Origin of the sequence: Atlantibacter hermannii, from assembly GCF_009907385.1 — a bacterium.
GTDB classification, from domain to species: Bacteria; Pseudomonadota; Gammaproteobacteria; order Enterobacterales; family Enterobacteriaceae; genus Atlantibacter; species Atlantibacter hermannii_A.
This window is the reverse complement of sequence record NZ_JAAATR010000007.1, coordinates 1-56111: the sequence shown is the minus strand read 5'-3', so window position 1 is coordinate 56111 and position 56111 is coordinate 1. Positions and strand designations below refer to the sequence as shown.

The following is a 56111-nucleotide window of genomic DNA, read 5'->3' as shown; positions in this document are numbered from 1 at the left end:
CGCACTGATAAACAGGCGCAATCGACATAACTGCCTTTCCAATACGTGCCAGTACAGCAACTTCGTCAGCTCTGAGACTCATTGCTTCGCTTGGGTTACTACCCTCGGCAAATTCCAAAATTTGTTCAATACGTTCTGGTGTGAAAGTGGTCATAGGCTTTGAAAACATATTTTTCCAGTTGTGCTTACCATATCATCAGGCATTAGGAGCGTTAGCGAATAATTAACAGGTCAGGACCAAAACTAAATCCTTCCCCCATACGGTCTTCATGACGGGAGACATATGCCTTACCGTATTTCTCCAGATCCTGTAAGCGATCTTTTGCCAGATTCCACGAGTATTCCTGGCCCCACACGGGTCCGTCACGCCCGTCAAAGCGGTCAGGTTTACAATTTGCTTTCAGAAGAGCGTAGACATGCTCCACCGTGGGTAGCTGCAAAGCACTATTAGCCTGAGAAACGGCAGTATGCGTCATTTCTGTTCACTCTTTATTGATTTAGTCAGTTAAGCCGGTCAGGTAACTTTAACCGGCTACTCGTATTAAGATTTCTTTCCGGTTGCTTGTCAGTTAGCGGCGAAGATCAATTTCAAGGCGGGCTGTTTTGACCTTTGTTCCGGACTCCCTAAATGTATCATCCGGAAGAGGCGAAATTTGTCCGCCAAGTTGTTTGACTCGCTCCCTGAGCGCTTTTGTCAGTGTGTCTTCCCGGAACAATACCCCAGCTGACAGAATGGCCTGTAAGCGACCTCGCTTAGCGAGCATTGCGATGGCATGCATGACTTGTTTAACGTCAGAGCGTTTAAGGAATGGTGGATTCATAACGATAACATCAAAAGTTTCATCGGGCTGGTACCCAAGAAAGTCGGTATGCACCAGCTCGACTCCTGTGCTAAGGACACTATCGTTCTTCACTGCAAGGAATCGCTCATCGTTCAATTCGATCCCGGTAATCAATGCATCCGGAGCCGCCAGTTTTAAGGCTTTCAGAATGCGGCCATCACCAAACTCTGGCTCCAGTACACGCTCCCCGGCAGCTGGTTCAGCGCGTAGAACCATATCTGTGACTAAATTCTCAGGTGTAGGGAAGAAATTGAACAGATCTCGTGGGATGTCAACCGAACCTGTCAGAATGATTTGCTCGATACGCTCAGCTGCATCCGCCGTAAAAATATGTGCCTGCTCTTTTCGGTTCCATTTGCCACCGGCGGCTTCGAGCACTTTGTTTGTCTTAACATAAATGCTGCGGTCGAGCTGGTCGGCCAGGAAAAGAAAGTTCCCTTCAGCACGGCAGCGAGATAAGACGTTCAGAACTTCAGTTGAGATTTGCATTAAAACTCCATTAAGAGGATTTACCCGCCTGGCGGCAGCGGGTTGGTTACTTAAACGGGACAATTCAGATTTGGCCTTGGTTAGTCGGCAGACAACAGCAGGGATGGGCTGTTATAAGAGAAGCGGTCAACGGGAGCCTTATCAAATCGCTGACCGCTTGCATCAGGGGTCAGAACGAGTCCGTTATGGGCGCAATGAATGTGGAGCAACATATCCCCGCCGGTGTTGATGTGTAAGGCAGGCACACCCTGATCGATTTCGAACATGACACCAAAACAGGGGTTACCTTCCTTGTTAACAACTTCACAGTGGATGTTATGTTGGCCGGTAACGCTGACCTGATAGGCCTGACTGTCCTCTTCTGGCAGTGTTTCCTCCTCCAGGCGCCAGTCCTGAAGTGTGAGGCTAATTTCAGGGGTGTCATGCTCTTTCTGAAGAGCCTGGATACCTTTACGGAACAGCTGCATCATTTCAGGAGTAAGGCAGTCTTCCTCAGCTCCAAAATGTTCTTTCCAGCCTTCAGGATCTGCATACATCCAGACGTTTTTAGCGAGCGAAGGTAAGGAAGCATCAGGCTCTACAAGGAGGTGAGGGATGTTCTCTTTGATTCCGAGATAACGTACCGGCTGGCCATTAAGCGGTAACCCATCCGACACTGTAACTTCTGTTCCTGGCAAGACGACGCTGTTTACCAGACCTCCACAATGTTCGGCCACCACGCGGCCTAAATCTGCCATAAACATCCGATGCTTTTCTGGTGAGTCCAGCTCACCAAGGAGTTCAGGTTTAAGCAGTAAACCGGTAATAATCTCAGTCAGTTCACGAGGAGATACTAATTTATACATTTTGTTTTCCTTTTCTGTGTTGGCTTTATATTACCAATCCAGATGCACGAGCTAATAACCTCCAGACAACTTTTTCAAAAATTATTTACTTAAAGCAGGGTGCTAATATGCGCAAGAAATGAATTTAGGAAGGACGGCTTCAAATTTAACTTTTTGGTTTTTTATTTTAGACGGACTTTAAAATAGCATCGTTGATAAAATAATAAACATGGTTTGTTTTTTTGTTTGTATTGACAATCAAATGGGTATAAATTAATTTACTTACATGGCGTATATTTAACGCCACCGCCCCGGCGGCACCGGGCATAAAAGGAAAACCATTTTGAAACCGATGCTCAAAAAAGATTTTTTTTCAGCTATTGAAAACCTTCTCAAAGCTGGCTTTCAACCTCGCTTTTACACTGTTAACAGTGGCCGAATCGGTCTCATTACATTCACTGATAAAAATGGAACAAAACAGGTCGAACAGGTTTATTCCTGCACTTCTTTAGCCGCCAATACTTTTGGAAAGCGCTTCACCACTTGGTTAGAAGAAATTTTTCAAAAGCATAATGAAGAAAAAGTAGCTGATTCCGGGTTCGAGGTTGGTAGCCGTGTCTGGGATAAATTGATGTATACGTTGCGCACCATTTCAGAAATTCGTGCCGGGGGGGTGCTGGTGCTGGATAACGGTGCACAGCGTACACTGGATGAAGTGCAAAAAACGGCACCTGAAACAAACCAGGTGGAGCCAAAGGAAATCTCTTCACTTCAGGAGCTGCTGAACGCTTCCAAAAATCTGGAGCCGACTTCGCCTGAGCTAATTGCGGCTCTTAATGAGGCTCTGTCAACCGCCATAAAACGGTGAATGCAACGGCAGTCTGGCACATCAGGCCTTGTCAGAGATTAGGCCTGAAAAGCACTTACGTACCGATATAACACCTAATTCCCCTCTAAGGAGATTGCCCTAAATGGCGATGAATAAAAAAGAACAAGCCGCGTATGATGAGCTGGTGGCACAGGCCAGAATAAACCGCGCTTTACGCTGGTCTGACTATGGCGTTGAACGCGATATGCCCGTACCAGAGGTCTCGGGGGAATACCAAAACGGCTGGAGCTTCAACACCGCCACTGGCACTGTTTATCCGACATGGAGCGGAACTACGGTTCACGGCACACGGGAAGAGGGAGAGGTTGTCGATGCAACCTCCCGCCGCATGCGAGGCATGAATGGTAGCCAGAACGGCATACCACAATACAGCACCAAAGAACGCGCCCTGAAGGCATTACGCTGTTCGCTTGAAATCAAGTTTGCCATGCAGCTGGATGCCATAGATAAAGCTATCGCAAAAGAAATAGAGCTGTCCACCGCTCGCCGGGAGAGCGATACATCAGATGCCTAGCGGTAAACCATCAATTCAGGCCCGTGATCAGAGGGGCCTTAACGCCCTGAAAGAGGCGGTTCCAGCGACGGCACAACTACAGATGCGGGTTACCCCTGAACGTAAACTGCGTTACGTCAATCAGGCAAAGGCCGAAGGTCTGGGTCTAACAGACTGGGTCCAAAAGCATATGGATAACGTGTGTGATCTGGCAGGCCAGCCTGAAATAACCATGTACAAAGATGATGGAGAAACAAGTGGCCAAAAATAACAACAGTCTCAAACAGCATGTCTTCAATATGCTGTCGGCTGGCAGCGAACTTAAAGAAGTGAAGCGTTTTCTCACCAGCAAGCGAGTTAAAGCCCGCCTGGCAGTGTCAATGATCCACGAGCAGGCGATTGCTGTGCAGAACACTGAATACCAGAATTATCCGGCTTATAGCTAACTGGTAACAACAATTACAGAGAGATACTTAAAATGAGCGTAAACCCAGAATACACCAGGGTTCAGCATGTCCAGATTATTCGCGAGCGAGATGGGCAGAAGGAAGTTGTTCGAGTCTATGATGAAGATGGCGACGTGGTTCTGTGTTTACCTGCCTACATTCAGGATGAGGAAATAAATCTTATTCTGCGCCGGTTGAATGACGTATATTCAGTCGGATATCGTGTAGGTGATGCAGCCCGCCGCCGCGCCATCAAAAAAGCGCTGGGGGATGATGAGGAGTAAGGCCATTTTTACTGGCAAGATATCTGTATACCGGAGTCTTTAGAGTACGTTCTAATGGCTCCGGATTATTAATACTGTTTTACTCATGCAATAAAAAGCAAACCAAAATTCTTTCGCTAATTCATTTTTAAATGCTCAAATCATTAAATGTAAGGAGCGTTATTTATCAATAGGTATGGCGTTCTTAATGGCTATTAAGCTAGTTCTGCTTTCGCTTGCTTCTGGAAATTAGGGAAACCTAATTTTACCCTATCAAAAAGTAACTTTTCTGGTTTTGTTGCATTCACGTAAACAAAAAAAGTCCCGCCGGGCAGAAAAGAAAAACATCAAAAATAGCTATTTTCCCGAAAAGATCACGAACACTGAAAAAGTATCATGGGGAACCTGATCAGGAGACAACCCATGAAAATCAAACTAGCCCTGCTTATTGCATTTGCAGGTTTCAGCGCAGGAGCTTCCGCTGAAATCGCAGAATTCAGCTTTAAAGATACCCTGAACGTTAAAAAGACCGTATCGCCTGCATCCGTATGGATTAATCCGGTAACGAGCTTTGACGTTGCCGTTATTTCCGGTCTGGACCGTTATATTACGCTCAGTCTGCTGAAAAGTGACGGGAGCCTCATCTGGAGCACGAAAAGCAGCCTGGTTACCGTTGATGACCGTACCACATCTTCGACAGGCTTTGATTATTACGGCAAGACTCTGACCGTACCAGCGATGGGAGAAGATAGCTTCACCCTCAGAGAGGTGATTACCGACTTGCAAGGGAAGGAGGTCTCCCGGCAGGATTACCCGCTTGCAATTGACCGAACGCCTCCGGCAACGGGTACCATAAGTTATACGAGAAATGGGTGGAACTTTGGCAGCGAAGCGATCTTCACTTCAGTACCAGCCGGTATGCAGTACGCCAGCGTCCAGGCACTGGTCTTTAATGGACTGAGTGATAAAGGTTCCGGGCTTGCTAATGCTGAATATTTCATAACCGATGCCGCTGGAGTGGAGCGTAAAAAGCCAGCGGAAATTAATACAGTGGAAGGTAGCGTAACCGTTCAAGTCGCCGACGCAAGCAGCAATGCCCTGGCACCGGAAAACCGCTCTGAATATAAAGTGGGGATCTACCTTTATGACAAAGCGGGAAACAGGAGCGAACTAAGCCGCCGAAGCGTAATTGATCGGGTTAAGCCTGACGATATCATCCAGGTGCAGGACGCCACTACCGGATCATGGGTCTCCTATCAGTCTGGCATGACCGTCTTCCAGAACCCTATTTCCGTACGGGTATTAAGGAAGAAAAGTGACTTTACTGCTGTTAACGGTTCCAAATATGGCTGGGCGGACTCGAATTTCCAGACGTCCGATAGCACTTATAATATCTATACTTTCAAATACATATATCCAAATGTGGGGGATACTTATCATGAATTTCAGACTCTGGCGGGAGGAGTAAGACGAATTCATCATAACTCCCTCAACTTCACTCCAGCCCCGGCGATGGAAATAGCCCCGAAGATAGTGGCTAAAGAGATGTACCGGAGTGATACCAGTGAGTGGTTAACTCAGGCCTCAATCAGCGTTAAAACCGCCACCATTAGCCGCATAAAGGTAACCGCAGAACCCCGACCATACGTGCAAAAGTTCAGAACGGTAAAAAATGCAGCCTGGTTCTGCACTATTCCTGTCGGACAAAGTTCATGCGAGATGACGGTTAACTTCAACTACACCAGTGACAAAGGATTTGAGTATCTGCATCTTTACTCGGGAAAAGATGGTGACAGCATATTCGATGCGCTTGCTGGTAATTTTACGGTTATCTGGGATAACAACCCACCGGTGGTTAATGTCGCTCAGGTAAACAAGGCCTCCAAGACAATCACTATGACGGCCACCGATAATGATCGCGTCAACGCCTGGAACATCAGCTACTGGGATACCAAAGTTTTCGAAGCCACCCTTAAAAATGCCCGGGGGGAAACTTTCACCCTGAAGCCTGTGACTGTCAGTGAAAGCGATTATAAAACCAAAAACGCCACTTTCTCATACGCTGGTCTACCGGACGGGGATTATACGGTTGTTAGCGTGTCTGCCACGGATCTTGTTGGAAACACAGGAACCAAAACGCTTAATGCACCGCTGAAAATTGACTCAACGCTTCCGGTTATTGCGTTCAGCTTTAATGGCGCAGACGCAGAAGGAAAACTGGTTAAAGGGCTTGAGAACCTACGCATAAGCGTTACTGATGCCTCTGGGGATGCTTCCCTGATATCGCTTCAGCTCGCTGGTGGACCTAACTCTGAAAAGGTCACCCTTGCATTCACGCCGCTATCCAAGGATGTCTTTATTCCTGAATACCCCAGAATCTTCCCCAATACTGACGAATCGGGACAGATGTATCATCTGGAGGCTCTGGCTATTGACGAATCAGGTAACCGGACCACTAAAACGCTTAATTTTACCTACCAGCCAGCTAACCTGATTATGCTGGATAATCTCAAGACGCTGGCCACAGCCGTAGCACTGAAAGCAACGGACAACACGCCGCTGGCCATCATCCGAACCAGTGTGTTGCGTCGTCAGGACGGTTCTATCATTACCGGACAGTTAAACGGAACCCTGACTGTTCAGAAAAACGCCCAGTTCGGCGTTACGGTTGCCGGAGTTACGGTCCAGCCTGGTGAAACTAAATCGCTGTCACTGGATCTTGGTAATGGTGAAGAGCGCACATATCCCGTTACTCCCGCTGTAAGTGGTCAATCTGGCACGGCCACATTTGCTATAGAATTCCCTCAAACATAAACCCTACACAAGGGTACGGTAGTATGCCGTACCCTGTTACGCCATCCTCAATGTAAAATGTAGAGTTGAGCATGACTTAATTATTACTTTCTCATTAAGTGTCTCTTAAACTGCAAACGGGAAAGTAATATTCCCGAGACGGGAAGGACTCCTTCCTTTTGGTTATAATCTATGATGCTAAACTGTGTAATTACACCGGAACAATGTCCTCGTTTAAATCGCTGGCACCAGTACATGATTTATCCATGAATGCTTTTTGATGCAATTTTACTTCAGAATGCTCTTAATTTTTTAAACAAATTATATTTGAATCCTTCGTGTATAAATTTGCAGACCCTCTCTCAATGTTTTTTTAAAATATTTACTCTCAGGTTATTAGCCAGTAGATTCATTCTGTCATGATTACTCCAGAACTAACCGGAGGAATCACATTATGACCAAATATTATGATCGCAGTGGAATTGAAATCTCCAGCGCAAAAATCCGCTGTGTTGATTCTGTAAAAGGTACTGCGGAATATACTTTTCGTATTGTTTGCGATAAATGCAATGGGCGGGGAGAGCGTAAGCATTTTTATAGAAGTCGCTGTATGGCTTGTAAAGCCACGGGTTACAGCCTCGAAACGACCCGTACTGCTTACACGCTGAATGCGCTGTACCGCATTAATGCGCAAGCTGCCCGCAAAGTGTCAGCATCCCTGCAAGACGAGCGTTTAAGGACTGAAAGCGCCCACAGTTCTGCGTTCACAGCATGGTGCAGGTCTCATCAAAAAATGGTTGATGCAATCACCCAACAATCCAGTAGTAATAATTTTCTGGAAAGCCTTAAGTCTTCTTTAACCCACCAGCGTCAGTTAAGTGATAAGCAGCTGGCAGTTGCCGCCCGCATTTTAGGTATTCATTAATTCAAAGCCCTTTTAATTTAATTTTAAGGTCAATTATTACGGAGGAACTATGATCCATTCATTTAAAGACAGACGGCTTGAAAAGTTCTTCCGTAATGGAAAAACAACGGCAGGTATTCCTTCTGAAATTATTAACGCAATTCTGTGTCGACTTGAAACGCTGGATAATGTCCAGAGTGAGCGGGAGTTATTATCCAACAGCTTGCGTTATGAACGCTTAAGAATGACGTCAAACCGTTATTCCTCCATTCGAGTAAACTCTAAGTATCGATTATTCTTTGAATGGAATGATGGCGCACATAATGTTCATTTGTCTGCACATGACTATAAATCGCTCATCCATTAAGGTTAAAAATGAAGCTATTTTCAATTTCATCCCGGGATACAAGCATGGACGCGATGTTTTATATCCAGGCCAGTACTAAACAACAGGCAAGTTACATATTTAGTACCCTTTCCCCGAAGCCTACTGCGAACTGCCAGCTTACAGATTTGCAGAATGAGACGGTCGTCCCTTCCATAAGCCCTATTTCGCTTTCACTTAACCCCTGGTCGATCAATTCCCAGTCCCGAACCCGGGAACTGCGTATGGCCACGCATGGTCTTAACCTGATCTGTGCAGTCACGGATGAGCATACCCGTCAGATAGTTGACTTTTGCGATAACCTTGGACAGCAGCTTAAGGATCCGGACGACAAAAGCGCCTGGGTTAAGCTCATTAATTCTGAATGCGCTTTGCTTAATTCTCCGCGTCTCTATCCCGTTCTGCTTGAGCCGGATACACCGGCACAATTTGAAATCTTTGTGCCAGCTCCGGAAGATGGAGAACACGACACGGTCATAGCCAGCGTTGTTAAAGAATGTTTCGGAGATGAATGCCGGTACAGAGTAACGGACAAAGCTTTTGCAATGTCGGAAAAGCCAGTCATCAGGCTGGAAGCTCATTTCAATGACAAACGCGAAAAGGTTTTAGAACTGACCTTTTCCTGTTTCAATCTTTCACTCTCAGCGTCCGTGCATGAAAACCAGCTACGTCAGATTTTGTTACTTTGCGAAGACTTTGGCGTAAGGCTTCAGGGTAGAGCAGGGGCATCCTGCCACGTTAATATGCGCAGTGCTTACCGTCGTCTTGCTCATGTTGGCACCGGCTCTCGCCCAGGTGATGACAGTGATGTGCGGGTCTATACCTCGTTAAAAGAAGAAAAAGATGTTAAGAGGCTGCTTGATAAGTCAACCAGGGGAAGTGAGCTTGTACCGGCGAGGCACGGGCAGCAGTTTAACGGGGTCTTAGTGAATGCCACACCCGCATCGGCCACTACTGGTTTCATTTACCTTTCGCATGATTTTCCGGAAGGCCAGTTTATGATGACAGCCGAGGTGTTGCATGTTGGAATTACACCAGGCGGTATTTACTACATTGAAACACTGGACGGTTACCGGTTTATCGTGACAGCGTTTGAGAAGGGATTAATGAACGGTTTGAGGGAGTTTATAGCTGCAAATGAGGAATATTTTAAGTATTACCGCTGGTCTTAGTATCTGAGCTGAAACCGGTAGGCCAGGGAAGGCAACCGGGAAAATGCAATTTAACCTGATCCTATACCTACGACTATCTTTATCCACTTATAATAGCCTCACCAAATTATAATGCCCGATCACCGCATTTGCTTAAACCTCACATATTCTTCTTATGCTTCCCCTGATAATCTACGACCGAAAGACAAAGGAAAGTGAATACGAAATAAGATTTATGAGCACATAAAAGTTACTTTTCCTTGGTGGCACATCACAAACATTGTGGGTTTCATAATCCTTTTTGTTATTTAAAAAGGATGTGTTCAATTCTAATTAAAGGTGGTATTTTTTTTGAAAGTTTGCTGGGAGGTTATTAGCTGGGGGGATGGGTAACAGTATAATAAGTACAGATGAAAAGGAGGTTTTATGAAAGCGTTAGACGTGGTTTCAACTCAACTCAACTTTATTAATCTGTTGGATCAGGCAGGATATGCTCTTTCAGAAATTGTTGTAAAACGCTTCAGTGCTGCACCAGCCTTTAACGAAGGGCACTGGTTGTTCATTGCAGAGCAGGATAACCGCTACATTGAAGTGGTCTGTATTCTCTCTTTAGCTTCAGAAAGCGGAGAGCAGCATATTGATGTTTTTATTAATATGTTCGAAGACCCGATTGATGATGTTATTTCACGAAACATTGAAACCAAAACCTTTGCGACGCTTTATAAATACATTGAACGTATACCTTTTACTCCGGGTGTAAAGAAAGAATTCTTGAGCAGTATTGAGAACATCAATTTTAGTTAATCAAAAACCACAACTTTTTGCCACCAAGTTATTAGGTAATGCTATCAACCTGATATAATTACCTTAACATGAATATGAGCGGAGCCGGGTTATGTCTAATAATACTGAAGTCATTAGCTGTGATTTATTTTCAACTCTATCTTCACTTAATTTTAGCACCGAGGATATTACAGGTTTGACTCCGGCCAACTTTCGAAAGGGAGCTTTCTTACATGCAAAAATTTCTGCTAGCCAGGCCACGCGAGCGACTGATATTTCCATTCAATTACTCACGGATCGTGTTTCAGGTGAAATGAACTACGTAATAGTAATTGGCAGGCACGAAGGACTCCTGCAAAGCGAAGCAATTGACCCAAACGCTGATAAGCAATACCGGGAAAACCGTTATTCTCGCCATTTTATCTCAGTAACCGATGCCAATACCAAAGCCCTGAAAAAAACCTGCAAGGTAATGAAAACATATATCAAAGAGCAGGCATTTAAGCCTAACACCTGGGGGCACAGTTTCATTAAGGGTTGATTTATTCTTGCCCCGGTGAGCCGGGGCAACGCTAAATTAACCTCAAACTGTGCTGGAGGCACAAATGTCTGAAAAACACTTTATCGTTAAAATCCAGAACCGAAACGGCGACCATGAGAATAGCTATGTTCGGTTACTCGTCAGCGATTGTGAGAAAAATGCTTGCCAGACGGCACTCATTTCAGAGTGCCATGGCGAGCTTGAACAGCTGAGTTTTGAAGACGGTGGGGTTTACGACTACAACGGCGAAAATCACTACAGTGTCAGGAGCTGCGTGGAGGTTGCTCCAGAAGACGTTGCAACTTTGCAACGCTTCCTTTAACACCTGCGACATTTGATTAAATATCGGGCGTCCGCTACAGGATGCCCGTGATTTAAACGATTCCTCAAAGATCGCTGTCACTCCTGATAACTGTATTAAGAGCAGGTTTGTGATAGGTTCAGCGTAACAACATTACTGGAATTTTGGTTGCCTTGATGAAGAGCTGCTTTTCTGATTTACCCGTTAAAGACGGCACGTCCGGAACCTGGAAACTGGACACATTCGAAATTACCGCAGATAAGGCGATGAGCCTCGCCCTTCGTGCCGAGTATACAGGTAATACAGACGAGTTTATCCCGCCCGGTAGATATCGGCGTTTGTCCAACGGCTGGGATGTGGTGATGTCCAATACCCCGATGGAGATCAGAACCTGCCAGGATTTTTTAGAGCGAGCCACCGGGCGCGTGCTCATTAATGGTCTTGGTCTGGGGATGGTGCTTCACGCCATTCTTCAAAAAGAAGATGTAACCCATGTAACAGTAATTGAAAAAGAACAGGACGTTATTAACCTCGTTGCGGCCTCGTTTGCAAACGATCCTCGCGTTGAAATTATCCATGCTGATGCAATGATGTATTGCCCACCAGCAGGCGTCACGTACAACGCATGCTGGCACGACATATGGCCAGACTTCGCAACAGCTAACCTCTCACAGATGGATAAGCTGGAAATTAAGTACCGGGACATCTGTGAATGGCAGGGCTCGTGGGGCAGGGAGGAGTGTGAGCAAAAGCACATTGAGTTTCAAAATCTTGGGGCTGATTGAGTACAACTTTTGAAGGTGTCTCCGCTAAAGAAGACTGGGTCTCTTTGCGCATGCCCAGCTGTGCTGCATGACCTGACAAAGCCTATAAATAAACAGATCGGTTTGATTTAGTAATCCCCCTTCCAACCATCAGGCCGATATTTAAACTGCATCTCCATTAAGGATGGCTGATGAGCACGATTTCTACGGATTTAATTGCACGGATCTACGCAGCCTCCGAATTGCCGTTGAGCAACGACGAGCTTTATCGCGAAGTGCAGCGTGAAACTGGCATGTCGGATGCCGAATTGCACGAACTGAAAGAATTTGGGTCAGATAAAACCAGAACCAGCGGCGTCAAACACAAAGTACGCTGGTTTCAGCAGACTCTTCGGCAGGCCGGAGTCATCGAACGCGTTCCAGAAAAACGGGGCGTCTGGAGATACTCCTCTAAGACGAAAACAAACCTACACGAGTCATGGGAAAAGCTCTGTGTTGTCGGTTTCTCAACTTCTCTTGGGGCATCGGTTTTTGGAAACGCCTATGCCTTCTTCAGCAATATCACAGAGCAAATTCATCTTTGCCTGACCTCGCCGCCTTACCTCCTTCGAAATTCAAGAGACTACGGGCATGGCGGGGGGCGTGGCGAGCAGGTTTATATTGACTGGCTTCTGCGTATCCTCGAACCGATCGTGAAACAGCTTGTACCCGGCGCAAGTGTGGCATTGAATATCACTCAAGATAGCTTTAATAGGGGCAGGCCTTCACGTTCTCTGTATCTGGAGCGTCTGACACTGGCATTATGTGACAAGCTGGGGCTTGAGCTCATGGACAGGCTTCAGTGGGTGAATCGCAGTAAGCCCCCATCGCCAACGCACTGGGCATGTAAGCAACGAGTGCAGCTCTGCTCATCGTATGAGCCTGTGCTGTGGTTTACCAATGATGCGAGTAAGGTTCGTTCAAACAACTTACGTGTACTGCAACCGCATTCAGAGCAGCATCTTAAATTGCAGGCAGCAGGCGGTGAAAATCGCACGACCTTTTATGGTGATGGGGCGTACCAGCTTAAAAGCGGATCCTTTGGAAATAAAACAGAAGGAACGATCCCCAAAAATACTTTGTTTTACGGCAATAGCTGCGCTGATACGAGATTTTGCCATTCCATTGCCCGCGAGCTAGGTTTTCCGCTGCATGGTGCAACGTCTCCTACCAGGCTTGCAGCGTTTCTGATTGAGTTTTTGACAGAGCCGGGAGATCTTGTTGTAGATCCCTTCGCTGGCCTGCATAAAGTTCCCATCGCAGCCGAGCGACTTGGCAGACGTTGGCTGGCGACGGACAAAATCATGGAATGGCTGGCGATTTCCCGAAACCTTTTTACGGCCGCACCGGGATATAAGAGTAACCCCATGCTGGACGAGCTCGCCGAACTGTATCGGGCTTAATGCAAGTTAACGGTTTTGATAAAGTGGTTTGAAGCGACAAGCGGTTTATTCATTTTGCATTGTTTCTACCATAAAATGACAATATTAACGGCTTAGCATACGCCGCAGAGATAATTAGGGTGCCATTCATTTCCGGTTGTCTGTATTAACGAGTGTATTCAATATTCACTTGTTTCTCCGATATAGACCCAACAAAAAAAACTGATGGTTGTGATACAGAACTTGTTGAATTAACATCCGGTACATTAACTATATTGGTAATTTAGACGGTTTCTAAATTAAAGGTGGACAGATATGAAGTCAGATACAGAAATGGTTTCTCCTATCGAGTTGCACATTGGCGATCATGTCCAGCGGCATGGTGCTTTATTTGAGGTTATGCATATTGTTGAATCCGAATGCGATATTCCCGGCGGCATCCGGGTAGCAGCATGCATTTCACGGGTTATCGGTGACGTTACGGGCAATATTCCTCGTGGTTGGCTGGAAACACCGAAGCGTATGGCTGAGCGAGGAGTTAAGTGGGCGACGAGTCTGCCTGAGGGGCTTTACTTTAACATCCAGGGGAACGCACATGCGAAAGTAAGCCGGGTTATTCGTAATGTGACTAATTGAAACTTTTTTCTGAATTGCGGTGTAAAAGTTACTTTTCACCGCATCGTTTTCCCTAACTACTAAATCAGAGCTTCTCTGAAATAAGCGGATTTAACCGCTAGCGATTTATTCAGGCCATTTTATTCTAATCATTATCCTACACTTCAAAAATATTCATTATTTTTTCTTCTGACCTATTAGCCAGAATTCTCGATTCGGTATCATTTACTTACGGTAAATCTTTTGAAAACGAGGTAAATGGCATGCATTCTCAGGATCCTATCACGAAATTAACCCAGACGTTGCAACGCGACGATGGTTCTCAGGTTCGTATTGTAGCGCAGCGGGGATATGGAAGTGGGCTTACAGCCTCGCTTGATGTGTACGTTCTCCGTCGTGATTCCTCTGAAAGCAACTGGTCACTGTGCGGAAAAGATCCTCACCCAGAGTGGAGAAAGATGTCAGTAGATGAGTATCAGAAATTTGGACGCTCTGAAATGCTGCGTTATGCCACACCAGGTGAAATTCTCAGGGTGGCATCCGCTATTGGCCAGCCAATGAGCTTCCTCGATGGCAACCCTGCGTTTTAGCCCGAACCCTGGCGACGCCTTTTAAACCGGCGTCATTCTTTTTACGAGCAACAGACGGAGAAAAAATGAATCTGAACGAACGAAGCACGAGCGCAGCAACGCCAGATTTGAGCCGACTTTATCTCATTTCCGGGCGCATTATGTTTGATGATGATGATCAGGCCTACCTGGTCGAAGCCGACTCCCCTGGTGATGCAGAGGAGGCTTTCCGGCATCATATTGCTGACAGTGCCGACGACTTAGAAAAGGTGATTATAGTTTCCTCTACAAGTTTCGCTTCAGCTCACAGCAGTCGCGTAATTTGTCGGCCTGCCGTGAAGTAATTTCAACTTCCAATGATATTTCCCTCTTTATAAAAGCCGCCGTCTGGCGGTTTTTATTTGCAAAAATGAATATTAATCCTGAATGATATTAATTTAAGATGAGGTAGTGTTCATATTCTTCTTCTTAATATTTTTTCTAAAAAAACGCCTTCAGGTTATTAGTTGGTATTAGTGTATTTGTTATGATCTTCTCATCAAATACATTAATTAAATAATCAAGGAGTCAACTGTGGCAGATAATTATACTCAGGCGTCGTTTATTATTCCCTGCACTCAGGAGCAGGCAAAAATGGCACAAGAAGCAATCACATTCGTTACCGAAGCAGAAATTGCAGAAGGTGAGCGTTTGCTTGATAAGCCACTGACAGATTGTTCTCTGACTGAGAAGCTGATCCTCAGTATTATCGAGAACCACCCTGAGTATGACCCTTCTGAGCCGAGCTTTGGGCAACCATCCTGCCCAGACTGCAATTATGAACTGTTGTTCGCAACAGAAGTTACCAGCAGTGGGCTGGCAGTTTTTCATGGAGAGACCATTGATCTTGACCATGCAATTTGCCTCACAACTGCCGTGCTGTCGGTATTCGACCTCTCGGAAATGGTAACAATTACTGCTGCATTTACATGCAGTAAAAGCCGGACAGATGAATTTGGGGGTATGACTATTCTGGTCACAAAGGATACCCACTATTACCAGGATGGCTGTCAGTTTTCTCGTCTCATGAATGAGGCTCACAAAGCCGGTATCCAGTATGCTCTGTGTAAAGTGACGCATTACCACGGTGAGAGCAGCTATGTGGCAAGCTATGTCCTGAGCTGCGACGTAGCGGATTCAGCCCAGGAGGTCGTTAACAAACGACTGAAGGCATGTGCCGGAAAAGAGCCAGAAGACGGAATCTATATTCTGTGTGAAGAAGACAACACTAGTCTTTCGGTCGAACTCGTTACAGAACTGTCTCCGCTCGATTACGACAAGCTGAGCAAGCTTCTCCCTTCCCTTGACACCCTTTGCGGCGCTTAAGCCTGCCAATTACCGTAGCCACCGGTTTCCCCGGTGGCCTGGAGCCTGCCATGACCAATAAATTCATAGTTTCTACCGTTGATTGTATCAATGAATTTGCAAGTGACGTTCCGCAGAGTGTTTCCTTACGGATAGATACAATGCTTGAACAGCGTATCCGCAAATTGGCGGCATACGTGAAAGAAAACGATCTTCATTTAACTGAGTTTTACTTCTATGACGCTAACTGGTCATTTTGTGGTGAAGATGAAATTCAAGAAATAAAAGACATGGATGAATATAAGCATAGCGACAGCATAAAGCAGGAAGCGATGCTGCGGGAAGTAATGCCATCAGCACGTACGGAATGCCCGGTTATTAGGGTGATGAAAGATTCATTTCAGCTTTCAGCTCTACCACGCCATTGTGGTGATGACATGACTCTTAACACTCCTTTTATTCCGCTGTCTGAGTTGAAAACAAATAATACGGCATTTATTACGCCGCCAACCTATAACTAATAGCTGTGCCGGGTGATTAAATTACAATGGATTATTTTTATATATATTGACATTAAATCCGCGTGATTTTGATTTAATATAATTTCGCTAAATGGTTGCGCTGTAGTTATTTTAAAGTTCTAATAATATCAGTGATGCAGCATATACCGTGGTTCAGGAAAATATATGTTTATTGAAAAAAGCGACTCATTCCTTGAATTATCCTCAGAAGTTATTTTTCCTGAGGCGGCTAATGCTGCCATTTTGAAACATGATAAATGGGCGGATGTTTGGGAGACCCTGACAACCGATGCCGATCTGAACTATACCGATGAAAAGGAGACTGTGAGTCTTTCTTCTCTGGTCATGTCAGCCACATCTGCTATTTATCAGGCTATTACGGACGGCTGGACAATGTGCGTGGGATACAGTGGCGGCAAAGACTCCCATTCTCTTCTGCACCTGTTTCTGATGGCATTGATCAGGGCAGTACGTAACGGCACAAATATCAGCGAACATCATTTCATTCAGATGTCCGATACGCTGATCGAAAACCCTGAGATGCACTATCAGGCTTCACAGGTTCTCAACCAGCTCAGAATGTTCATTGCTGAACACCAGCTACCGGTCACAGTCCTTGTCGCCCGACCGTCTCTTACGCAGAGCTGGGTCGGCCGCATTCTGACTGGGCGCGGACTTCCGACCTGGACTAATTCTTCTACCCGACAGTGCTCAACCGACTACAAAATCGCGCCCCTGCGCCAGGCCAAAGCTCGTTACCTGAAAAACGCCCCGGCATCCGTTCGAAGCAGGGTATGCCTGATGCTGGGCTCCAGGGATGATGAAAGTGCCCGAAGGGCCGGAAATATCCTCAAAATGGGAGGGCAGGCGAGGAAAGTAACCCTGACTGAGCACGGTGGTGAACTCTATCCGGTAAAGGAGTGGCGCACTCAGGACATCTGGTCTTTTCTGATGGCCTGTGGTTCCGAATCACGCTTCCCTTTACCAAGCTTTATGCCGGATAACTTCAGCCTGGCAACGCTTTATAAAGACGCCACCGGGGAGTGTATCTGGTCGCCGGAGAAACCCACTCGAACATCAGCTTGTGGGGCTCGATATGGGTGCTCGCTTTGCACAGCAGTAGGGGTTGACCATTCAATGGAAACGCTCCTTCGAACTGACCCGGAGAAATACGGTTATCAGGCTGGCCTGAGTCGTCTTCAGCGATTTCTTTCTAAGATCCAGTACGACTGGAGCCTGCGGGATTATATCGGTCGTAAAGTGTTCGAAGGCGGATATGTGCGTCTTCAACCCAATATCTTTTCTTCGTCCCTGACTGAACGTCTTTTTCATGCCTGTTGCAGCCTTGATTATGTTGAAGCAAGACGTGCGGCAGAGCATCGCAGAAAGCTACTTTCCGGCGAGGTTGACGATACGGCTTATAACCGTCGTATGGCTGAGCCACAATTTCGGCTTGTACAGGAAGCAAACGTGATCCACGTTGATTTCCTCTGGTCGTTGCACTGTTTCAACCCTCGCCCGTTTCGGGCAATTGAGATCTATCGCAGGGTCTGGGAAGAGGCCGATCTGGACCTTCTTGAGGATGAGCCTGACATGCAGCCTGTGCCCCGTACACCAATGCCAGCTCCACTCTGGATGAAACTGCCCGGAGGCCGGTTCGGTACAGCTTATGATGGACTGACTGATACGTTGCCGCTGATGACCTATTTTGACGGGCAGGCTGACCCCAGGGCTTCACGTAGCCTAAAGACCGGAGAGAGCAGTTCTGTCGTCGTGGCATTCGAGGAAGAGGATGAGCTGACTGTTGAAGAAGATACGGCGTCCTGGATTATCTGGCATGAATACGACGGGTTACGCCAGCGCATCGCTGACGGTGAGTTTACTCCAACGACTGCTGCTCAGTATCTTCTTCGTTATGGCGCGGTCCGAATTTCAAAAGGCAAGGGCGCTGTCTATCATCGTCTCGCACAACGGGGACAAACCTTTTCCCGCCTGGGGATAGGCGACAGAGTGTCGCTTCCAGAGCTGGTTGCCAGTCGGCGTTTTAAAATACTCAGTGATTCTGCATACCGTCAGGTTGTAGCCCGGAAATTGCGTGGACAGATAAAAAAGTTCAGATTCTGGGCATGCGTAGCTGCCTGTGTTCAGTTGCACGTACACAACAAGACGGCACTCGGAGAAAGAATTTTAACGTTACTCGAAGGTGAGAGGGAACAGCAACAAGGTGCGATCCAGGCGAAGCTGAAGGCGGGAATGATGGATGCAGTTCTAACTCTGTGTAACCAGCGACTCCGGGTGAAAGAAAATACTAACCAGCCAGAGGAGTTCCGCTATTACCGTGCCGTAAGAGCTCGTTTCATGCGCCATTTATCTGAATGCCTTAAGCCAGAAAATGGCGGCGTTATCCGTGACGTTATCTGGGAACTGAGGGTGCTGAGCAGTGCTCACGGTACGACCAAAACAGGTTTTTACTATGTCGATAGCAATCGCCCGACAGCGAAAGGACTGTTAAACCGCCTTCTGATGAGGATGGTCAAGCAGGTCGTATAAGCGTCTGAAACGCGAAACACACGAAAATGGAGGGGTTATACAAAAAAAACTTAGCTTTGATCGTGATGTAATGTGGACATCATGTCCAAGCGTTGCTGCATCCAGAAAAGTAACTTTAATCCTGTTGATACAGCCCTTGCATTACCTGTTTACGCATAGCGTGGAAACGTTCTAATTAAACCAGACGAATATAAATTTAAATTAATTCACTCACCCCCGGAATCGGGGAACTAAACAAAAGGATCATCAATGCAAAATCAAAATACACCCGCTCAGGAAAAACACACCGTATACCTTTTTAATGCCGAACATGCTGACAAGACAGCCGCCAAGCAAGCCGGGAAACTCTTCACGCTGGACATTGAACACCCAATGACCCTCAACGATCTCTCGCTGCTGTGTGAGTCGGTCGCGGACGCTGTGGGAGCACCTGGCGGAATTAAATATGAAATCACAACAGAGCCTAATGGGGTTCAGGAGGAATACTGAATCAGTGTGGTGTGAGTCCATTTTAATTTGACGTTTCATGAGTTCTATCGAGAGGCTGAAGTATGACTTTGAAAATGGAAAGTTCCCGGACTTCCAAGCCTGAGGGGCCATTTGTATTAATCACTTTTGAGGGGGACGAATTTCTTTTTGATGACAGACATAATGTCGTCAAGATAAATGGCAGGCCTAAAAAAATGGATGTAAAGCGAAATTATTTTGAGTCCGATCTGGGAGAAGGGAAAGCGAAATACTGGACTTTAAATATCGAAGAGGCTCATCGGTTCAATTCGATTGATGAAGCGACAGAACAACTTTGTAAACTGAGTCGCCCTCATCTGATCAAAATTCGCAAAGTTGAGGGGGTATCTGAATGACCAAAGAGATGTTTTTACGCATTTTAAATGAGGCACAGGCTCGTGTGGATAACGATTCGCTTCCGCTTGATGTTCGTATCCGGTCACGCACCACGGTAAATGATTGCGTCATCCGGGCAGATAAAGAGGGGTGGCCTATTGAGTATAAACAGAAGGTCTGGGTAGATGCAGTCAGTGGCTGTTATCTTTAGCGGTTACTTAAGCCAGTTCCTGTGCCCGTGAGCTTAGTAAAGGCGGAAAATGATATGGTCAAGGTGATAAATATCAACGGGAATTTAGTTGAATTACCTGAGCCCTCAGCAAAGTTATCCAAAGCTGAATCACCTGATGGTAGGTTCTCAAAACCTAAAAATAAGATCTCTAAAATACAGCGAGCTGAGCTGCGAATGAAATTTGGGGGGCGTTGTGCCTATTGTGGTTGCAAGCTTCCTGAAAAAGGGTGGCATGCCGATCATGTTGAGCCTGTTCGACGCGACTTTGAACTGGTGAGAGCCCCTGTCGGCAGCGGCGTAACTCATGTTGCCCGAAGTACGGGTAAGGTTATGCACCCTGAACTGCATGCTATAGAAAACTTATTTCCATCATGCGCCCCCTGCAACCTTTTTAAAGGAGCTTTTAGTGTTGAAGGAATGAGAAAAGAAATTACCAAACAGGTTGAACGGGCTCGCGCATATAGCGTGAATTTCCGTACCGCAGAACGTTTTGGGTTGCTTCATATTGTAGAAAAACCGGTCGTCTTCTGGTTTGAGCAGTATAACGAACAGAAACAAAACGAATAATTTCTGTGAAACATAAAAGAAGTTAATCAGCAGTGGTTTACTAATTAAAGAGTGATTTAAATATTTTGATGCTGCTGAGGAGCTGCCTGGTATATCCTTCAAAGGAGAAAATGATGTATCTGCATCTTGTGCCCCGTATTCTTCACCATATGAAAAACAAGTGTACTCTCGTGTCAGTTTCTGTACCTGAATTGTCACTTGAGCTTAAAGCTGATTCGCTGGTGGCAATGAAACCTTATCCCAACAAGTCCTACCACGTTGTCATGTTGAAGGGGCGACGTGCATTAAATGGCTTTCTGGTAAAAAGCCCACGGACTTTAACTGAGTTCACAATGATAACAATCTGGGAAATTGAAGGCTTTGGAAAAATTAGTCATACCGTAAAAACGCTCGTTCAGGACAAAGACTATGACTTGGTCTCCCATGATGTCCTTTTGGCACATGCATACCATCAGAGGGAGGAAGAATTGGGGTACCGTGTACATCCATCCTATGACAGTCTAGCTCCCGTCGATTTTGAACCAACAATGCAGTCAAGGTACATAAAGGAATCCGATCTTTCCCACGACGTATGGGAAACCTATTCATGGGGGGAATTGCTGCGTTCGCGTGAAGAGACATTTCTGGCGATGACCATGTCATCTGCTCGTTTAAGCCATCCAGCATTCATCAGAGGAAACCGACTTCCTCAAACTGACCAGGCCATCATTATCAGTTCGTAACGACCTTTTATTCTTTTTGATGCCAGGCGAGTCTCCTTTTGCCTGGCCACTTTGATTTATTGCCTGGGAGTAACCTATGGATGAGCAAGATATTCTCCGCGTTATAAACGGCCGTGAGATTGATGCTTCTGACCTCCTGGAAGAAGCTATGCCGAACGCAGCCCGACGCTTTTATCGTTTAACTAACAGCATGAACAAATTGCTTTAGGAGGTCAGGGAGCACTTTCCTGACGCGATGTATTACTCTGCCAGCGGAACGGTAAGCCTGCTGTTGGGGAGCAGCCACGACAACAATGACCATCCGGTTAGAGAAATGGTCGCTGTAAGGTCACCAGATCTAAACATTGAAGGCGGTGATTGGTAGGTCAAGCAGGGGATCTATGTGCACTTCATGTCCTAACTTCATCCAGTGCTGAATTCAGTGCACAGACAGTAGGGGACTTCTCCTTTAATCAGAATGGCAAAGGGTTACGTGAGGATCAGATTCTATTTTTTTGCCTCGAAAACGGATAAACCCAGGTTTTGGCGCTTTAACCGAAAAATCAGCAGAACGGTAAATGATAGGCTGTCATGGATAACCATTTTGAGGCAAAAATGAACGTTTCAACTGACAGCAGCAACATATCGATAGCAGAACTCAAAGAAGAATTTATACCCGGTCTTCTGCTTAATGCTGGGGCAATAAGCCATTACGGCGACTCGGCTTTATCTTCGAAGGCTATGGATAAGTATTCAAATCTTCTGGAGAAAGACGCAGTTACCGCTTTATCAGGAGCCTTGAACCGTATCGTAAGTGCCTTAGCGGAGGCAGATCCACGTTCTATCAGTAGCAATCCATCCTGGTTTTCCCGCTTTACGGGCAAACACCTTGAAAAGCGCGTTCGTTACCAACACGCACGTGAGAAGGTGGAAAATCTTATTAATGAGGGGAACGGATATCTGACACATGTGAATGAGACGCTACTGGCTTTAGAAGAGCTGCTTGAAACATATGTGTCAGAAATCAAACGCCTTAAAATTTTTATCCAGGCAGGCCATGAGTTCCTTAGGGATTCTACCGAAGAAAAAAATAGTGACGATCTAAGCCTTGTCTTCGATAAACCGAGGGAAAGATTTGCCAGACGTTTAGCTAACCTGGCAACACTGCTTGCGTCTCATGAAATGGCCGCCATGCAGATGGAAATCACTCGCGGGACTTGTATAGATATTGCTGACCGCTTTAACGAAACTATAAAAGTCCTGGTTCCAGTATGGCGGCAACACACACTTTCGCTGTTATCAGTAAATAACACTGACCCTACGATTGTTAGAAAAGCTAATCAGGCCCACGAGGCTCTTCTAAAAAGCCTGCGACAAAATTTAGAGGGATTCCAAAAATGATTAATAATTTGACCACCAAAACTGAGGTTGTTGCTTTTACTTTGACTTCCGCTGAACTGGAAAAGTTCGGGCTGAATGAGCAAGATGAACAAGAGATTAAAGCCGTCGCGGAATGCATTAATGCCGATGATCCAGGAACAGTTTATCGTTTTGGCCGGGCAATGGGGGAAAACACTGCTAATTATGCGGATAGCCTGCTTGAGCAAATTCGCAATAAAGATTTAGACGAAGCCGGGAGCAAATTAACTGAAATTATCAACCTTGCAAGAAATGTAAACATCTCGAACTTAACTGAAAGTCGTTCAAATCTGCCAGTTATTGGCCCTTTGTTGGATAAAATCCGCACCCGTGGGAAGAATTTCGCCGCACAGTTTGAATCAACTCGTGAACAAATCGATGCTCTGGTTTCAGAGGTTTCAGTTACACAGAATAGCCTCGGTTCTAATAATATTTCGCTCCAGCAAATGTTTGATGAAGTCGTTAAAGAACACCACTTAACAGGTGTACATATTGCTGCCGGTAAATTAAGGCTGGGAGAATTACAATTAAAAGCAGAAAATCTCAGAGCTAATGTTGGTAACAATCCTGCTAAGTTCCAGGAAGTATCTGATCTGGATACGCTAATTGCTAATTTAGAAAAACGTATTGGCGATTTAGTTGTTTCTCAGCAGTCTGCTATGCAAGTATTGCCAATGGTACGGATTATACAGGCAAATAACCAAAGTCTTATCGACAAGTTTCATAGCGTCAAAGAGGTTACTGTCCCTAATTTCAAGCGTCAGTTTCTGTTAGCCATTTCTCTAAATGGACAGCGTAACGCTGTAAATCTTGCCAATGATATCGATAATGCCAACAATGAGTTACTCCGTAGTAATGCAAAATTACTGCATCGCAATGCAGTAGAAACTATGAAAGCAAACCAACGGCTGGTTATTGACCTAGATTCTACGTCAGTACTTCAAAAAGCATAATCAAAGCCTTGATAAATATGCATTCCTTCGAAATTCAGCTTTCACCCATTGGGTGAAAGAAAAGTGCTCAAAAATATGTTAAATTATCAGCTTTTATGACTCGATATATGGTAAAATAATAGTAAGAAAAGTAGTAAAAAGGGGTTCTAATTATGATTAATAAAATTGATTTCAAAGCTAAGAATCTAACATCAAATGCAGGTCTTTTTCTGCTCCTTGAGAATGCAAAAAGCAATGGGATTTTTGATTTTATTGAAAATGACCTCGTATTTGATAATGACTCAACAAATAAAATCAAGATGAATCATATAAAGACCATGCTCTGCGGTCACTTCATTGGCATTGATAAGTTAGAACGTCTAAAGCTACTTCAAAATGATCCCCTCGTCAACGAGTTTGATATTTCCGTAAAAGAACCTGAAACAGTGTCACGGTTTCTAGGAAACTTCAACTTCAAGACAACCCAAATGTTTAGAGACATTAATTTTAAAGTCTTTAAAAAACTGCTCACTAAAAGTAAATTGACATCCATTACGATTGATATTGATAGTAGTGTAATTAACGTAGAAGGTCATCAAGAAGGTGCGTCAAAAGGATATAATCCTAAGAAACTGGGAAACCGATGCTACAATATCCAATTTGCATTTTGCGACGAATTAAAAGCATATGTTACCGGATTTGTAAGAAGTGGCAATACTTACACTGCAAACGGTGCTGCGGAAATGATCAAAGAAATTGTTGCTAACATCAAATCAGACGATTTAGAAATTTTATTTCGAATGGATAGTGGCTACTTTGATGAAAAAATTATCGAAACGATAGAATCTCTTGGATGCAAATATTTAATTAAAGCCAAAAGTTATTCTACACTCACCTCACAAGCAACGAATTCATCAATTGTATTCGTTAAAGGAGAAGAAGGTAGAGAAACTACAGAACTGTATACAAAATTAGTTAAATGGGAAAAAGACAGAAGATTTGTCGTATCTCGCGTACTGAAACCAGAAAAAGAAAGAGCACAATTATCACTTTTAGAAGGTTCCGAATACGACTACTTTTTCTTTGTAACAAATACTACCTTGCTTTCTGAAAAAGTAGTTATATACTATGAAAAGCGTGGTAATGCTGAAAACTATATCAAAGAAGCCAAATACGACATGGCGGTGGGTCATCTCTTGCTAAAGTCATTTTGGGCGAATGAAGCCGTGTTTCAAATGATGATGCTTTCATATAACCTATTTTTGTTGTTCAAGTTTGATTCCTTGGACTCTTCAGAATACAGACAGCAAATAAAGACCTTTCGTTTGAAGTATGTATTTCTTGCAGCAAAAATAATCAAAACCGCAAGATATGTAATCATGAAGTTGTCGGAAAACTATCCGTACAAGGGAGTGTATGAAAAATGTCTGGTATAATAAGAATATCATCAATAAAATTGAGTGTTGCTCTGTGGATAACTTGCAGAGTTTATTAAGTATCATTGCAGCAAAGATGAAATCAATGATTTATCAAAAATGATTGAAAGGTGGTTGTAAATAATGTTACAATGTGTGAGAAGCAGTCTAAATTCTTCGTGAAATAGTGATTTTTGAAGCTAATAAAAAACACACGTGGAATTTAGGATTGATATAAGCACCCTTAAAGAGGTGCAGGATACGCTTATCCAGACGGTTGGCGATGTTGTTAAAATCCAGAGAGAAGGGGCTATTAAGCTCAGGGAAACAGAAAAACAGGTTCTTGCCATGCGTGAGAATTTGCGCACCCGACTGACACAAAAAGGGGTAGATCATGGTGCGTAACCTTAAGAGTAGTGACGATTTTTCCCGTGAACTGTCATTTCTTTTTCACCGGTCTATAAAGATTAGAAATTCAGGTTTCGCGATATTTGGTGCGGGCCTGCTGATAATGATTTTTGGTCTTTGCTTGTGGTTGCTGTCATTACACCTCTCACCTTCAGTTCTGGACTTTGATATTGATGTGCCCTTGTCATTCTTCAATTCATCTGAAGGTGAAGATAAGTTAGTGGTTTCGGATTTTGGCGATGCATTTGGAGGCTTCCTAACTACATATTCTAAGTTGCTATTAGGGATTATGGGGCTATTAGTAGTTTCTTCAACTGCCTTTAAAATTTTAAAGGGGGAGGAAATAGGTGAGATATTCCCGATGCTTCTAATTGCTGGCGCTTTTCTTATCGGCTTGTCAGTTTTTACATCTGCTTTAGGTTCGGAAGAGACTGATGCCACTTCAGCTTCGACTGTAAAGGTTATCAAGAAATATGTAAAACATGAAAAATACGATAAACTTGTCGCATATTTAAATGATAGTAATTGGCCCTCAGGCGAAGAGGTATCTGTAAACTATTTAAAGGCGCAACTACATATAAAACTCGGCAAGCCAGATGTGAAGTTAACACAGAATGTTGTTAGGGCGTATATGTCTGGTGTATTACAGTCAAATATTCCCGTGAAAGTTCGTTATGCATTGGAAAAGACAGCTTTAGATAAATCCGTCTCACCACTTGCGATTCGTTATGAGCAAAAACGTATGTCTAAATCACATACCTTTTCAAAAGCGTCGGTTAATTGTCTTAAAGTAGGTAGTCCCGTCGCATTCGTTGGCGTTTTGTTCGCTCTTCTTGGTATAAAAATCAGGCGGCGAGTCAGATTCTTAGAATCAAATTGAATGAAAGCCCGGTACGCTGGGCTTTTTTATTCAGTAACTTTTATCAAATATGTAGTAATTTACCGGAATCTGCTTCTCCAGCTTGTTAGCTGAAAAGCTTACTCAAGTATAATAATCTACTTCTGATTATGTTTTTTATGGTTTTATTTTTACACAACTTATTAAGGATACATGATGTGTAACTTTACTCCTGTTCAAATTATTGCTGATTATATACTGAGGTTTCTTAAAAATAATACTGATGCCAAGCTTTATGAGGCAATGCAGCGTCTTGAAAAGAAAATTGGTCAGTTTGTCGCTGATGGGGTTGATGAACATCAATTACGCTCTTCATTAAGCAAAGTCTGTCGATCTCGTTCCAGGGCGGCTCTTAAAGAGGAGTGTGAACAACTCATTCCATAAAAAGAACATCATACGGGAAAGTTACTTTAACGGTGAATGGCTCGCTTCTGGCGGTTTAAGTTGACGGCCATTCCTACCATAGCCATCATAAAGTATGATTAGCATTCGAGTGTGGCACTACTAATTTTAATGGGCTACGCATTCAGTCTCCACCTCTCTAACTATAAAGGTTCTTTTCATGTCCAATAGCTTCGATAAGCCGCAAACGCTCCCGGTACATAATTCTGATGCCGAACCCTTTTTTCCGAAAAACCTTGGTCCATTTATCGAGCAGGTATCCGGAAGGGATCTGGCAATGCTCACAGAATCAGAGAAGGAAAAACTTGCGCACCTGATCAGAACTGGGCGTAAATATGGAGTTTCTGTCGCTATCGTTCCTGATACAGATTCTGCTGAGCTTCATGAATTACTGTCTAATGCCGATTCCATTGAAAGGCAGTTTTCCATCTATGAACGCATCCAGACGAAGATTGCGTTCACGCGGTGTCAGGAAGCATAAACAAAGTGAGAAATACAACTACGTGGTATGACGTAGAACATATTGAAATCACCACAGGCGAGCGAGGCGGCAGGATATGGGTGCTGAAGCTCTCCTGTGGCCATACAGTATTTCGCCGAATACCTCCTATACGTCTTCATAACCTCACAGCTTTTTCTCTGCGGGAGCCCCCAGAAAAATGTCGGTGCTCTCTTTGCAATTCAAGTCCATAATAAAGCCTTTTTAAAGGCCACAAACTGCATATCACTGGATAAATCATCCTCTACAGCGTTCATTCTTAAACGCAAAATTTATATTTCATTCATTCTATTTTAAAAGCGTTATAAAAGACGGAATCCTATTTAGTCTGTTTGATGCTTAAATCATCTTCAGTGCCTTTTATCTTTTACCCAGCGACTTTAACATTAACCTGAGCAGAAAACTTGTTTTCAAACTAAGTTCGAAAACTTTCTGCTCAGGTTATTAGCCGGGTAAGCCACTTTGTTATATTTGTTTCATGTTAACAGAGGAGGCGATATGCAAATTGAAAAGGTGATGTCATTACTTGAAGTGCTTTCAAGCTGGCTTGAAGATAACATCAATATGGATTCTGAAATTATCTTTGATAATGACGAAGATAATACCAACTCAGAAATTCTGTATCCTGCTGTAGAAAAGGCTAATGCCGTTTTGCGCAAAATGGCATCTTTATCTTCAGATTCTGTTCATGCAATTCGACAGCGCTTGCAGCTTGCCGTAGAAGGCAAAGCTGAATTGTCCCTCAAGGATGTGGGAGAGCTTCTGCTGGCAACAAAGTATCTGATGTTGTCCACTGAAGAGGGAGAGTAAGCCTGTGACCACTCTCGTATTTGAAATGGCAGATATCAATAAACTGATCGAAGAAATTCGCACCGCAAAAACGTTTTCGGTCACCCCAGATCAGATCTATGACCCGGCATGCTATCCGGGGGGAGCCCTCCTTAACGCTGAGGGACAGACTGAAGAAGAGGCGCGTAAAGCTGGTAGGGTTTTCTTTCCCTCATCCTCAAAAATTGCCAGCACACATCTGGTGCCAAAAGTGCTTCTCGCGCACAGTCATGGTGTATACCTGATCACTAATGCTGAGCTTGAGGGCTCTCCCGCATCCCGCGATACTGTGGCTTACGCCCAGGGGATGAATCCAAAACTGGATGAGGACTGGGATTACGCTTGTGATGCCGCTTTGGGTGGGTCTGATTGTAGCTATACCATTCCCGTTGAGTGGCTGGAGTTAGCGGTAGAGCAGGGTTTTCAGGAGTTTCGACTTCGAATGAGTGAAACCAATATCAAACTTGTCAGCAAATAGTATGTCCTTGCTGTATCCAGTCAAACATTGTCCGCCAGTCGAGCTGCTGGCGGATTGTTTTATATAAGGCCGGGAAGGTATGTCAGGTTTAAGCAGTTCCGCCCAGAAGCTTACAAGGGCGCAGATTTACGTGTTAAGACGGATGGCATCCGGCACGATCTATGATATCTCTGGCAATTTCAGACGGGCCAGAGAACGGCGTACGTTTATGGGGAATCCTGATGATGTGACGTGCAGGAGCTCTCCGGTCCTGTTCCGGCTGGGCCTCGTGGAGTTATGCCAGCCAGTAAGGCATCTGGAGCCAGGTTTATACTATCGGCTCAAGTTGAGCTCCTCAGGGCATGAAGCTCTTAAGGCGAACGCACACCTCTAACATTTGAGATAGTTCGTTCGCAGCCAGGAAAGTAACTTTCATCTCAAGTGTGACCCTTACTACCTCATTTATGAGTAAAACCCCCCTCTGATATGTCGAAAATGCTCATTTATACGAAAATAGTTTCTCTTCAGGTGTGATGTAATTACTGAGAATTCTCCCTGAATGGAAGGCAACCGATGAAAATGTTTTTTACCCCTTATGTTCGTATCGTTTTCTATTTTTGCGCATTGATTTTTATTGTTTACAGTTTCAGTGATTTTTTCCAGGGCGTCCCTGACAGCACCTTCTTCAGTGCGGTCATCACGCTACTTGTTATCGGAACCATTGTTGCCCGGCATCTGGATCGCAAAAAATCTCTCAAATATACTTCACAGATTTAAGTTTCCACTCAGGCCACTCTCGGGTGGCTTTTATAATTTAATAAGGACCGGTTCATGCATAACCACGAAATTCAGACCATTGCTATATTTAGTGCCCAGTATAAAAACATCGAAGATGCTGAAAATGCAGGTGCTTTATATTCAGTAGATATTGAATATCCGATGACACTAAATGATTTATCGCGGCTTTGCGACTCTATTGCCGAAGCAGTAGGTGTGCCTGGCGGCGTCAAATACCAGTTCGTGTCCCAGCCGGAAGCGCATGAAACCAGCTTCTGATAACCAGTAACCAAACTGCCTAAAAGCAGGTGCAAAGCCATGAAACAAACAAAGTCTTCTATGTCACGTATTGTGCAGCTGTACGACGGGAGCCGATACGGAAACTGCGAGCAGGCTGATAACGAAGGAGAGCTTTTTACGGTGGTGTTGAATAAGCCTTCGCAGATCGATGACATCCGTAAAATCGTAGACACAACCGCCGAAGTACTTGGCAAAGCTTTGCCAGTACTCCTCTTTTAAAGCTTACATCCGTGAAGGATAATTACGGTCTTACTACTTTCAGTTTTTCATTCCAGTGCCGTCCATTTTAATTTATCGATTTTAAGCGGTCGGCGCTATTTCATTGTTTCTTTTCCGACTGTAATTCCTTATATATAGGAATATTTCAAAGAATTTATCTCAGGTTATTTGTGGCGTGGTGCCAGTTGTTATAATGATTCCACATAATCTGGAGAGTCAATCATGATCACATCTCTAATGAATTTCCGCGATTTAACCGGAGAGGCAGTCATCCAGGCGCGGCAATGCGTTATTAATGCTGAGATCGAAGCGGCCCGGGAAAAGGTAATTCATGCTCGTTCGTTATTCAAAGCGGGTATACATAATGTTGTAAACGGTAGTTCTGGCATTAAGGCTGCGGCAGCACATTTTCTGGTGATAAAACGTTTACAGACTGACACTCGGTATCTGGACGCGGTTATCACTGATAACCTTTGCATGTTTTCTCCTGAGGGTTATCTGTATCTGTTTATGCAACAACGTTATTTCCTATAAAACAATGGGTTAGGTAAGTATCTTTCCATTAAAAACATTAAAAAGGTGACTTGATGAAACCATTTGGACTTGCCGGAAAACCCCGGCCCGAACCTTGCGGCTGCTGCTGGTATACCCGTGAGGACTGCCCTTACGTCAGCGCAAAACAGATCTATCGCCGCAGGCAGCGCAAGGCAGAACGCCAGCGTCAGCGCAGCACCATTGTGATGGCCGTTTCTGAATTTCGCTGACCTCTTCTGGAAATATCATTTTTTCTCCAGAAGAATTTTAAAATAAAGGGAAATCTTTTCACGGGTATCTGATGTTTATTGTTTATGGTAAATTGCGCCACATTAATTGTTTGTGGCGCAGTTCGTGATGGCTTAAGGATATAATATGAAAATCAGCCAGCTGGAATCCGGGATGCAGGTTTGGTCTGTAACCCGTACCAAAATGGGAAATACCACCATTTCAACGGTCATTGTCCACCCCGTTGTCATTATTGAAATTCATGATAACCATGTGATTGCTCGCTGGAACGGCAATGCACCACGTCGGTTTGGAGAAACGGCTATCAGGGGCTGGAAGAAGGAGAAGCCACTGCTTGTCCGTGAGCCTTTCGGAAATGTTCGTCTGGCCACCCGGGCTGAAAAAACCGCTATGCAGGAAAAAGAGTAATACCCCCTTTTAGCACCCACAATTTCACCGTCCATCTGCCTTTAACCTTGCCTGTTATTAACGGAATCCTTTCTGACTGGGCGGATCCCACGCATAACCTGAACTGTTGGCTAACCGTCTTACAGCCAAATTCCCTCCTTTATCTGGCAGGAGTGCGTCCGTGAGCTCTGTATGATCTACGTGTTTGTTAAGTAGAGCACATAACAGGAGTGGGGTATGACTGAATTAAATAAAAGCCCGTCCGGTTTTTCCGGAGCTGATGTCAGTAAAGAACAGGCTGCCATAAGGGCACTTGTAGAAAGAGTAGTGACCAACTATCGCAGCCGGACAGCACCTGATCGGGTTCAAAAGGCTTCGGTAGCGTTTAATGGGGGATTAATCCTGACCCTGATGCTGGCCTTGACGCTATTGGGCTACCTTGTGGCGGAATTGCTCAGGGGGTATGTTGCGGATAGTTCACCCTATGTGCCCGGTCTAAGTTATTCGCAATTTTCGATGCTTATGGTCGTTGAGCTGTGTCTATGCTTTCTTGCATGGTTTTTGGTTGTCACAGGGGACTATCCCCGGCCGTGGATATTTCAGGTAGTCCCGATGGAGCAGTACTGGTTCTTTGACGAAGTGGATGACGACGATCTTGCCCGGCTTTCCTGTAACCCTTACATCAAGCGCTGGCTACTTGATGAAATGTCCGGTATTCATCGACTGACCTACACGAGGCTGCATGATCGACTGGAGCGCATCTGTAATATTGCATCCCATCTCGAATACAGCCGTATTCAGGCACATAAGATTTCCCTAATCAACGGAAGCAGTGCCTCCTGATCCTACCATTGCATCCGGAAATTAAACGGGCAGGAACTGCACTGTATGTTCCGACCCAGCAGCTGCCCGTTACCCTTTTCTTTAGTATAAAATGACTTTCGCCGACAACCGGAAGTGAATCATGTCAAATAAATGAAAAATCAGTAATTTATGTAGGCGGGGTGTTTGGCTGATCAGGGCAGGGTGGTATAATAACGCTGGTGCTGGAGGCTTTTGCCCCAGCCAGCGGTAACACTGTTTGACTGTGGTAAAAGCAGAAAGCCCCGAGTAATTTTTCAATTAACCCGAGGCCCCTGTATGCTAGTCACATTCAGAGTAGCCTCTTGCCTGCTTAAATGCAAGGAGAAGAAGGCCATGAAAATGCCGAACCAACCCATTGTTTTGTGCATATTAATAGTTTGTTTAACGCTGTTGATATTCACCTGGCTCACACGAAACTCGCTTTGCGAGTTGCGGATGAAAGACGGAACAAGGGAGGTATCTGCTATCCTGGCCTACGAATCCGGTAAGTAGCTGACAAAGAGGGGGGCAACCCCCTCTTTTCGGGGTGTGGATTAGTATGCCATCGGCACCTTTTGAAAGGGTTTCTCCAGTCGGGGAAACCCTTTTTTCCTCCCGTCTTGTGGCATATAGCCTTTTGTATAAATCAAGAACCAGACCCAAAGAGTCCCACTTCACGCAAACCGTTCAAAAGCCTTAGCGTAATCCAGTCGGGAAAAATTTCACCGGTGCTCGTCCGGGCACGTACCGGAAACAATGGACTTCTCACTGGTCGGTAGCTCATAGAACGTAGCCATTGCGGTCAGTCCTTATTCTGTACCCAGTAGAGTTTTATGGCCGTCTGGCAAATCGTTCAAACATTGTCATTTCTGTTCTCGCTGCATCCGGTCAAATGATACGGTGAATTCAGCTCATGGGCATTCGCATCGCAGTCTACGAAGGCACCAGAAGTTTGAGGATGTTACGCAAAGAACAGTTATCAGGTTTGCTGGTGGGCGTAATGCCTACCTCTACTTTACTTCATAGGGATTCTTCTGCGGGGAAGCAAGAATTGACTCAACGTTGTCCGGTCGTACCAGATTTGTCGCGGAAAGCGCCTTTTTGTGAGGGGGGCCGCAGCGCTAAACCTTTTCCTGGAACGACATGAAGGACAGCAGAGCGTCCGCCCTGGAGGACAGCTCAATACAGTCTCCACGCTGCGGTTCTATCTCTTCGTCAATGGTTTCATTGTACCAAATACGCAGCCGCCATCCCTTCGCAGGGAAAGCGCTCTGCATCGCCAGGACCATCCCCTCCGGCGACAGCAGTTCTCGACAGAGGTAGCAGGCCCCGATCCGGGTTGAATCCCGCAGCCACATTACGGGATACTCTTTAACCAGTTGGTCATACACGCATTCTGCCATATGAAAGTAATTTTCGTCAGCCCTGCAAAAATCACACATTCGATTTCCTTAAATGGTGTTCATCGAGATAATTCAGAAAGTTGATTCGCCAAACTACGGGGCATTTCTTTAATGGCGGAGCTTTACATCACTATTTCTGTCATTTTCAAATCCGCCGGATACAGCAATAATTGCACCGAACAGCGGTTTGAACTGCAATGCATCCGTAGGGTATGCGACAATAATAAGGCTCTTCCCGTACTCTTAAAAATGGAAGAGTTTAAAACCCATACTGCTGGGATGAGCGAAGCACGGTACATTATGCCAGCGTATAAGGGCCGTCATAACTTGTTTTTTTCTAGAACACGGCGAAGTTTTCTTACCTGGGAAGCTGTGGAAAGCGTACCGGTTCGGGGATGGCATGCGCTTGCCTTTTCACCTGGTTTGAGTACATAGGCTAATGCCAGCTCGTTCAGAGCCGCCTCAGCTTTCAACAGGGCCTCAATGGCCGTGTTCAGGTATACAGTTCGGCTCTCATGGTTCATCAGGATTTTCCTCACAAGGGTAAAAATGACAGGCGATACCTGCCGTTTACCCTTTGTCTCCGTTAAGAATGGCATCACGGCAGGCTTCCCAGATTACCTGGGCATTAGCATCACACTCCACGAACCCGCCGCACTGATCGTATATCACCTGGTATACCTCAGGGGGAATCTTCCCAGGCGCAACCGGAGTTGAGCGTTTGCCTTTATGAATCTCATCTGCGGTATCACAGACAGCGTCGAGATGCCGCGACATCCACTCAGATAATTTCAGACCCTCTCGATTTGCCTGTTTTACATAGCGAACCTTTCTGGAAACCGTAGATCGCATCTGAATCTGTGTCACAGCTGGCACATCTTCTTTCATGGCATTCTGTAATGCAGCTTTGGGCTTTTTCATGTTCATGGTTGCTTTAAATTATTCTGGAGTTCGTCTGATATAAATGCTGACGTGATCTGTCAGCGTCGCTTAAATAGTTTATCGCCTTCCGCCAGTTCGCCGTTGAGCTGTTCAATCACGCTCCAGATGAGCCGATCATCCGGCGTTGAGCCTGCACACACTTTCACGACCGCCACGGGTCTAAATTCTTCAGGGTCTGCCTGCCCGGAGGTGAAGAGCCTGCTCTCAATCCAGTGGGCCCCCTCTGTGCAGCAGTGGCAACTGGTTTCAGGTGGTTCATCCAGACCGTCCACTCCACAGGCTGAGCAGGTGAACAGTTTGCGAGACCCACCAGCCAGTGGCGTATCGCAAGCTGCTGGAAGTGCGCCAGCATTGCGCCAGTACAGCACATGATTTGAATCGTAGCAGTGTCCATGAAGCAGAAGCGAAACGCCGCAACTGCGAGTTTCAATGGCTTTGCCTGTGCCAAGGTATTGCCCGATCTCGTCCCATACGTCCACTAAGGTGTCAGGCAGCGGACGCGTAACAGGGAACTTAGCGCAGTCGTCCGGGGTGCCTTTAATGCAGCAGAGGGCCGAATACGCAAGCTCCTGCATTTCGTAGGAGTACTGACCACATACCACGCGTTCCAGTTTGTCGATTAGTTGTTCTTTATTCATCATACTCAGCCTTATTAAACAAATTCATTACGCCACTGGCACCATCTGGCCGGAGCAGACTGCGGCCCGGTAGTAGAGCCGCAGGGGGTGTCGCTGGACTAACAGGTGCTCAGTGAGTCCCGCACTTCCTCATGACTGGTCATTTTCAGAAGAAGCTTTCCAGGGCAGCGTGGTTCCGCCTGTGAACGGGTGACGTCTTCGTTGATTGCCTGGATATGAGCAGATTCAACGGTCCGACGCTGTACGACATGGTTGCTCAGGTTGAATTCGCACTGGAGCCTTCTGGCATCAGAATCCGCGTTCATTGCAATACGTTCATCAAAGCGGCGGTTCATTCGCAGAGCCTCTTCGTGAGCTGCATCAACAAGGGTGCGTCTGGTGACATAGTCGTTACCAGCAAAAAACGATAGCTGAGCGTGTTCCGAAGAGTAGTCGGAGCTTCCCTTACAACGGGCAATCGCGGCTTCAGAGTGCAGGATTAATGAACTCAACCGTGAACAGACGTCATTGATGGTGCCGGTTTTCAGACAGTCGTGGATAAGTGTCCAGGCGGAAATGCTCAGCGGGCGGCTGGTGATCACATAGGGATTGTAATGATCAACCGTTACGATAGTACGCAGTGAATGAAGCGATTCGGACTGCGTACGTAAGTCACGGCGAACAGTACATGCCACCGAGGCAACATCTTTACATTCTTTGTCGGACATCGAGTCCAGTACGCGGATCTCCACCTCTGCCGCCTTTGAGGCGATATGCGCACTAATCTCACCCTTAAGACGTTTGTAGTCAGCCTTGAAGCTTCCCACGCTGTCAATATCGATCCAGTAACCACAGCTGTAACCAGCATTACCAAACTCGTCATCTTTCTCATAGTTCGGACAGCCGTCATTGCTCCAGCCAGCTTTTTCCAGCAGCTCGTCAATAGCGACCAGCTCAGCCATTGGTGCATGTTCGATAATGAAATAATGGACACGGCCCCAGGCATATGCGCGTGAACGGCCATCAACAGAAGTATCAGAAGTCGTCTGACGGGAAAGTTTCATGAGGTACTCCAGTTCTGCCCGGTACCGCCGGGGCGGTGGTGCGAAAGCCGCACCATGAATGACACTATGATCCTCCTAACTTCTATTGTCAATACAATTGAAGTGGCGTTGTATTTATTCATTATTTGGACCCGGCTCGTACGGAACGACCGTCGGGACTTGCCAATTATTCTGCGGTGAGCAGGGGGAAGGGAACATCCCACCGCTTGTTTCAAGATGTACAGCCAAGGAGGGCGCAGAATGCCTGACAGAATCATCGTGCAGCGGTAGCGAAAGACCTGACAAACGGGAAAAGTATCCTTTTATTCCAAAGCCAACCTCAGCTTTTAATGTCGCCAGTACGTTTCTTAAACATGCCAAATCGGTCTCTTATACGGCCGGATGGGCCCGATGAAAACGATAAAATGAGAAACAGAACCCGACACATCGCTGCTCTCTGGGAAAGCCGGTCAGCAGATGGAGCGCCAGGAACTAAATCCGCTGGTTTTAATAATGATTGAGGAGAACAAGATGAAAGATAACAAGACACGTCCTGTAGACTCGTATGCTCATGCTGATTTCATGGAGTCCGTCTTCAGCAACCTCAGGGCTTTCTGTGATGCGGAATGCCAGCGGCTAACTGCCGGTTATCCCCCAACTGTCAAACCAGAACAGCAAAGCACTGACGGCCAGCTGTCGGCGGCATAAATCATTACCTGCCAGTTCGTTCAAATTTCCGCTTCCTTAAGCCCGGGCCAAAAGCCCGGCTCAATCCAAAAACTGAACGTACCGGTTTACCTCTATATCTCCTCAATCCCCTGCGACTTACAAGAGACCCGCACCGGTTTAGCCATTCCTGTCCTGCCACTCTCTCATCACTGGCCCAGACAACCGGAAAAGTAACTTTTCTCTCCGACTCACCTTCTGAACCAGCTATTTTGCTTAAACGTAAAAACGGCCCACTGTTGTGAAGATTTAAAACGGACGGATCGAGTAGTATTGTCTCAGGAATTTTTTTTAAGAAAAGTTACTTTTTCTTCTGTGCAACCTATTAGAAAAAATGTCGAACCTGGTATTGTTGTGTTGTAGCGCAGTTAAACAACCAACCAAAAGAGAGAACAAAAATGTCCGCAATCGAAACTGAAGTAAAAAACAACAGCAACGAAATCAGCCTTCGTGGTTACCTGGAACGCACTGGTAACGGTGCCCGTAAAGGTAACGGCCTTATCATTGACCCTTCGGTTGTTGTAGAGCAGGAAGGCTTTAACACCCGCACGGCCGGTATGGGCGAGCTCTACTATTCAATGCCTCACGTTGTGGAACACCTGAACAGCCTGGCCGATGCCTACATGGAAGACCCGTTCAGCGTGACGCCTATCGTTGTTCAGATGGTTAATGGCGTACCTGTACTGCGTCAGGGGGCTTGCCGTATCCGTTCCATCGCTATTGCAAACCGCCAGCTGGAAGCAGAAGGGCGTGAACGCATTACTCGTATTCGCTGCGAAGAGTTTCGCGGTAGCGCTTCAAAAGCAGAACTCTTCACCCTGACCGGCAACTCCAACCTGGCGCTGTCTGTCGTAGCTGAAGCGCTTTCAATTAAGCGTCTTGTTGAAGATAAAGAAGAGCCTAAGACCTTTGCGGAACTGGCAAAAAAACGTGGTAAATCAGAGCAGCATCTTCGCCAGATGGTTCGCGTACTGGACCTGCCTTCTGAACTACAGACCATGCTTGTGAGCGATCAGGTGAGCATGTACGTTGCGCTGGACGAGTATATGTACAGCGGTGAGGATGCGGTAGATAACATCAACAAGGCGATCTCCATCTATGGTAAAGCGACGAAAAACACGCTGAAATTCGTCAAAGCTGCCAAGGTAGAAGAGCGCATGGCAGATCCGCAGACTCCGGAAAACTCCGGTGATGAGCAACCGGCAGGTAATGCTACCGTTAACACCCCGGTACCGGATCAACTGAATGATGAAAGCAATACAGAGACGCTGGTTACGCCACCGGTACAGGAACCAGCTCCGGCTCCAAAGGACAGCGCTCCTAAACAGAACCCGGCAGGTAAAGCACCATCCATGTCCAGCGTTCTGAACAAAAAGACCGTGACCGTCATTGCCGACACCGCGATCCCGATTTTTGAACGTATTGCTGAAGAAGCCAAGCTTAAAGAAGGTGAATCTGTCAGCACTGATACTTACACGCTTGTTCTGACCAATGATGAAATGAACGATATCATCAATGCTCATGCTGACCTGAAAGAGTACCTGCGTAAGCATGCTGAGAAGATGAATAAGGGACAGGCATGATTTTCTGACCGACCCCTCCATCCGGACGGGTCGGTAACTTTTTCAGGACAAGGGGAAACAGGGCAATGAAGAAGGCTTTTATCAACGTAGACAAGACTAACCCACTGCCAGTCCTGACGGATTCGGTGACCCGGGTAAGTATTCAGTGCACGGCAAAAGATGAAAACGGGGCAGGGATCGAAGTGAACATCCTCGACCTGATTCAGGATCATGATACGGATGAAGTGAAAGTGCAGTTTGGGAGCTCGCCTGTTCAGGCTCTGGCGATGCTCCGCCGGGTTATGACAGCACTGGAAAAGCAGGCAAATGCAGAACTGCAACAGAATTCCTGCTCGCGTATGCAGTAAACGGTAAAAGCAGAATGTTCCCTACTGGATAAACCCGGTGGACCTCACGGAGAGCAAGTCACCGAATGGTTCACTGTTAAGTGATATACATCCGGATTTATAAGGTTTTGCAGCATCCGAATAGGCAATAAATAGAATTATTTTGATTTATCTCAGCAAGGAAATGGAAAGCTACCAGATTTTAGGATAGCGAAATGCCTGTATCGCTACTCTGCTGAATTAGAAATGATTTTAAACGCAATGCATAATGATAGAATAGCAATGCCTTTAATTATTTGTCACGTCTGAATTATATGTAGACTTACGGAGAGGATATGGTAATTACTTATTCATTATCGGAAACGTTTAATATGTTTTTACGCGAGATTATTGCATCTGGACTTGCAGTTTTTTGCGCATGGTGCGTTTTGTGTCTTTTCTCTGATCAGGAACGAGGTAAAGAGGTTCCTGTTTCTATGAAAAAAATAACTTCAAAGTCAGCTTTCTCCTACTTTATCAGTTCTCAAATTGCCGCTTTTATTATCTCCTTGTTGGGTTCAATCTTAAGCACGAAATGGGACAACATCGTCTGGAATGATGAAATAAGACAGTTTTATCTGCATGTAGGATTTGGGCTGGTAGCTTGTGTATTCTGTCTGCTTGTAATCTTGCATGAGAAATTTATCAAAAGAAATTTAAATGTTTATTCTGGTTATTGTGGTTCACTGGCAGTTAGTCTCACAGGAATCTTTGTACTTTGTGCGTTATATCTGACATTTTCATTACCATTTCATTATGAAGAACGTCTACTTAATGATGCATCCTTGGTGGCTTCGGATGGCGTTGAAAATTCAGTCGTTTTTGCAGACGGTCGTTACTGGGTTTTTGAACTGGGCTTACCATATTTCAAACAGTCATTGCTCAAAGAGGTAAGAAGGGGCAGGTACCAGCTAATCTGCACTACAGAAAAAAAACCAACATGCTGGTCTGGCAAAAAACTTCCCGAAAAACCAACCTCTTTGAAAGCTAGTTCATAAAGATTTAAACTGCTCGCTTAAATCCACACTGGTCCAATTTTGAAAATTTATTGTGTTTTTAAAAGAAATTACAGTGTGGGTTATTAGCCAGTAGGTCGGAGTTTTATATAATACCCAAAAACACAGGAGGTATTATGAAAACCAATCTGGCCTATGCATCTAATTGCTCCGATTCTGTCTACTCCTATATTTATCAGGCACTGCAACAACGCTCTGGTGCCGAGAATGAAAGCCTTTATCAGCAGGCCATTTCCAGCTGCTGCACAGATAAACAAAAAAAGAAACTGGCCGGGTATTATGCCGGTCCATGGCAGCTGCTATTCAACGCGTGGTGTAACAATCGCGTCCCTAACACAGCGGTGCTGGCCCTTTTACTCCAGCAGTGCTTATCTCATTTCCAGTGCGAAGAAGTGATCGCAGCCTGGCAGTAACCCTATCAAGCCCCTTCGTATAGCGGAGGGGCAGGAGATATCTCATGTACAGAAACGACAGAAACGTGGATTCCTTCAACCTGGTTAATGCTCTTCAGCCGGTCTTTCGTAACACCGGCTGTGGGATGTTTGAATATGATCGTAAAAAGCAGAATGAAACCGCTGATTCAATCTTACGAGCGTTGGCGTTAAATGCCGATTTCGCGAGGGCCTTAAAACAGTACGTCCGGATTAATTCTGTACGACGGGTTGTTCAGTTCGATGACGGCTCGGTTCGCTATGGTATTCATGCCGAATTTGAAGGGCATAATAAAATTAATTCCTTCCGTATTTTTAAAGATGAAGATACAGACGCATTTGACTCCTATTTTTATTCGGTTTGCGATAATAAAGCTGAGCTGGTGGATTTTAAAATGGACTCTCTCGATATTCAATTGCAGGCAGTTTTTGAAAAGGTGACAGGTATTTTTCTGTCACATTAAATATTCAAATTTTCAATCCTCGGGCTGATAGACAAAAAACGCACTTTAGAATATAGATGAGATGAATATGAAAAACGTAAATATTTTGGATACCGATATTGCGGCCATTAATGCTCTTTCTGGCGTAGAACTGACTGACTTTCTCACTGCCGGGTATCAGGTAAACTGGTTAGGAGAAAGGGAGGTTTCGCTGGTGGGCTTTCCGTGTTTAGCAAGCAACAAGCAGCCGGTAGAAGTTGGTCCCGGCATTTTCATTAATCGCGTGTACAGCAGAGACAGCCAGTCTCTGAGCGGGAAATTGCGCTATGACCTGTCTAATGGTCTGGCAACGAGTGCATTTTCATTTTTCTCCCAGTCAGGCTGGTATGGGGGATTCCGTGTCGTATCTTTCCGTGACAACGGGCCAGCTGCGTTAATCAACATTGGTATTGTCCATGAGAATGTTTTGAATGCATTTTGTGCTGACTTCCCCCGGGCCAATGTGAGCGTAACCCGTTTTCATTGTGGCATGACGCTTGAGCAGATCCGAATGTTCATTTCAGACACTGCTTACGATATGCCGCTTTATAACAACGAGTCTGACTTTCGCAGGCTCGCCAGTTAGCATGGAGGCTGACTTCAGTGCTTACGCCTAAAAGCCGGTGAGCGAGGTGGCGGAACCGGTTGGCTTCGCCCAGTCTTACTTACTTCTCTCAAGGTACTGCGCTGCAAGCGTACGTAAAAAAAGTAAGTAGCTAAATGGCGTGAGCGATTAGTTCTATACGGGAAGAAGTCATAGTATTCTGAAATGATAGTTATCTCATACGAACGATAGTAATGGAGTTTCTTAATGGGCGTTGATATCTGCTGGCGATTTCAAAGGGAAGAAAAGCCTGGTAAATGGATTAATTTATCAAGCAATTATAAAGGGGACCGATCATATCTCCACTTTGCCTGGCTCGGATTTGATGTAGATCGTGAAAGGGCGAGCACATCAGCAGTTTTTATCCACGCATTACGCGGATTACCTGATGATATACCGTCCGAAGATGATGATTTATTCGGTGAACATTCATACTCATGGCTGACTTCGGAAGAAATTTTGTCAGCCATACCACCCGATAACGCCGGAGAGGTGATCCAGGAATTTGTCGAAGAAGTAAAGCGTCTCCACGTGGAGAACGGCAGCGTCCGTTTCGTCTTTGGATTTGAAGGGTAACCCGTAAGAAAGTAGCTATCTTACCCGGCTAGGTCTCCAATCTCTCAGATGCTCAAAGAGGGCCGGGCATGGTGCCCACACATCCCCTACCATTCCGATTTGATATTCGTCTAATACACCCTTTAAAGAAAACAAGCAGACGGCAATGAGACGTCGGATTAGCGTCAGCAAATATGAGACGTCAGTAGTCGATGTTTGTCCTGCGGAACGTGAATCTGTTTACAAGGGGTAAAGCCGTACCATCCATGAGGGCTCAGAGAGCCGGGGTCTCCTCCAGATCACTGGAAGTTATTGACTCTGGCAGGCCTATCCCTATGACTTTTTCCCGGATGGCAAATTAAGAGCGAACAGGGCCAAATTAGTACTCTTTTCTAAACGGAAATACTGAATCACCCTGATATAACTGGTCTCTCACAAGACAGGAGATCATCAATGGAACGTGTAATATTTTCAGTAATCTTTTTTATGATGCTGGGCGTACCTTTTTACCTTCTTTATAAAATTGCCCGGGACATTTTTGGTACCGCCGGTGCTGGTGAGCCTGCACAATTGCCTCAGGGCAAGCAAAGACGCTCAGGAGGCGCTGGTTCGGGTTCGATCTGGCAAGGACACCATCTACAGGGGAGCAGCCATTTGAACCCCCTCGGAGGTGATTGTAATGGTGAAAATAGCATAGCTGGTGGTTGTGATGGTGGCGGTGGAGGAGGTGACGGAGGTGGTGGTGGTGACTGATAGCCTGCAACTTTAACTATCAGGATGAAACCCATGTCCAGCAACCGGAAAAAGAATTCATTTCAACCGAAAAGCCCTGCCTTAAAGTGAAGCGTATTAAACGTGAAGGATGCTGAATTAGAGGGTATCGGTTTTATACTGAAGCGTAACTGGAAGAAGGATCTGAAATTAACTATTACGGAAAAGTAACTTTCTGACTCACCACGTACGCCCCTCGGTTATGCCATACAGTTTGATACGAAAACAGATCAGTAAGTAGATTGCTATACGCCGGAGAGAAGTCTATTTTTCATGCACCGAACCTGTTTGGCCTGCAATGGAAGCAGGTATAATAATCACATACAAAGGAGGGCATTATGAATACATTTTTATACGTGCTTTTGGCCTGGATTGTTGTGCTTTTTATCGCCAACAAACTGCTCGCAAGACGTAAGCCCAATACGGTTAAAATCCTGGTACAGCGCAACGGGAAAGCCGCAGAGGTTGATGCTGTAGTGGTTCAGGGTTCAAAGAGAGCTAACAACAGTTCTGTTGCGGACAGCGACGCGGTAGATAGTTATTTTGAAATGAATCCTTACTCCCGCGAAAACCAGGCGAATGGTTGGGCTATGCTGGCCAGAGACGATGACCAGCTTAAATAATCAGTTGAGTGTGATGTGTAAAGCAGCTTAAAACTCTAAATGGACGAACAGGGGAGGTGACAAAGATGACAACCAATACAACAACGACCACCTACCGCTCAGAAGAAATCGTGCCGTTCAGACGGCCCAAAGGGGATCTGGATAGTCGGTATATGCCTCAGGTGTATGCAATGGTGCGGAACTGGGCAAGTAACCCTGCTCAATATGGTGAGGGTGTACTGGCCTCCTACCGCCAACCGGCAGTAAACCTTGCCTACCAGGTAAAAGGAACTCGTGTTGTTTTAATTCTGGTACCAGTAGAGTGCGAGCCACCTGGAGTGATAATGACGGAAACAGTCCTGTGGCCGTCACTATCACTTGTAGAAGTCTTGCAGACCTTGCAGGAGGCCTGGCAAAATATTCCGGCGTTAAACCCCTGACGACTTCTGTCAATATCACCGGCTAGTGATTTACCTCTCTGCTGGTGGTCAGCCCGCCTAAGTTCAAATTATCTCTTTCTAAATTAGCCCGGATAAAAATCGGTCCCTCTAAAATAGCCTGCCCTGAGTAGGCTACGTCATACAAAGCGTTGGCCAGTCACCAGCTGGCTGGTGGCCATAATGCTCCACAGGATAAACCGTATCAGAACTACGCAAAGAAAAAGCCCCAACAATTTACCGATGGGGCCTTTTGCAGACATTTTACAGCCTTACCAATGATAGAGCGCTAAGGCTTCTGCTTAGTGAACAGACTTGCCCACAGATAATGGATAAAGTTGAGCAGAATGTATGTTACTCGTTGCTCGAATTTCATCGGGGCTTTGTACTTTGTCGTTATGTTATGAATATGAGTAAGGTCCGTATAGAGCCCTGGCGACTTCCTTGTTGACTTCAACACCGAACAGATGTGCTGAACAGACTCCGGTGTGAACAACCGTAGCCCTCGTCGTTGTTTGACTTTATGGATAAAATCGTCCATCCCCATACATAACCATTCCGGCTTGATGCCATCAAACTTACAACGTCCGTTTATGATGACGACATTGATACATTCCAGTTCTCTAGCCTTAAGAGCAGACTGAATAGCCCTGATGTGCCCCTGGTTTTGCTTAAACGGGTTCTGCAACTTGAGGGTTCGGGACTGAGTCCATTTCCGCCAGTGGCTTTCCTCCAGAGTACCGTAGAGCTTGCCTACGTAGTTTTTCTGCTCTATGACGTATATACCATGTGGGGCTACGAGAATGTGATCAACCTGCGTAGTGCTATGAGCCGACAACTGAAAGGTGAGATCACTAAGTAGCCCCTGAGCTTCTTCAGGAAGCCCAGATTCAATTGCCTTTGCAGTCCGCCGTTCCGCTATGGCAGAGGTCATAAATCCCAACAGACACAGCAACACGACGAAAATAAGGATAATGAAAGCTACCCCCGTAATGCTCCACAGCAGATTGAAAGCATCCATGTTACCTCACAGAGGGGTAGCTGGTGGCATTAACAGATTCTACTAAGCGGGTAGTGGTACCGGTAAGGCTCTCAATATTTGAAGACAGGCTCATCAGCATGCCGAGTGCAGAACGGAGATTACGATGAGGCTCATTGTAGTTTTTGAACGTGTCAGTGGAGTACATTTTTGAAAGACGTGTACGGATCTCTACTGACGTAAGATCTCCATCCACCAGGCCGTACTTAACTGCCTGAGGTGTTGGCCATACACGGCCTGAATAGAGAGAAACAGCATCGGCATCATGACGCGAGAGAAGCTTTTTACCCCGTCCAAGTTCAACATCAGTTATAAATTTTTCATGCATCGTGTTCAGGATCTCCTTCTGCATGAACTCCCTCGTTGAATCGGACAATGGGTGGAAGGGGTCAAGAGCATCTTTGAACTCACCGGCCGTAAGGGGCTCATTCTTGACGCCTACTGTGCTCATGATCTCTGACAGATTCCAGTGGTCCATACGCACACCGATAGAACCGATCAGGGCATTACTGTCGGCATAAATTGCATCAGCGGGCGATACCGCGTAATAGCATGCGGATGCGCATATGCCTTTCACACTAACGATGATTGGTTTATATGAGTCTGCGATATCAGAGAAAAAACGACCGGTACCGCTGGAGAGTACTTCGAGGGAGTTTTGCTTCGACCGTGCTTCATCGCCACGTTCTGTGCTCCCGGTTTTGTTACTCTTGTCAGCGGCTACAGATGAAAGAGAGCCACCGGCATCTGATACGCGTTCAATCTGTGGCTGGTGGTTTTTAAGCGCGTTTATCTGGCGGTAAATAATGATGGCGTCAGAGGGACCACCACCACCTGACTCTGCCTCGATAATAACTGCTTTGGCATGGGGATTATTGTAAGCTTTGGCAAGAGCTGTTGCGATCACTGTTCCATCGCCCGTTTCCGAGCCGGTACCCATCTCGCCAGAAATCCGTATTACAGCTATATGGTCTTTCTTCCCTTCAGCGTCCTGCCATTGTTCGTAAAGATTGTAGAAAGAAAACCCTACAGCGGTCATGGCAATTAGCGACATAGCAACTTTTGCCGTGGTATGAATGCGAAACATCTTATAAAAACGGTCAGCGTTATCATTGAGCGATTCTTTGATATTTGTAGGGGACTTCCTTTTTTTACTGCTTAACATCTGACCACCTTTACATGAGTTTTTGAAAGTTAGACCACAAGCGATTCAATGCAATTCCCAGTATCAATAAAGCGACTGGTGGGAAAAGTTGAGCGATATTGTTAAATAGTGACATATTTGGCATGACCAGGTAGACCATCGTTAAAGCACTGATCACCCAAAATGCTCGAAACCAAATACGATAAAACTGAACTGTAACCTTACCAAATACGTACCTCTTCAATTTCCACTGGTACATTCCATCTGCTAGCATGGCAAATAGATAGGGCAGAAAAACGATTAGCCACCCCAGGATTAAGTTCCACCGGAAAATGGACTGATAAAGTAAGAGGGGTATGTTTTTGGCCATAGTGTAATTAATAGAGGTAAATTTTTCAGCAACAATGTTAATACCTCTGGCTGGTTTTTTGGTGTCAGGGATCAGAATAGTATTCAGATAGTCAATTAACTTATAGTCATGTACCAACCAATTTAAAGTCGCTTCACTATTTGCAATGACAGACTTCCAACGGTCATTTGATATGATGGACCGGCTTGCATTAACCTCCTGAGTAATCTGATATTTGAGCTCCTCAGTATTCTGGAAAGCCAAGCTGTAACCAAAATAAATGACCATGCCAAAAAAAAGCATTGTTCTGAGCACTGCTGCCCTGCTTGTATTATCCGCAGCCATTGCTTTCCCTCCATTCACGAAAAAGAGCTAGCCTCTGATCGTGATTGCAATAGTTGTTACGCCACATCGTCGGGATACCCAGGAGCCAGTGGTACTGTTTAGGTATGATTTGGTCGATGAGGCTTAACTCCGCCAGTTCTTTATGCTCTGCGCTTTTCCACTCGATCTGTCCCACATCAGGAACAAATACAGCGGTCCTTGCTTTTGCGGCCTGGCGGGAAAATTCTATAAAGTTGATGCCCCACGGCGTCCAGTATCTGTACTGCTCGTTTAGGCCGATGTTAAACACCGGCAGAGAAAGAGTTGAGTCGGCAAAAGCCGAAATCACATTTTTGCAGACTCTTGGACTATCTATTTTTTCCTGTTCGGTTTTGAGATGAGTCAGCAGTGCACGGTCAATAATGCTGTTAAAGGTGTTTGTATAAAGGCCATTAGGGTCAGGAAGCTGATCTATGGCAGTAATGATTTTAAATTTTAACCGAGAAAGAAAGGGAGAGTCCTCAATAGTAACTATATGACTATGTGTTGTTTCTGGATGAATCTGGGGTTTGATGCGCTGTACTTGTTTAAAAGAGACACTACCTGGCAAATTAATGAATGCGCCCACCGTGCGTGTTAAATCGACGAAATAAGGCAAAAGATAACAACCAAGCATACGGGCATTCTTTTTTACAAGATCACACCGTACGTCATTGTTATCGAAAGAAATACGGAAACTAACGAATTTACGTTCAGGACCTTCGCTGGTGGTCAGTGATTGAATCCATTCATGGCATGATCCTTGTGGTACCGACCAGTAGCTGGTTTCACGGTCCCCAAAGGGATCAGTCGTGATCAACTCTCCCTTTAAAAGGAAAAGCTCAGACAGGGTATTTGCCATGGAGAATAGGGAATCGATATCGTTGCTCTGACAAAATTTTCCCAAATGATGAAACGCGTTTTTTTCTATCATAGTTAGCCGATCTCGAACTTCCTGAGAATCTGCGTACTTTAAACCCAAAGACTGAAAGCGCCTTTTTACGAGCGAGCGACATTTGCTGACTTTTAGTGCAGAGCTTAAAATTTGCTGGCGCGTCAGGACAATTTTTTCATCCATCAATGCAACTTCCTTAGAAATTTATTAAGATTTTTGATATCGAGATTTTGACGCAAAGTAACTTTTCCGGCCTTCTTGAAAAGCATTTCCGACAGAGTTGTGTTTGGCTTCATTTGTTTCTCAGCAACAGCAATAGGGATTTGGCCTACAACCTTCCTGCCATCTTGAAGCCTGGCAACTATGTGAAACATAGGGACCTGACCCAAGAGATCCTTTGGAATACTCTCTTCTAAAGTTGTCTGCTTTCTTTCTGAGATTGAACCTGAGAAGTTATTATGCGGCAAAGATGTTTCTGAACCGGTCGTATAAGTGACCATATTTGTGCTTATCGCACTCTTACCAAAGTTCTCTACAACAAGCGTCTGAGTAGGAGTATCGTTGACTCGCAAGCTTATATAATTGTTGCAGAGCCCCGTAATTCGATTGGCAGTTTCAACACTTGCCGCAGCAATAAAGTCGGAGATGGTTTGGGTGCAAATAAACAGTGCAATTTTCGCTGCACGACCCTGCGCCAGAAGGTTAATCATAGGGTTGTTAATGGCTGAGTGTGCCTCATCAACAAAAATACTTATCCTGGAATTAGCTGACATATCACCATCTTGAGCGTTGTAGCGACTACCGGCACAGGAGGTCAGATCTGACATTATTAATTGAGAAATAGCAGCTGCTGTATCGGGGTTTGAAAGGCCATCAAGCGAAATGTATAGCACCCCGCCAGTGCTGAACATCCCTTCGCTTGTTACAATTTCTCTTGATGATACTGAGTTCGGGTTAGGAGATAAAAGCTCATTTAAAGGTTTTTCAATGAGCATATCGAAAACAGGCATAATACCTGCGGTCATTTTAGCCATATGCTCTGGGTCGGACATTGAGTAATCAATAAGCTGGGAAACAGTATCTAACCAGTCTATTTGTTCGGACCCCTCGTAATTCATGAAATGAGCCGTAAACCATTCAGCGAGACGCTTGAAACGTACCGGCAAGGTATCGTTAGCGACGTACTTAACTTTTTCGGTCCAGACATCGTAACCATAATATCTCGCGTAACATGACTCCATTACCTTGACTGTAAGATTCACAATAGACATGTGGCTTTTCATGTTCTTGTGAATCAGATAAATAGAAGGCTTTTTCTCTATGTAAGAAAGCCCGGAAATCACATTGGAAACGAGAGCCTTGGCATACTGAACGAATGGGTTAACCTCACCGGGAACTGTCACCAAGCTCAAAAGACGAGATGTTAGGTCAGAAACATTAGTATAGGTGTTGCAGACATCAATACAGACCGAAGATGCTGGCTGGCCAGGATGAAATTTATAGAAAGGAAGACCGAGGGTCTTAGCCTCTTCCATTAGAGATTCTCGCCACTCTGCATCGTTCTTTGGATCTATGACAACAACAACATGACCAAGATGAAGCATGCTAATGCTTAGTAAACGCTGTAGCACCGTTTTCCCGGTACCCACGTTTCCGGTTATCAGAGTATGACCAAACCAATTGTCTTCAGTTACAAATATGGGTTCCCTACGTTCCACAGCAAAAATTGCATTGCTGCCGCCCATCTTACGAGCCATTGCGTCAAAATGTCTCTTAATTGGGTTGAAGACGAATGGCAACTCGATCTCACGTTTATCACTGGAGAGGTTAGCTATTTGATATGCCCGATCCGCATGTTCCGGACCCCACTCAAACCCATCACAAAAATAGGACTTTCGCTCGGGTATATCCTTATTTTTATTTTGATAATCCTGAACCAGTTGACGATACTTTCGCTCATTGGAGAAAAAGTTACTTTTGTTAATTACACGCAGTGAATCAAGACTAACGAACATGAAATGTCGCTTGAATACACGCCAATGAGCCATCAAAAATGGCGCTGCTGTTTTGCAACGATAAAGGCACAGCAAAAAAAGCAATATTGAGGTGAACAGAACTATTGGGGCGATGTCCAGTCCGTCTGAAGAAAGTCCCATATAAAGCATAGAAACCGAACAAATCAAAAGTATTGAGGCACTACGATACTCAAGAATAGGCCGATAAAAATTCTCTTGTGCATGGAGGTTAGTCCTCTTCGAATCTGACATTATAGGTTCCCAGCCTCTTTCAGGTTATTGATAATTCGTTCAATGTCCACTTTCGCCCGGTCTGATGCGGCCAGCAAAGTAGGCATGTTAAATGCATGGCATTTTGTATTGATCACAGCACCAGAATTAACGAGGTACTGAGGAAGCTTATTGAAAAGATCTTGAGCCTCTAACTGCGACCCAAATTTTTCCACGCAAGATTGGGTCAGATAGAGAGTATTAGGAGTACTTACCATAAATCTGTTTTTGCGCTTTCTTTTAAACGCCACCTCCATTTTGGACAGAATTTGATGCAGTACTAACGCAATTTCTACAAATTCAAGCTCTGTAACGTCACCTTCGCTTATAAGCGAGAATTCACCATTTTGGTCTGATTCAGTAGATGCAAAGACTTTACTGTTCAGATTGTGACCAGAAACAGGTGATGCTGGTTTTTGTACTTCTGCTTTGTCCGATGATTTATTCCGGTTGCGCTTGGGATTTTGTTTTTCTACCGGTGCTGTTGGGGCGAACAGTCTGGCCAGTGCTGGCGAAAGATGATGCCCCTTAGCGTCTGTGGGCGCATGCTCTCCATTTGATTCTTCAAGTACAGGAGGTAAGGCGGGCTCTTCACTTGCCATCACACTGGTTGCGGCTGCTTCGGTCTGGGAATACACAACTTCAGCTGGTGGTGGGCAGTTACCCTCAGTATCTGGTTCTGAGTTTTCTTGTCCTACAGAAACATCCATAGAGCGTTCATTCGTACCCTGGGGATCAGCGTTCTGTTCTCGGTTAAGTTCTGGTAATTCTGACGGCTCGGAGAGAAGCTTTTCATTATGGACCGAAGAGCTTGTTGCACAACTACCGACTTCTGGCCGAGAAACACTAAGCTGTGAGAAATCGGTATAATCAATGATCTCATGCTCTTCATCTTCTTTCTCAAAAAGATGTTGATAATGTTCATATTCCACAGCCTCAGTTTTCAGCGGACCAGTCGCGGATGCACTATCGGTTCCATGATATTCCACGTCGCCAGAATGTTCTTCGACTGCATTTACACGTGGGGGAGGCAGCTCAAGCGTTTGCTTTGGACGTGGGGCAGAGTTTTCAACAGAAGACTCATCATTAATCACTAATGCCTGATACATAGAAGTATTGAAAAGTGACTTTAAAGTTGTTGGCCTTCTTGGCTCATGATAGGTGAGCTGGAACCCGGCGCAGTTATCGCCGAGCTGGACTAAACGCAGATCGTCAATGTCCCTTACTATCCACATTCCATCGAGAGAGCCTTCTCTGAATGTCAGTTGGAAATAGGGCTCTTCACTGAATGCTTTTTCATCTAATCCCGGCAGCAATGCCATAGTGGTATCTATGTTGAGGTAGGGGACAGCATCAACACACACTATATAGTCATTGGAAAGTGGAGCGCTTAAAAGGAGTTCATGAAGTTGGTTGACCAGGACATGGGATTCCGTGTCCTTTGCCGATTCATCTTCACTTTCTTCTATATCAGGAATGACAGGATCAGCTGCTTCCTCACCCTCAGATTTAACTATCTGCGTGTCATTATCAATTTCATTATCACTTTCGGCTTTCTTCTCAAAATCGTCGGATGAGCCTTCATTTTTCTTAGAATGTATATCAACATCAATAGAGGCAGAGGAGCGGCCTAAATCATTAACCTTAAGAACAGCCGTCTCAACAGTATCAGTAATTTTAGTTATAACGTCCCGACCGGGCACTGGTCTTCTGTATTCAGTAACTGTTTTTTGCTCGTCAATGTAAATAAAGTCTTTATTGGCATTAACGCTAAAAAGACCCGGCACTGAGTCAGGGATTTTATAGGAATCAAAGATTAAACCAATCCACCTTAGCTTAAGAAGGTTATAGAATTCTAGTTTCCCTATCCCATTTCTAAAGATGTTTGATATTTCGTTTTCCGAATAGATACCCGGAATGAAGTAGTGAACGACACGCTCATCATCATAGGGCTCGACGTAACCACGTTGAACTAGGGATTCTACCAATACGGTCTTACCAGCCTCTCCCTGAGGGAAGTTATATTTATGTAATTCGAAATCATTGAGAACAAAATCAAGGAATGCGTTCTCGTTAAGGTATACCTCACCATTTACGATAATGATGTGCATAGGCTTAGCATTGTAATTGTTGATATTGATACTGGTAAAGTTGTGCTTGATGGTACTAATGGCCCTTGCTGCTGCATCATTAGAACGCAGACCCATGATAGGGTCACGTAAAACATTAAGGTCTGTACCAGTAGAATAGAAATCAGCGGTCCTCACGCATTTAGACAAAAAGTCATTCCCATCAGTATAAACGTTTAGGGCGGTGATCATTTTTGAATAAACACGTTCTTTATTTACCCGATCCAAAAATGCAAGACATACCGGGTTTAGGATTCGCTCAAGGAAAACGCTGGACCAGATATTATGTTGATTATGAATACGCTTTCGCCAGTGGATTTCGTATTCAACCACGTCATTTTCACGTGCCCAGTCAAGAAGACTTTGTGAGCTTGGCGTCCAAATGATCGGACTAGCTAAATTCAGGCTTACAATGTCGAGATCGTAAACCTTTCCGGCATCATGGACTAAACCACAGATAAACGCAGCATAGAGATATACTTTTCTACGGACTACTTCTTCATCTTGATATCCGATTGGTCTCAGTTCTGAGTGATGCGCATTTTTTAAAGAGAGTATGGCCACTTCCAGGCTGTGAGAAAGTAACCCACCAATACCATTATGATGATGATTTTCGGAAGCTGGCAAAAGATGTATCCAGCGAACATATTCAACCAAGGGCTTTAAAACTAAATTAGTAAATGTATATGCATCGTCCCTGATGTCGCTATCGCTGATAGCTAACATCATTGAAATTGAGTGCAGCTTTTCCCGATACAGAGACAGGATTGACTGTTCATTAAATGTCTGTATGCCCGTCGGACGAGTTGGATACTCGATGAATTTCAGGACTTCTGGATTTGGATGATCAGGAACAGTGTACTTCTGATCTCCTAGAATCTGCGCAAAAGGAGAGAGGCTTGATATATCCTCAATCATTACAGAGGTTGCATCATTCTCCTGAGATGAGAATATCCCCAAAATCCGTTTAATACATAAATACAGCGCCCTGAAATTCATCATCATACCTTATCGACGTTTGCCTGACAGTTCGGCTGCAATGTATGCCTGCACACTTTTATATTGCATTACTTTGGTGATGAACTCTGCTGGACTGTATGGCCCATCCTTACGGCGAGAAACATTCAGAGTCTTTTTCACATTCTCAACATATAAATTAATACTCTTTATAATGTTGTGAGACATAACCGGATAGTCGCTTACAGCCAGTAAACCCAATGAGTTGTACTCATACATTGTGTTCATGAGCTGGTTCATCTCGAAGATGTACTTGTAAAACCTCATGGTGTTGTGGTTATTGAAGTTGAGTTGTACTGGTTCAAAACTGAAAGGTACAAACTGAGTTGATGACATGAATGAGTCATTCTTGTCGAACTCAATTGACTTAATATAAGCAACAAGATTTTCTTTCATCTTATTGTTTTCTTCATGCAGCTCGTTGAACCAATCCTGAATAGCCTGAACAAGGTCAGGATGTTTAACTGCATCAACCGTTTTAAAGAGAGAGGAAATAGCGATACTCACATCATCAAAACCTCTGATGACTGCTCCATTTCTGGCAGTTAAAAACCGGTTAAAGTCTGGGGTGCCGGGGTTAATAATAACTTTGGCCATACCCTGGTGCTCTGGTCTACGTTGAGTAGAAGTTTGAGCGTTTACGCCTTGCTTTTTATTTGAACCTTTTACCATTACATCTTTTGGTTCAATGTTAATACGCTCATTGTCCGTGATAATTGCGTCGTTCATTGTGCCACCTTAGTTTTTGAGTATTGACGGATTTTTCGTCCAAGTTCGATATATGCTGAATGATAGAGCTCAAGCATTTCTCTGTAAGGCTCCAGCAATGCTTCCGTTTCAGAAATCATTTCGTATTCCCAGCTGGCATGGTTTACAAAACAGTTCTTAGAATATTTTCCACTTTTCATTGGTTGCACCCGTTTTGACATGTGGCTAGGCGCTCTTGTTTTATAAGGGCTGAACTGATGCCAAGTGATCGTTACTTTTCTGGCATTACCAATTAGCTCAACTTTTGGTGCGTAAGAACCCAGGTACTCCCTCTTTGGAACTTTGCTATGTCGGGTAAGGTTAATCTCTTGGTGGTTTCGTTCCTTCCACTTGATCCAGTATTTTGTAATGAGATCTTCAGCCTCAACACGCAAACCTTCAATCTGAGCACGTAAATTTTTACGTGTTAGCTCTATAGAACTTATAAGATTTGAATTACTCATGACGCCTCCTGATGTGAAATTACTATACCGGAGGAAATTTCCGTTTTTTTTCACGAACAGAAGATTTTTGAATGCTCTTTGATGAGGGAATTGAACAGATGTAATGCACTCGCTGTTTCCCCCATTCGGGAGGGGCCTTCAGAAACAGTAACAGCGAGTTTAGCCTCACTTCCATCGCTACCCCCTAAAGTTACTTTTGACAGAATGACCATTGTGGATTATTGCTTTTGATAATGTGCATTGCTCTATTAAAGTTATACATATATCTAGTGCCACTTTTCCAAAAAAAATGACCCTATGGAACTTTGTCCATAGTGACACTTTTATAAAAAGTGACCCTATGACGACATTACATAGGGTCACTTTTCAAACATAAGTGACCCTATGTGAGGCATTCATAGGGTCACTTTTCTTTGTTTAGTGATCCTATGTAAGCATGAGGTTGATGAAAAGTAAAAATGTCAGTTTATGACGGTCAGTGAAAGACGTCGTTATTCTAATCCAACGTTGGGAGGGGCTGGATTTAGGTTTTTTTTTAATCGCTTCACATTTCGTTAGCATGCGCAGGAATTTTTGATAAAATTCTGGTTAGTTTGGTTAAAAAGTGTTACAAGTAAGCGGTGTGGTTGAAGGGATAGATTTAAGGCTTATTCAAGCCTTAAGAAAATACTAAAAGTTACTTTTCACCCTACCGAACACCTAACAAAAAATCCATGTTGAAGATTTGAACAATTGTAATGGCGCAAGGACAATCAGCACATGTCAGAATCTGATAATTTAACTCGTAGCTTACTCGGTAAACTTTTCCGCACTGAGATTTCGCTTATTCGTAGTTACCGTGCATTTTTAATGTTATTGCCTGTGCATGGATCTTCTGCATATCAAACTGGGACTCCTCTTCTCCAGCGTCGCCTATTTGGGAAAGGATTTAGTACAGCCGCTGATTTAGCTTTTGAAGTGGAAACACGTCCAGGTAGTTTTTTGGTTCCGCGTACACTCGGAAAGGAAATTACATGGGAGAGGTTTTTTTCTGCGGTCTTGGACGGTGATTCCAATGTAATTCGTGAATATGATACAAATGATATTGACTATGGTATTTACGATGCCGGTGAAAAAGTGACTTTTCTGAATGGTACAGTGGATATCTATAATCCCAAGAAGATTCATGAGTTGCGTTCTAAATGTGTTGATATACAGAATGACTACTTTATGCAGGTGTTCTTTATCTCAATGCTCGCACCAGAGTTTGTAAGTATTTTCTTTGGTTTAAAACCAACTACAGCTGATGCTATTAAAGACATTGGTTATTCATCGTTAAAAACAATTAACGATGTCGTTCTTTTCCCACGTACAATTGCTTTCTCACAAGGGCATATTGAAGAGAGTGTTTCACTTAAAACGAAAGTTTTTGCCTGGGCTTATGAATTGTCTGCTGACATCCGGTTAGGAAAAGTTAGTGATGATTTGATGGAACTATTACGTTATGACACTATGTTCACCAGTCACCGTCAGGATGTGTTCAACACTTTAACAAATAAAGTTATGTTAAAGGATTATTGATATGGCAAAGGTCGATCAAACAAAAGCTAATGCTCTATTGCGAGCAGCAAGAACTATGTCGCTTGGGGCAAATAAAAATACAATACGAATTTTGTACGGTAATCATGTTGCTGAAAATATCGATTTTGAGCCTGGTGCAAAAACAAAACTCAAAAAAGGTATCCGGGGCTGGAGCAAACGCACAGATAACCGCCGAGCCTTTTCTGCTGTTATTGATGTCGCAGTTAACTATTTTGGTTTTGATCCAATAAATCCGGAAGCGAGTTTTCGGCAAATTGACTTCAACCGAATAATGAGTGTCCTTCATAATCTGGGATACTTTGTATGCGCACCGGAAGTTAATAAAATAATAGAAATCCTTACTTCTATGAAAGAAATTGAAGAACTAGGTGCCTGCGAAAAATGTAAACGCCCATACATTGTGCCAGTGACAAATGATGCTCATTGTCCACGTTGCAGATTATCTTCAACTGCTTCAGCCATAGAGAGGTATTCTCAAGAAGAATTAGATTAAATTTAAAAAAGATATCGCGAAACTTGCCTTGTCTGAATCTAAATATTGACTTAAGTCAAATTCTGTTGTTTGCTTTACAATCAAATATTAGTTACAACTTAAATATCAACTCTTGACAAGTAAAGATATAATTTGATTTTTCTTTATTCAGTTTTTCTTCGTTCCAAAAATGTGCACCTTTTTTTCTGTTGAAAACGTAAAACTACTTAGGTTCTCAAAACCTTCTATGC

General features: G+C 44.7%; 71 protein-coding genes and 1 pseudogene (1 of these 72 running past the window's edge). 56 read left to right on the top strand and 16 right to left on the bottom strand.

Features of this window, described 5'->3' with window-relative positions:
- From GV764_RS02995 to GV764_RS02980, 4 genes are all read right to left on the bottom strand, one after another.
- Positions 1–169 carry the start of a hypothetical protein gene (locus GV764_RS02995; protein ID WP_000491820.1) on the bottom strand. It extends 419 nt beyond the left edge of the window, so the window shows 169 of its 588 coding nt (coding positions 1–169); the start codon lies at positions 167–169; its stop codon lies beyond the left edge, outside the window.
- A 43-nt stretch (positions 170–212) separates the two neighbouring features.
- Complete coding sequence (locus tag GV764_RS02990) at positions 213–476, bottom strand: hypothetical protein (protein WP_000149862.1); 264 nt, start codon at positions 474–476, stop codon at positions 213–215.
- Positions 477–569: 93 nt separating this feature from the next.
- Positions 570–1331 carry a methyltransferase gene (locus GV764_RS02985; RefSeq protein WP_001167418.1) on the bottom strand — a complete coding sequence of 254 codons (762 nt, stop codon included), beginning with the start codon at positions 1329–1331 and terminating at the stop codon, positions 570–572.
- Between the two features lie 80 nt (positions 1332–1411).
- Positions 1412–2176: a hypothetical protein gene (locus GV764_RS02980; protein WP_000277498.1), complete on the bottom strand. Its 765-nt coding sequence runs from the start codon at positions 2174–2176 to the stop codon at positions 1412–1414.
- A 331-nt stretch (positions 2177–2507) separates the two neighbouring features.
- Here GV764_RS02980 and GV764_RS02975 point away from each other — a divergent pair, with 331 nt between their 5' ends.
- The 43 genes and pseudogenes from GV764_RS02975 (at position 2508) to GV764_RS22045 (ending at position 32311) form a co-directional block, all read left to right on the top strand.
- Positions 2508–3023, top strand: coding sequence for a hypothetical protein (locus GV764_RS02975; protein ID WP_012695482.1), 516 nt, complete (start codon positions 2508–2510; stop codon positions 3021–3023).
- A gap of 103 nt (positions 3024–3126) precedes the next feature.
- Positions 3127–3558: a hypothetical protein gene (locus GV764_RS02970; protein ID WP_001251242.1), complete on the top strand. Its 432-nt coding sequence runs from the start codon at positions 3127–3129 to the stop codon at positions 3556–3558.
- Positions 3559–3779: 221 nt separating this feature from the next.
- Positions 3780–3983 (top strand): hypothetical protein, encoded by a 204-nt coding sequence (locus tag GV764_RS02965; protein WP_012477421.1) that lies wholly within the window; start codon positions 3780–3782, stop codon positions 3981–3983.
- Positions 3984–4015: 32 nt separating this feature from the next.
- Positions 4016–4267 carry a hypothetical protein gene (locus tag GV764_RS02960; protein WP_000115760.1) on the top strand — a complete coding sequence of 84 codons (252 nt, stop codon included), beginning with the start codon at positions 4016–4018 and terminating at the stop codon, positions 4265–4267.
- A 402-nt stretch (positions 4268–4669) separates the two neighbouring features.
- The gene (locus tag GV764_RS02955; RefSeq protein ID WP_000694551.1) at positions 4670–7060 is read left to right on the top strand and encodes an Ig-like domain-containing protein; all 2391 of its coding nucleotides are present in this window, start codon (positions 4670–4672) and stop codon (positions 7058–7060) included.
- A 433-nt stretch (positions 7061–7493) separates the two neighbouring features.
- Positions 7494–7964, top strand: a complete 471-nt coding sequence (locus GV764_RS02950) for a hypothetical protein (protein WP_000170639.1) — start codon at positions 7494–7496, stop codon at positions 7962–7964.
- Between the two features lie 49 nt (positions 7965–8013).
- Entirely contained in the window at positions 8014–8310 is a 297-nt protein-coding gene (locus GV764_RS02945) for a type II toxin-antitoxin system RelE/ParE family toxin (RefSeq protein ID WP_000581857.1), read from the top strand.
- Positions 8311–8354: 44 nt separating this feature from the next.
- Complete coding sequence (locus GV764_RS02940) at positions 8355–9500, top strand: hypothetical protein (RefSeq protein WP_000339750.1); 1146 nt, start codon at positions 8355–8357, stop codon at positions 9498–9500.
- Between the two features lie 405 nt (positions 9501–9905).
- Positions 9906–10283, top strand: coding sequence for a hypothetical protein (locus GV764_RS02935; protein ID WP_000645320.1), 378 nt, complete (start codon positions 9906–9908; stop codon positions 10281–10283).
- A gap of 91 nt (positions 10284–10374) precedes the next feature.
- Positions 10375–10803 (top strand): hypothetical protein, encoded by a 429-nt coding sequence (locus tag GV764_RS02930; RefSeq protein WP_000069824.1) that lies wholly within the window; start codon positions 10375–10377, stop codon positions 10801–10803.
- A 64-nt stretch (positions 10804–10867) separates the two neighbouring features.
- A complete protein-coding gene (locus GV764_RS02925; protein WP_001290639.1) occupies positions 10868–11125 on the top strand; it encodes a hypothetical protein in 258 nt (85 codons plus the stop codon).
- A gap of 155 nt (positions 11126–11280) precedes the next feature.
- Positions 11281–11889 (top strand): polyamine aminopropyltransferase, encoded by a 609-nt coding sequence (locus GV764_RS02920; RefSeq protein WP_000833775.1) that lies wholly within the window; start codon positions 11281–11283, stop codon positions 11887–11889.
- A 170-nt stretch (positions 11890–12059) separates the two neighbouring features.
- Entirely contained in the window at positions 12060–13310 is a 1251-nt protein-coding gene (locus GV764_RS02915) for a site-specific DNA-methyltransferase (RefSeq protein ID WP_000104393.1), read from the top strand.
- 294 nt (positions 13311–13604) lie between these two features.
- Positions 13605–13925 (top strand): hypothetical protein, encoded by a 321-nt coding sequence (locus GV764_RS02910; RefSeq protein WP_000834113.1) that lies wholly within the window; start codon positions 13605–13607, stop codon positions 13923–13925.
- A gap of 242 nt (positions 13926–14167) precedes the next feature.
- The gene (locus GV764_RS02905) at positions 14168–14494 is read left to right on the top strand and encodes a hypothetical protein (protein WP_000556022.1); all 327 of its coding nucleotides are present in this window, start codon (positions 14168–14170) and stop codon (positions 14492–14494) included.
- A 65-nt stretch (positions 14495–14559) separates the two neighbouring features.
- Entirely contained in the window at positions 14560–14817 is a 258-nt protein-coding gene (locus tag GV764_RS02900; protein ID WP_001052325.1) for a hypothetical protein, read from the top strand.
- A 229-nt stretch (positions 14818–15046) separates the two neighbouring features.
- Positions 15047–15838: a hypothetical protein gene (locus tag GV764_RS02895; RefSeq protein WP_000774871.1), complete on the top strand. Its 792-nt coding sequence runs from the start codon at positions 15047–15049 to the stop codon at positions 15836–15838.
- 50 nt (positions 15839–15888) lie between these two features.
- Complete coding sequence (locus tag GV764_RS02890) at positions 15889–16338, top strand: hypothetical protein (RefSeq protein ID WP_000182312.1); 450 nt, start codon at positions 15889–15891, stop codon at positions 16336–16338.
- Between the two features lie 165 nt (positions 16339–16503).
- Complete coding sequence (locus GV764_RS02885; protein ID WP_000469469.1) at positions 16504–18888, top strand: phosphoadenosine phosphosulfate reductase domain-containing protein; 2385 nt, start codon at positions 16504–16506, stop codon at positions 18886–18888.
- Positions 18889–19137: 249 nt separating this feature from the next.
- Positions 19138–19377, top strand: a complete 240-nt coding sequence (locus GV764_RS02880) for a hypothetical protein (protein WP_001180999.1) — start codon at positions 19138–19140, stop codon at positions 19375–19377.
- Positions 19378–19439: 62 nt separating this feature from the next.
- Complete coding sequence (locus GV764_RS02875; RefSeq protein WP_000172888.1) at positions 19440–19751, top strand: hypothetical protein; 312 nt, start codon at positions 19440–19442, stop codon at positions 19749–19751.
- Positions 19748–19942 carry a hypothetical protein gene (locus GV764_RS02870; RefSeq protein WP_000159617.1) on the top strand — a complete coding sequence of 65 codons (195 nt, stop codon included), beginning with the start codon at positions 19748–19750 and terminating at the stop codon, positions 19940–19942. The genes GV764_RS02875 and GV764_RS02870 overlap by 4 nt, the downstream gene beginning before the upstream one ends.
- A 54-nt stretch (positions 19943–19996) precedes the next feature.
- Entirely contained in the window at positions 19997–20530 is a 534-nt protein-coding gene (locus tag GV764_RS02865) for an HNH endonuclease (protein WP_000241452.1), read from the top strand.
- 110 nt (positions 20531–20640) lie between these two features.
- Positions 20641–21252, top strand: coding sequence for a DUF6012 family protein (locus tag GV764_RS02860; protein WP_001371923.1), 612 nt, complete (start codon positions 20641–20643; stop codon positions 21250–21252).
- A 76-nt stretch (positions 21253–21328) separates the two neighbouring features.
- A complete protein-coding gene (locus GV764_RS22220; protein WP_001371936.1) occupies positions 21329–21460 on the top strand; it encodes a hypothetical protein in 132 nt (43 codons plus the stop codon).
- Positions 21461–21822: 362 nt separating this feature from the next.
- Positions 21823–22632, top strand: coding sequence for a toxic anion resistance protein (locus GV764_RS02850; protein ID WP_000368643.1), 810 nt, complete (start codon positions 21823–21825; stop codon positions 22630–22632).
- A complete protein-coding gene (locus GV764_RS02845) occupies positions 22629–23603 on the top strand; it encodes a toxic anion resistance protein (protein ID WP_236651746.1) in 975 nt (324 codons plus the stop codon). Before GV764_RS02850 ends, GV764_RS02845 begins: the two co-directional genes overlap by 4 nt.
- A gap of 152 nt (positions 23604–23755) precedes the next feature.
- On the top strand, positions 23756–25018 hold the full coding sequence (locus GV764_RS02840; protein WP_000608644.1) for an IS1380-like element ISEcp1 family transposase: 1263 nt from the start codon (positions 23756–23758) through the stop codon (positions 25016–25018).
- A 195-nt stretch (positions 25019–25213) separates the two neighbouring features.
- Positions 25214–25402 (top strand): toxic anion resistance protein, encoded by a 189-nt coding sequence (locus tag GV764_RS02835; protein ID WP_310823215.1) that lies wholly within the window; start codon positions 25214–25216, stop codon positions 25400–25402.
- The gene (locus tag GV764_RS02830; protein ID WP_000252081.1) at positions 25392–26285 is read left to right on the top strand and encodes a hypothetical protein; all 894 of its coding nucleotides are present in this window, start codon (positions 25392–25394) and stop codon (positions 26283–26285) included. The genes GV764_RS02835 and GV764_RS02830 overlap by 11 nt, the downstream gene beginning before the upstream one ends.
- 174 nt (positions 26286–26459) lie before the next feature.
- Complete coding sequence (locus tag GV764_RS02825) at positions 26460–26687, top strand: hypothetical protein (RefSeq protein ID WP_000336109.1); 228 nt, start codon at positions 26460–26462, stop codon at positions 26685–26687.
- A 178-nt stretch (positions 26688–26865) separates the two neighbouring features.
- Positions 26866–27186 carry a hypothetical protein gene (locus GV764_RS02820; protein ID WP_000071366.1) on the top strand — a complete coding sequence of 107 codons (321 nt, stop codon included), beginning with the start codon at positions 26866–26868 and terminating at the stop codon, positions 27184–27186.
- 516 nt (positions 27187–27702) lie between these two features.
- Positions 27703–28014, top strand: coding sequence for a DUF957 domain-containing protein (locus GV764_RS02815; RefSeq protein ID WP_001165367.1), 312 nt, complete (start codon positions 27703–27705; stop codon positions 28012–28014).
- A gap of 4 nt (positions 28015–28018) precedes the next feature.
- Complete coding sequence (locus tag GV764_RS02810) at positions 28019–28510, top strand: DUF3085 domain-containing protein (protein WP_001371932.1); 492 nt, start codon at positions 28019–28021, stop codon at positions 28508–28510.
- A 552-nt stretch (positions 28511–29062) separates the two neighbouring features.
- Entirely contained in the window at positions 29063–29266 is a 204-nt protein-coding gene (locus tag GV764_RS02805) for a hypothetical protein (RefSeq protein ID WP_000781547.1), read from the top strand.
- 54 nt (positions 29267–29320) lie between these two features.
- On the top strand, positions 29321–29545 hold the full coding sequence (locus GV764_RS02800; RefSeq protein WP_000551490.1) for a hypothetical protein: 225 nt from the start codon (positions 29321–29323) through the stop codon (positions 29543–29545).
- A gap of 39 nt (positions 29546–29584) precedes the next feature.
- Positions 29585–29785, top strand: coding sequence for a hypothetical protein (locus GV764_RS02795; RefSeq protein ID WP_000814953.1), 201 nt, complete (start codon positions 29585–29587; stop codon positions 29783–29785).
- 222 nt (positions 29786–30007) lie between these two features.
- On the top strand, positions 30008–30319 hold the full coding sequence (locus GV764_RS02790; RefSeq protein WP_000633161.1) for a hypothetical protein: 312 nt from the start codon (positions 30008–30010) through the stop codon (positions 30317–30319).
- 53 nt (positions 30320–30372) lie between these two features.
- Complete coding sequence (locus GV764_RS21950; RefSeq protein WP_000802040.1) at positions 30373–30549, top strand: hypothetical protein; 177 nt, start codon at positions 30373–30375, stop codon at positions 30547–30549.
- 145 nt (positions 30550–30694) lie between these two features.
- Positions 30695–30976 carry a hypothetical protein gene (locus GV764_RS02785; protein ID WP_000703842.1) on the top strand — a complete coding sequence of 94 codons (282 nt, stop codon included), beginning with the start codon at positions 30695–30697 and terminating at the stop codon, positions 30974–30976.
- Positions 30977–31192: 216 nt separating this feature from the next.
- Positions 31193–31798 (top strand): hypothetical protein, encoded by a 606-nt coding sequence (locus GV764_RS02780; RefSeq protein ID WP_000137794.1) that lies wholly within the window; start codon positions 31193–31195, stop codon positions 31796–31798.
- Positions 31799–32133: 335 nt separating this feature from the next.
- A pseudogene (locus tag GV764_RS22050) lies at positions 32134–32244 on the top strand (DUF5431 family protein); the annotation flags it as partial.
- Positions 32192–32311 carry a type I toxin-antitoxin system Hok family toxin gene (locus GV764_RS22045; RefSeq protein WP_223152483.1) on the top strand — a complete coding sequence of 40 codons (120 nt, stop codon included), beginning with the start codon at positions 32192–32194 and terminating at the stop codon, positions 32309–32311. The pseudogene GV764_RS22050 and the gene GV764_RS22045, both read left to right, overlap by 53 nt.
- A gap of 608 nt (positions 32312–32919) precedes the next feature.
- Here GV764_RS22045 and GV764_RS02770 read toward each other — a convergent pair.
- The 4 genes from GV764_RS02770 to GV764_RS02755 form a co-directional block, all read right to left on the bottom strand.
- Positions 32920–33240 (bottom strand): hypothetical protein, encoded by a 321-nt coding sequence (locus GV764_RS02770; RefSeq protein WP_000332796.1) that lies wholly within the window; start codon positions 33238–33240, stop codon positions 32920–32922.
- A 531-nt stretch (positions 33241–33771) separates the two neighbouring features.
- Positions 33772–34122: a hypothetical protein gene (locus tag GV764_RS02765; RefSeq protein ID WP_000743059.1), complete on the bottom strand. Its 351-nt coding sequence runs from the start codon at positions 34120–34122 to the stop codon at positions 33772–33774.
- Between the two features lie 59 nt (positions 34123–34181).
- A complete protein-coding gene (locus tag GV764_RS02760) occupies positions 34182–34784 on the bottom strand; it encodes a hypothetical protein (protein WP_224222681.1) in 603 nt (200 codons plus the stop codon).
- Between the two features lie 95 nt (positions 34785–34879).
- The gene (locus GV764_RS02755) at positions 34880–35824 is read right to left on the bottom strand and encodes a DUF5417 domain-containing protein (RefSeq protein ID WP_000778029.1); all 945 of its coding nucleotides are present in this window, start codon (positions 35822–35824) and stop codon (positions 34880–34882) included.
- 510 nt (positions 35825–36334) lie between these two features.
- Between GV764_RS02755 and GV764_RS21945 the strand changes: the two genes are divergently transcribed.
- The 11 genes from GV764_RS21945 to GV764_RS02705 all read left to right on the top strand — a co-directional run bounded on the left by GV764_RS21945 (position 36335) and on the right by GV764_RS02705 (position 43378).
- Complete coding sequence (locus GV764_RS21945; RefSeq protein ID WP_001371930.1) at positions 36335–36511, top strand: hypothetical protein; 177 nt, start codon at positions 36335–36337, stop codon at positions 36509–36511.
- A 416-nt stretch (positions 36512–36927) separates the two neighbouring features.
- Entirely contained in the window at positions 36928–38112 is a 1185-nt protein-coding gene (locus tag GV764_RS02750) for a hypothetical protein (protein WP_001272971.1), read from the top strand.
- Positions 38113–38177: 65 nt separating this feature from the next.
- A complete protein-coding gene (locus tag GV764_RS02745; RefSeq protein ID WP_000708863.1) occupies positions 38178–38459 on the top strand; it encodes a hypothetical protein in 282 nt (93 codons plus the stop codon).
- Between the two features lie 314 nt (positions 38460–38773).
- Positions 38774–39475: a hypothetical protein gene (locus GV764_RS02740; RefSeq protein WP_000237191.1), complete on the top strand. Its 702-nt coding sequence runs from the start codon at positions 38774–38776 to the stop codon at positions 39473–39475.
- A 134-nt stretch (positions 39476–39609) separates the two neighbouring features.
- Positions 39610–39906: a hypothetical protein gene (locus GV764_RS02735; protein WP_000856246.1), complete on the top strand. Its 297-nt coding sequence runs from the start codon at positions 39610–39612 to the stop codon at positions 39904–39906.
- Positions 39907–39950: 44 nt separating this feature from the next.
- A complete protein-coding gene (locus tag GV764_RS02730) occupies positions 39951–40388 on the top strand; it encodes a hypothetical protein (protein ID WP_000286108.1) in 438 nt (145 codons plus the stop codon).
- A 67-nt stretch (positions 40389–40455) separates the two neighbouring features.
- The gene (locus GV764_RS02725; protein ID WP_000800251.1) at positions 40456–40992 is read left to right on the top strand and encodes a hypothetical protein; all 537 of its coding nucleotides are present in this window, start codon (positions 40456–40458) and stop codon (positions 40990–40992) included.
- Between the two features lie 225 nt (positions 40993–41217).
- Complete coding sequence (locus GV764_RS02720) at positions 41218–41586, top strand: hypothetical protein (protein ID WP_000537761.1); 369 nt, start codon at positions 41218–41220, stop codon at positions 41584–41586.
- 432 nt (positions 41587–42018) lie between these two features.
- Positions 42019–42318, top strand: coding sequence for a hypothetical protein (locus GV764_RS02715; RefSeq protein ID WP_000442693.1), 300 nt, complete (start codon positions 42019–42021; stop codon positions 42316–42318).
- 356 nt (positions 42319–42674) lie between these two features.
- Complete coding sequence (locus GV764_RS02710; protein ID WP_001091367.1) at positions 42675–42959, top strand: hypothetical protein; 285 nt, start codon at positions 42675–42677, stop codon at positions 42957–42959.
- A 65-nt stretch (positions 42960–43024) separates the two neighbouring features.
- Positions 43025–43378 carry a hypothetical protein gene (locus tag GV764_RS02705; RefSeq protein ID WP_000210769.1) on the top strand — a complete coding sequence of 118 codons (354 nt, stop codon included), beginning with the start codon at positions 43025–43027 and terminating at the stop codon, positions 43376–43378.
- A 286-nt stretch (positions 43379–43664) separates the two neighbouring features.
- Here the strand turns inward: GV764_RS02705 and GV764_RS02700 are convergent, their stop codons facing one another.
- From GV764_RS02700 to mobI, 8 genes are read right to left on the bottom strand one after another with little or no spacing between them, the layout of a single operon-like run.
- On the bottom strand, positions 43665–44396 hold the full coding sequence (locus GV764_RS02700; protein ID WP_000338612.1) for a nuclease-related domain-containing protein: 732 nt from the start codon (positions 44394–44396) through the stop codon (positions 43665–43667).
- 1 nt (position 44397) lies between these two features.
- A complete protein-coding gene (locus GV764_RS02695) occupies positions 44398–45579 on the bottom strand; it encodes a S49 family peptidase (RefSeq protein ID WP_000952985.1) in 1182 nt (393 codons plus the stop codon).
- Positions 45580–45589: 10 nt separating this feature from the next.
- The gene (locus GV764_RS02690) at positions 45590–46252 is read right to left on the bottom strand and encodes an IncC plasmid conjugative DNA transfer DtrJ family protein (protein ID WP_000718549.1); all 663 of its coding nucleotides are present in this window, start codon (positions 46250–46252) and stop codon (positions 45590–45592) included.
- Positions 46239–47348: a hypothetical protein gene (locus GV764_RS02685; protein ID WP_000343600.1), complete on the bottom strand. Its 1110-nt coding sequence runs from the start codon at positions 47346–47348 to the stop codon at positions 46239–46241. Before GV764_RS02685 ends, GV764_RS02690 begins: the two co-directional genes overlap by 14 nt.
- Entirely contained in the window at positions 47348–49432 is a 2085-nt protein-coding gene (traD, locus tag GV764_RS02680; RefSeq protein ID WP_001284073.1) for a conjugative transfer system coupling protein TraD, read from the bottom strand. The genes GV764_RS02685 and traD overlap by 1 nt, the downstream gene beginning before the upstream one ends.
- Positions 49432–52578: a MobH family relaxase gene (gene mobH / locus GV764_RS02675; protein WP_001011152.1), complete on the bottom strand. Its 3147-nt coding sequence runs from the start codon at positions 52576–52578 to the stop codon at positions 49432–49434. Before mobH ends, traD begins: the two co-directional genes overlap by 1 nt.
- 9 nt (positions 52579–52587) lie before the next feature.
- Positions 52588–53325, bottom strand: a complete 738-nt coding sequence (locus GV764_RS02670) for a hypothetical protein (RefSeq protein ID WP_000995978.1) — start codon at positions 53323–53325, stop codon at positions 52588–52590.
- Positions 53322–53807: a conjugative transfer protein MobI(A/C) gene (mobI, locus tag GV764_RS02665; protein ID WP_000071885.1), complete on the bottom strand. Its 486-nt coding sequence runs from the start codon at positions 53805–53807 to the stop codon at positions 53322–53324. Before mobI ends, GV764_RS02670 begins: the two co-directional genes overlap by 4 nt.
- Before the next feature lie 759 nt (positions 53808–54566).
- Here mobI and GV764_RS02660 point away from each other — a divergent pair.
- Both GV764_RS02660 and GV764_RS02655 read left to right on the top strand, forming a co-directional pair.
- Positions 54567–55367: a hypothetical protein gene (locus GV764_RS02660; RefSeq protein WP_000004208.1), complete on the top strand. Its 801-nt coding sequence runs from the start codon at positions 54567–54569 to the stop codon at positions 55365–55367.
- Position 55368: 1 nt separating this feature from the next.
- Positions 55369–55881 (top strand): hypothetical protein, encoded by a 513-nt coding sequence (locus GV764_RS02655; RefSeq protein WP_001140952.1) that lies wholly within the window; start codon positions 55369–55371, stop codon positions 55879–55881.
- Positions 55882–56111: the final 230 nt, after the last annotated feature.

Coding starts and splice junctions, on each gene's coding strand:
- GV764_RS02990 (WP_000149862.1), bottom strand. CDS start 476: ATGACGCATACTGCCGTTTCTCAGGCTAATAGTGCTTTGCAGCTACCC.
- GV764_RS02985 (WP_001167418.1), bottom strand. CDS start 1,331: ATGCAAATCTCAACTGAAGTTCTGAACGTCTTATCTCGCTGCCGTGCT.
- GV764_RS02980 (WP_000277498.1), bottom strand. CDS start 2,176: ATGTATAAATTAGTATCTCCTCGTGAACTGACTGAGATTATTACCGGT.
- GV764_RS02975 (WP_012695482.1), top strand. CDS start 2,508: ATGCTCAAAAAAGATTTTTTTTCAGCTATTGAAAACCTTCTCAAAGCT.
- GV764_RS02970 (WP_001251242.1), top strand. CDS start 3,127: ATGGCGATGAATAAAAAAGAACAAGCCGCGTATGATGAGCTGGTGGCA.
- GV764_RS02965 (WP_012477421.1), top strand. CDS start 3,780: ATGATGGAGAAACAAGTGGCCAAAAATAACAACAGTCTCAAACAGCAT.
- GV764_RS02960 (WP_000115760.1), top strand. CDS start 4,016: ATGAGCGTAAACCCAGAATACACCAGGGTTCAGCATGTCCAGATTATT.
- GV764_RS02955 (WP_000694551.1), top strand. CDS start 4,670: ATGAAAATCAAACTAGCCCTGCTTATTGCATTTGCAGGTTTCAGCGCA.
- GV764_RS02950 (WP_000170639.1), top strand. CDS start 7,494: ATGACCAAATATTATGATCGCAGTGGAATTGAAATCTCCAGCGCAAAA.
- GV764_RS02945 (WP_000581857.1), top strand. CDS start 8,014: ATGATCCATTCATTTAAAGACAGACGGCTTGAAAAGTTCTTCCGTAAT.
- GV764_RS02940 (WP_000339750.1), top strand. CDS start 8,355: ATGGACGCGATGTTTTATATCCAGGCCAGTACTAAACAACAGGCAAGT.
- GV764_RS02935 (WP_000645320.1), top strand. CDS start 9,906: ATGAAAGCGTTAGACGTGGTTTCAACTCAACTCAACTTTATTAATCTG.
- GV764_RS02930 (WP_000069824.1), top strand. CDS start 10,375: ATGTCTAATAATACTGAAGTCATTAGCTGTGATTTATTTTCAACTCTA.
- GV764_RS02925 (WP_001290639.1), top strand. CDS start 10,868: ATGTCTGAAAAACACTTTATCGTTAAAATCCAGAACCGAAACGGCGAC.
- GV764_RS02920 (WP_000833775.1), top strand. CDS start 11,281: ATGAAGAGCTGCTTTTCTGATTTACCCGTTAAAGACGGCACGTCCGGA.
- GV764_RS02915 (WP_000104393.1), top strand. CDS start 12,060: ATGAGCACGATTTCTACGGATTTAATTGCACGGATCTACGCAGCCTCC.
- GV764_RS02910 (WP_000834113.1), top strand. CDS start 13,605: ATGAAGTCAGATACAGAAATGGTTTCTCCTATCGAGTTGCACATTGGC.
- GV764_RS02905 (WP_000556022.1), top strand. CDS start 14,168: ATGCATTCTCAGGATCCTATCACGAAATTAACCCAGACGTTGCAACGC.
- GV764_RS02900 (WP_001052325.1), top strand. CDS start 14,560: ATGAATCTGAACGAACGAAGCACGAGCGCAGCAACGCCAGATTTGAGC.
- GV764_RS02890 (WP_000182312.1), top strand. CDS start 15,889: ATGACCAATAAATTCATAGTTTCTACCGTTGATTGTATCAATGAATTT.
- GV764_RS02885 (WP_000469469.1), top strand. CDS start 16,504: ATGTTTATTGAAAAAAGCGACTCATTCCTTGAATTATCCTCAGAAGTT.
- GV764_RS02880 (WP_001180999.1), top strand. CDS start 19,138: ATGCAAAATCAAAATACACCCGCTCAGGAAAAACACACCGTATACCTT.
- GV764_RS02875 (WP_000172888.1), top strand. CDS start 19,440: ATGACTTTGAAAATGGAAAGTTCCCGGACTTCCAAGCCTGAGGGGCCA.
- GV764_RS02870 (WP_000159617.1), top strand. CDS start 19,748: ATGACCAAAGAGATGTTTTTACGCATTTTAAATGAGGCACAGGCTCGT.
- GV764_RS02865 (WP_000241452.1), top strand. CDS start 19,997: ATGGTCAAGGTGATAAATATCAACGGGAATTTAGTTGAATTACCTGAG.
- GV764_RS02860 (WP_001371923.1), top strand. CDS start 20,641: ATGATGTATCTGCATCTTGTGCCCCGTATTCTTCACCATATGAAAAAC.
- GV764_RS22220 (WP_001371936.1), top strand. CDS start 21,329: ATGGATGAGCAAGATATTCTCCGCGTTATAAACGGCCGTGAGATTGAT.
- GV764_RS02850 (WP_000368643.1), top strand. CDS start 21,823: ATGGATAACCATTTTGAGGCAAAAATGAACGTTTCAACTGACAGCAGC.
- GV764_RS02845 (WP_236651746.1), top strand. CDS start 22,629: ATGATTAATAATTTGACCACCAAAACTGAGGTTGTTGCTTTTACTTTG.
- GV764_RS02840 (WP_000608644.1), top strand. CDS start 23,756: ATGATTAATAAAATTGATTTCAAAGCTAAGAATCTAACATCAAATGCA.
- GV764_RS02830 (WP_000252081.1), top strand. CDS start 25,392: ATGGTGCGTAACCTTAAGAGTAGTGACGATTTTTCCCGTGAACTGTCA.
- GV764_RS02825 (WP_000336109.1), top strand. CDS start 26,460: ATGTGTAACTTTACTCCTGTTCAAATTATTGCTGATTATATACTGAGG.
- GV764_RS02820 (WP_000071366.1), top strand. CDS start 26,866: ATGTCCAATAGCTTCGATAAGCCGCAAACGCTCCCGGTACATAATTCT.
- GV764_RS02815 (WP_001165367.1), top strand. CDS start 27,703: ATGCAAATTGAAAAGGTGATGTCATTACTTGAAGTGCTTTCAAGCTGG.
- GV764_RS02805 (WP_000781547.1), top strand. CDS start 29,063: ATGAAAATGTTTTTTACCCCTTATGTTCGTATCGTTTTCTATTTTTGC.
- GV764_RS02800 (WP_000551490.1), top strand. CDS start 29,321: ATGCATAACCACGAAATTCAGACCATTGCTATATTTAGTGCCCAGTAT.
- GV764_RS02795 (WP_000814953.1), top strand. CDS start 29,585: ATGAAACAAACAAAGTCTTCTATGTCACGTATTGTGCAGCTGTACGAC.
- GV764_RS02790 (WP_000633161.1), top strand. CDS start 30,008: ATGATCACATCTCTAATGAATTTCCGCGATTTAACCGGAGAGGCAGTC.
- GV764_RS21950 (WP_000802040.1), top strand. CDS start 30,373: ATGAAACCATTTGGACTTGCCGGAAAACCCCGGCCCGAACCTTGCGGC.
- GV764_RS02785 (WP_000703842.1), top strand. CDS start 30,695: ATGAAAATCAGCCAGCTGGAATCCGGGATGCAGGTTTGGTCTGTAACC.
- GV764_RS02780 (WP_000137794.1), top strand. CDS start 31,193: ATGACTGAATTAAATAAAAGCCCGTCCGGTTTTTCCGGAGCTGATGTC.
- GV764_RS02770 (WP_000332796.1), bottom strand. CDS start 33,240: ATGTGTGATTTTTGCAGGGCTGACGAAAATTACTTTCATATGGCAGAA.
- GV764_RS02765 (WP_000743059.1), bottom strand. CDS start 34,122: ATGAAAAAGCCCAAAGCTGCATTACAGAATGCCATGAAAGAAGATGTG.
- GV764_RS02760 (WP_224222681.1), bottom strand. CDS start 34,784: ATGATGAATAAAGAACAACTAATCGACAAACTGGAACGCGTGGTATGT.
- GV764_RS02755 (WP_000778029.1), bottom strand. CDS start 35,824: ATGAAACTTTCCCGTCAGACGACTTCTGATACTTCTGTTGATGGCCGT.
- GV764_RS21945 (WP_001371930.1), top strand. CDS start 36,335: ATGAAAGATAACAAGACACGTCCTGTAGACTCGTATGCTCATGCTGAT.
- GV764_RS02750 (WP_001272971.1), top strand. CDS start 36,928: ATGTCCGCAATCGAAACTGAAGTAAAAAACAACAGCAACGAAATCAGC.
- GV764_RS02745 (WP_000708863.1), top strand. CDS start 38,178: ATGAAGAAGGCTTTTATCAACGTAGACAAGACTAACCCACTGCCAGTC.
- GV764_RS02740 (WP_000237191.1), top strand. CDS start 38,774: ATGGTAATTACTTATTCATTATCGGAAACGTTTAATATGTTTTTACGC.
- GV764_RS02735 (WP_000856246.1), top strand. CDS start 39,610: ATGAAAACCAATCTGGCCTATGCATCTAATTGCTCCGATTCTGTCTAC.
- GV764_RS02730 (WP_000286108.1), top strand. CDS start 39,951: ATGTACAGAAACGACAGAAACGTGGATTCCTTCAACCTGGTTAATGCT.
- GV764_RS02725 (WP_000800251.1), top strand. CDS start 40,456: ATGAAAAACGTAAATATTTTGGATACCGATATTGCGGCCATTAATGCT.
- GV764_RS02720 (WP_000537761.1), top strand. CDS start 41,218: ATGGGCGTTGATATCTGCTGGCGATTTCAAAGGGAAGAAAAGCCTGGT.
- GV764_RS02715 (WP_000442693.1), top strand. CDS start 42,019: ATGGAACGTGTAATATTTTCAGTAATCTTTTTTATGATGCTGGGCGTA.
- GV764_RS02710 (WP_001091367.1), top strand. CDS start 42,675: ATGAATACATTTTTATACGTGCTTTTGGCCTGGATTGTTGTGCTTTTT.
- GV764_RS02705 (WP_000210769.1), top strand. CDS start 43,025: ATGACAACCAATACAACAACGACCACCTACCGCTCAGAAGAAATCGTG.
- GV764_RS02700 (WP_000338612.1), bottom strand. CDS start 44,396: ATGGATGCTTTCAATCTGCTGTGGAGCATTACGGGGGTAGCTTTCATT.
- GV764_RS02695 (WP_000952985.1), bottom strand. CDS start 45,579: ATGTTAAGCAGTAAAAAAAGGAAGTCCCCTACAAATATCAAAGAATCG.
- GV764_RS02690 (WP_000718549.1), bottom strand. CDS start 46,252: ATGGCTGCGGATAATACAAGCAGGGCAGCAGTGCTCAGAACAATGCTT.
- GV764_RS02685 (WP_000343600.1), bottom strand. CDS start 47,348: ATGGATGAAAAAATTGTCCTGACGCGCCAGCAAATTTTAAGCTCTGCA.
- traD (WP_001284073.1), bottom strand. CDS start 49,432: ATGTCAGATTCGAAGAGGACTAACCTCCATGCACAAGAGAATTTTTAT.
- mobH (WP_001011152.1), bottom strand. CDS start 52,578: ATGAATTTCAGGGCGCTGTATTTATGTATTAAACGGATTTTGGGGATA.
- GV764_RS02670 (WP_000995978.1), bottom strand. CDS start 53,325: ATGAACGACGCAATTATCACGGACAATGAGCGTATTAACATTGAACCA.
- mobI (WP_000071885.1), bottom strand. CDS start 53,807: ATGAGTAATTCAAATCTTATAAGTTCTATAGAGCTAACACGTAAAAAT.
- GV764_RS02660 (WP_000004208.1), top strand. CDS start 54,567: ATGTCAGAATCTGATAATTTAACTCGTAGCTTACTCGGTAAACTTTTC.
- GV764_RS02655 (WP_001140952.1), top strand. CDS start 55,369: ATGGCAAAGGTCGATCAAACAAAAGCTAATGCTCTATTGCGAGCAGCA.